We start from the raw sequence: 52,149 nt of genomic DNA, 5'->3' as shown, positions 1-52,149 counted from the left end.
TTGCGCGCTCTCGCCATCCGGTGTTCCGTTGTTCCGCAATATTAATAAGAGCGCAACCTACCACCATCAATAAAAGCGCAACCTGCCGCATGCAAGAGATCATTACGCGATCTTTACGGCGCTGCTCACAAAACCAGCACCCTCTCTTTGCCTGCCTTATCCGCATCCGCTATATGACTAGTCATATAAACTAAATGACTTTACATAATCACCAGCGGAGATCAGATGATGACTAAATCCTTACCGGCGGGTTTTTTGTGGGGTAACTCGGTATCCAGTATGCAGACGGAAGGGGCGTGGGACGAAGGGGGAAAAGGGCCGTCGGTTTACGATATTCGCGAAGCCAGCGAATTTGCCTCTGACTGGAAAGTGGCGACCGACTCCTACCATCGCTATGCCGAAGATTTCGACCTGATGCAGGATCTCGGCATGAACTGCTACCGCTTCCAGATCGCCTGGAGCCGCGTCTGCCCGCAGGGCGACGGAGAGTTCAATGACGAGGGCATCGCCTTTTACGATCGTTTTATCAACGAGCTGCTGGCGCGCGGCATCGAGCCGATGATCTGCCTGTATCACTTCGATATGCCGCTGGCGCTGGCGCAGACGTACAACGGGTTTACCGATCGTCACGTCATGGAGGCGTTCGTTCGCTACGGTAAAAAGATGATCGACTGCTTTGGCGACCGCGTGAAGTACTGGCTGACCTTTAACGAGCAGAATATCTACCACATGCCGGAAGCCTTTAAGGTTGGCGGCTATCTCGAAGGCGAGAAAACGCTGCGCGAGCTGTACCAGATTTCGCATCACGTGATGATGGCCCACGTCCGCCTCACACACTATCTGCATGACACCAAACCGGGGCAGCTGATGGGCGGCATGCTGGCGCATCAGCTGATCTATCCCGCCACCTGTAAGCCGCAGGATATTTTCTGCGCCCAGCAGTATGACGAATTCCTCAACCAGAACCTGCTGCGCGTCTTTGCCGGTCAGGGCTACAGCCCGGCGGTGATGGCGGTGGTGGAGCGCGAAGGCTTCGGGGATATTTTCCGCGACGAGGATCTGGAAGAAATCGCCCGGGTGAAAAATGATTATATGGCGTTCAGCTACTACGCCAGTAAAACGCTGGACAGCGATGCCATCCCTGACGGGACGCCGGTGAACTATTACCTGTTGCACGGCGATAAAAATAACCCGTTCCTGAAGGCCACCGAATGGAACTGGCAGATCGATCCGCTCGGCTTTCGCACCATTATCACCCGTTATTACAACGACTGGCGGCTGCCGGTGTTCCCCATTGAAAACGGCATCGGCGTGATCGAATCCTGGGACGGCGTAAACCCCATCGACGACCAGTACCGCATCGAGTATCACCGCGCCCATTTGCAGGCCATGAAAGACGCCATTTTTGAGGACGGCGCGCAGGTGATTGGCTATCTCGGCTGGGGGCTGATTGACATTCTCAGCTCGCAGGGGGACATGCGTAAGCGCTACGGCGTGGTGTATGTGAACCGGGAAAACCACGATCTGAAAGATCTGAAACGGGTGCCGAAAAAGAGCTACGCCTGGTTTAAACGTGTGATCCACAGTAACGGCGACGAGATGTGATCCCGCCTGCCGGACCGTTTTGTGACTGATTGAAGGGAAGGTATCTGCGATGTCTGATGCAAACATGAAACCGAATATGCAGTCGTTTGTTGATCGATTTGTTGAGTTCTCCGCCCGTATCGCCAACCAGGTGCATCTGCGCTCGCTGCGCGATGCCTTTGCGGCGGTGATGCCCATTTTCATTCTCGCCGGGCTGGCGGTGCTGGTGAATAACGTGGTGTTTCCCTGGGTGATGGACGGGGAGCTGCTCACGCGCTTTAAAGTGTGGGGCGATGTCATTATCAACGGCACGCTGAACATTGCGGCGCTGTTGATCGCGCCGATGATCGCCTGGTCGCTGGCGCGCAACAAAAATTTCGACAACCCGGTCTCGGCAGTGGTGATCGCCTTATCCAGCTTTATCATTATGATGCCGATCCAGCTCGACGTGGTGCCGGTGGGCGGCAAGACGACGGTAACCGTCGGCCAGCTGCTGTCGTTCGCCAACATTGGCACCACCGGGATTTTCGCCGGGGTGATCATCGGCCTGCTGTCCACCGAGCTGTTTATCCGCATTGCCGGGATCAAAAAGCTCGATATTTCTCTGGGCGAAAACGTGCCGCCGGCGGTGAGCAAATCCTTTTCCGCGCTGCTGCCGACCATTTTTACGCTCTCCACCTTCGCCATCATCGCGGCGCTGCTGTCGAACGTGCTGCATACCGATCTGATCCACCTGATCACCACGCTCATCCAGCAGCCACTGCGTCTGATCAACACCAGTCTGCCGGGTACGCTCTTTATCTACAGCTTCGGCAACTTTCTCTTTACGCTGGGGATCCATCAGTCGGTGGTTAACGCCGTGGTGCTGGAGCCGTTCCTGCTGATTAACACCAACGAAAATATGATCGCCTTTGCCAACGGGCAGCCGATCCCGCATATCATCAACAATATCTTTGTGCCGACCTTCGGCATGATTGGCGGCACCGGCAGCACGCTGTCGCTGCTTATCGCCATCTTTCTGTTCTCGCGCCAGAAGGCGGCGAAACAGGTGGCGCGCCTGTCCATTTCGCCGGGACTGTTTAACATCAACGAGCCGGTAATTTTCGGGCTGCCGATTGTGTTTAACATTCCGCTGATGATCCCCTTTGTGCTCCTGCCTGCAATCGGGATTTTCTTTGCCTGGATCTGCACCACCCTCGGGTTGATGTCGCGCTGCGTGGTGATGATCCCCTGGACCACGCCGCCGGTTTTAAGCGCCTGGCTGGCGACGGCGGGGGACTGGCGGGCGGTGGTCGTTCAGTTGATAATCATCGTCTTTGGTGTATTCTTCTACCTGCCTTTCCTCAAGATAGCCGAGCGAGTGGCCTTAAAAAACAGTGGGATAGTCGAATAATAAAAGGAACGGGCAATGTCGGCGAAATACGTTTCTATCGCGCGGGAAATTAAGCAGCGCATCATGAGCGGGCAGTATTCTGCCAGCGAGCCGCTGCCCGATCAGTTCGCTCTGGCGGCGGAGTTCAGCACCAGCCGCATGACTATCCAGCAGGCGATACGCCAGCTGATCGTCGAAGGGCTGGTGTATACCCGTCAGGGGCAGGGCACCTTTATCCGCAAGAACTTCCTTCAGCTCTCGCAGTGGGATCTGCCCGGCAGCGACTATTTCGGCGCGACCAAAACCTGGGAAAACGTCGGCACCGTCACCAGCGAGATCATCCGCTTCGATTTACGCTTTGCCGATGAAAAAGAGCAGGCCTCGCTGCTGATCGACGCCGATGCGCCGGTCTATGACTTCGTGCGCCTGCGGCTGCTTGACGGCGAACCGGTCTCGCTGGAGTTTACGCTGATGCCGGTGGCGCTGGTGCCCGGCCTTAACCGCGGCCATCTGCAAAGTTCCGTGTTTCGCTATGTGCAGGACACCCTGGCGCTGAAACTTATGGGCTCGTACCGCGTGGTGCGCGCCCTGAAGCCGAACGCCGAGGATAAACGTTACCTGAGCTGCGATGACACCGATCCGGTGCTGGAAGTGGAGCAGGTGGTTTATCTGGAAGATGGCACGCCGCTGGAGTATGCCCACTGCCATTATCGCTACGATCATGGCGGCATTATCATGGTCAATCACGGATAAAAAAAGCGATGGTTTCCCATCGCTTTTTTTGTTTACCGCCGGGGCAGGATCAGTTCAGACGAACCGGCATCCCGGAGCGGTTTTCAATTGCCTGCTCAACAACAGCCTGGTCAACGTCAGCCTGGCTGGTCACGCTCTGCACGCTCTTGGTCAGGGTGATCGGCACGATTTCCCCGCCTTCAAACTGCGCTTCGGTGGTGGACAGCGGATTGTGCACTTCCACATAACGGCTGCCATCCGGCTCGGTGGTGGCTTTCACCGGCTCATCGATAAACTGAACGCGGGTGCCGACCGGCACGTTCTGGAACAGGAACTTAATGTCTTCGTTACGCAGACGCACGCAGCCATGGCTTACGCGCAGGCCGATACCAAAGTTGGCGTTGGTGCCGTGAATGGCATACAGACGGCCAATGTAGAGCGCGTACAGACCCATCGGGTTATCCGGGCCAGCCGGAACTACTGCGGGCAGCGGGTTGCCGGCGGCAATATATTCCGCATGCATTTTGGCAGTCGGCGTCCAGGTCGGGCCGGCTTTTTTACGCTCAACTTTAGTGGTCCAGTTGATCGGCGTATCTTTGCCTAACTGACCGATACCAATCGGCAGCACGATCACCGTGTTGGTGCCTTTCGGGTAGTAGTAGAGGCGCATTTCGGCGCTGTTGATCACAATGCCTTCATGAACGGTGTCCGGCAGGATCAGCTGCTGCGGGATATTCAGTACGCTACCGCCTTTCGGCAGGTAAGTGTCCACGCCCGGGTTCGCTTCCAGCAGGTTAGACAGGCCCATCTGATATTGCGCCGCAAAGTACTCCAGCGGCTGCTGGTTCCCTTCCGGAATGGTGATGACCTGGTTCTGGCCAACCAGACGGCTGCCGTCGGTTGGCAGTGGATAAGTTACTGCAGAGGCAGATTTGCAAAACCCTACTACCGCGAAAGCCGCCGCTAAAATCGTTGTTAATTTAATTTTCATGTTGTGCGAGGTATCTTTGCCACTGGCCATCCGGCCGTTGAGTTAAAGTCTTAATGGAGATGGGAGCGCATTATATGTGCATTCCCCCGCGCATGGAATTCAGATGTGTACGAAATCACATTTTTTTCTGAAAGCTACAGTGTAGCCGCTTATCACGGTGCGCGATTTCAATTCGGAATTGTGGCATAATGCACGGTTTGTCACACATTTTTAGGATAACGCCGTGTTAGTTACCAGCAACGTCACCATGCAGTTCGGCACTAAGCCGCTGTTTGAAAACATTTCCGTCAAATTTGGCGGCGGCAACCGTTACGGCCTGATTGGCGCCAACGGTAGCGGAAAATCCACCTTTATGAAGATCCTCGGCGGCGATTTAGAGCCGACGCTGGGCAACGTCTCCCTCGATCCCAACGAGCGCATCGGTAAGCTGCGTCAGGATCAGTTCGCTTTCGAAGAATACAGCGTGCTCGATACGGTGATCATGGGGCATACCGAGCTGTGGGAAGTGAAGCAGGAGCGTGACCGCATCTATAGCCTGCCGGAAATGAGCGAAGAAGACGGCTACAAAGTGGCCGATCTGGAAGTGCAGTATGGCGAAATGGACGGCTACTCTGCTGAATCCCGCGCCGGTGAACTGCTGCTCGGCGTGGGCATTCCGCTGGAACAGCACTACGGCCTGATGAGCGAAGTCGCGCCAGGCTGGAAACTGCGTGTGCTGCTGGCCCAGGCGCTGTTCGCCAACCCTGACATACTGCTGCTCGATGAACCGACGAACAACCTCGACATCGATACCATTCGCTGGCTGGAGCAGGTGCTGAACGAACGTAACAGCACCATGATCATCATCTCGCACGACCGTCACTTCCTGAACATGGTGTGTACGCACATGGCGGATCTGGATTACGGCGAGCTGCGCGTGTATGCAGGCAACTACGACGAATACATGACCGCTGCGACTCAGGCGCGTGAGCGTCTGCTGGCGGACAACGCCAAGAAGAAGGCCCAGATCGCCGATTTGCAGGCCTTCGTGAGCCGCTTTAGCGCGAACGCTTCTAAATCCCGTCAGGCGACCTCCCGCGCCCGTCAGATCGACAAAATCAAGCTGGACGAAGTCAAAGCCTCCAGCCGCCAAAACCCGTTCATCCGCTTTGAGCAGGATAAAAAACTGTTCCGTAATGCGCTGGAAGTGGAGCAGCTCAGCAAAGGCTTCGATAACGGCCCGCTGTTCAAAAACGTTAATCTGCTGCTGGAAGTGGGCGAGAAGCTGGCGATCCTCGGCACCAACGGCGTGGGTAAATCTACCCTGCTGAAAACCCTGGTCGGCGATTTAACGCCGGACACCGGCACTGTGAAGTGGTCGGAAAACGTGAAAATTGGCTACTACGCCCAGGATCACGAATATGAGTTTGAAAATGGCATGACCGTCTTCGACTGGATGAGCCAGTGGAAACAGGAGGGCGACGACGAGCAGGTAGTGCGCGGTATTTTGGGCCGTCTGCTGTTCAGCCAGGACGACATCAAGAAACAGGTGAAAGTCCTCTCCGGTGGTGAAAAAGGCCGTATGCTGTTTGGCAAGCTGATGATGCAGCGCCCGAATATCCTGGTGATGGATGAACCCACCAACCACCTGGATATGGAATCTATCGAATCGCTGAACATGGCGCTGGAAATGTACCAGGGCACGCTGATCTTCGTTTCCCATGACCGCGAATTCGTCAGCTCGCTGGCGACCCGCGTGATTGAAATCACCCCTGAGCGTGTGATCGACTTCAGCGGCAACTATGAAGATTACCTGCGCAGCAAAGGTATCGACTGATTTTGCCCCTCACTCTGCTCCCCGAACTGATGGGGAGCAGTGCTTCATATTTATATTATAAATAACTCACTTCTTATTATTCGCCCCCTGAATATATATTTCCCTGAAGCCGTGAAATAAAAGAAAATCTCTTTTTCTTTAAATTTGCGACAGCTCACAAATATGCATTTAATTTCGTCATAACCCGCTTTATCACGGCCCCGCTACGTTGACACCCCATTTCAGGAGGAGTAATTTTCCGCGTCATGGGACCGATACCACGGAAAGTCAAATGAACGGAAACATTAACACACTGCTTCGGGAAGTTTATGCCGGGCGTTTCACCGACACACATTATGAAAAATTAACGGCCTGTATTGAGAAATACCGACCGCTTATTACCCAAAACCGTAAACAGAAATGGGATGAAAGCGATGTGGTGTTAATTACCTACGCCGATCAATTTCATCATGAAAAGGCTAAGCCCTTAGCGGTATTTAACGATTTCTATTATAAATGGTTTAAATCTGTTTTCTCGCATGTCCATTTATTACCATTTTATCCATGGTCGTCTGACGACGGTTTTTCGGTAATGGATTATCACCGCGTCGCTCCGGAATCAGGGGAGTGGAGCGATATTGCCGAATTAAACAAACAGGCGCGGCTGATGTTCGATTTTGTCTGCAATCATATGTCGGCAAATAGCGAATGGTTCAACAATTATCTGCAACAGAAGCCAGGCTTTGAGAATTTCTTTCTCGCCATGGATCCGGCCACCGATTTATCGGCGGTGACCCGCCCGCGCGCGCTGCCGTTATTAACGCCTTTCACGCTGCATGACGGTTCGCAGCGCCACCTGTGGACCACCTTCAGCGACGATCAGATTGACCTTAACTATAACGAGCCGGACGTGCTGCTGGCGATGATCGAGGTGCTGCTGCACTATCTGGCGCAGGGGGCGGATTACGTGCGCCTGGATGCGGTTGGCTTCATGTGGAAAACGCCGGGCACCAGCTGCATTCATCTACAGAAAACCCACCAGCTGATCAAACTGTTCCGCGCCATAACAGACGAGGTCGCGCCGGGTACGGCGATCATCACTGAAACCAACGTTCCCCATAAAGACAATATCTCTTATCTGGGCAACGGGCGCGATGAAGCGCACATGGTGTATCAGTTCTCGCTGCCGCCGCTGGTGCTGCATGCGGTGCACCGTCAGGACGCCACCGCGCTGTGCCAGTGGGCGCAGGGGCTGACGCTGCCGGGTCGCGACACCACCTGGTTTAACTTCCTCGCCTCCCACGATGGCATTGGTCTTAACCCGTTACGCGGCATTTTGCCGGAAGAAGAAATTCTGCATTTAGTGGAGCAGCTGCGTCAGGAAGGCGCGTTAGTTAACTGGAAAAATAACCCGGACGGCACCCGTAGCCCGTACGAGGTGAACGTCACCTATATGGACGCGTTAAGCGCGCGGGACAGCACCGATGATGAACGTCTGGCCCGTTTCCTGCTTGCCCATGCCATTCTGCTGAGTTTCCCTGGCGTGCCGGCGATCTATATTCAGAGCATTATGGGATCGCGTAACGATTATGACGGCGTTGAACGTTTGGGCTATAACCGCGCGATTAATCGCCAGAAATATCATCAGGACGATATTGAAAGTCAGCTACAGGCCAGCGGCTCCCTGCGGCATCGTGTTTATCACGCTTTATCCAGAATAATTGTGCTGCGCCGCCAGAGCAGTGTTTTCCATCCGGACAGCGCGTTCACTATCAATAGTCTCACGCCGCAGGTAATGCAAATTACCCGTACCGCTAAAAATGGCGAGACGCTGGAGGCATTATTTAATATCAGTAACGTCGAACAAAAAATAAAAGTCCACAGTACAGGCTTTGATTTAATAAGTGGATGTCCTGTCCCTCATGCGGAATTGACCCTGCGTCCGTGGCAGGTCATGTGGATCAAAAAACAATAAAGGAACATCTTATGCTTAAAGCAAAAGTCGTGCTGTTATCAGCACTGGTGTCGTGCGCCCTTATTTCCGGCTGTAAGGAAGAAAAAAAGACGGTCGCCATTGAATTTATGCACTCCTCCGTTGAACAGGAGCGCCAGGCGGTTATTTCCCGCCTGATCGATCGGTTCCAGAAAGAAAACCCGGACATCACCGTAAAACAGGTGCCGGTGGAAGAAGACGCCTTTAACACCAAAATCATTACCCTGGCGCGTACCGGCGCCCTGCCGGAAGTGATCGAAACCAGCCACGACTACGCCAAAGTGATGGACAAAGAACAGCTGGTGGATCGTAAGGCCATCGGCGAAGTGATCGCCTCTGTGGGCGAGCAGAATTTCTATGACGGCGTGCTGCGAATCGTGCGTACCGAAGACGGAACGGCCTGGAACGGCGTGCCGATCAGCGCCTGGCTACAGGGCGTCTGGTACAAAAAAGATGTGCTGGCAAATGCCGGTCTGAGCGAGCCGCAGAACTGGCAGCAACTGCTGGAGGCGGCGCAGAAGCTCAGCGATCCGGCGCAGAAAAAATACGGTATCGCGCTGCCGACGGCAGAAAGCGTGATGACCGAGCAGGCGTTCTCCCAGTTTGCGCTCTCCAACGACGCCAACGTCTTTGACGCCAGCGGCAGCATCACGTTCAACACGCCGGAAATGGAACAGGCACTGGGAATGTACCGTCAGCTGGCGGAAACCACCATGCCTGGCTCCAACAACGTCATGGAAATTAAAGACGCCTTTATGAACGGTGCCGCACCGATGGCGATCTATTCCACCTACATCCTGCCCGCAGTGTTTAAAGAGGGTGATCCGGCCAACCTCGGCTTTATGGTGCCCACTGAAAAATCTGCCGCGGTGTTCGGCACCATCACCTCGCTGACCATCAGTAACGGCCAGTCGGCTGACGAAACCGCCGCCGCAGAGAAATTCGTCACCTTTATGCACAAGGCCGAAAACGAAGCGGAGTGGGTAATGATGTCGCCCGGCGCGGCTTTCCCGGCCAATAAAGGCGTCACCGACACCGCGCTGTGGAAAGACAACGAGGTGATCAAGGCCTTTGGTCAGCTGCCGTATGACCTGATCGCCCAGTATCCGAATATGAAAGTCTTCGGCTCCGTCGGCGATAAAAACTTTACCCGCATGGGCGATGTGACCGGATCCGGGACGATTAACCGCGCGGTGCATAACGTCACGGTAGGTAAAAAAGATCTCAGCCAGACCCTTTCAGAAGGGCAGGCGAAGCTGGAAGAACTTGTAAAACAACGTTAATCAAAGGATGTGAATTGCAGTTATGAAAAGGTTGTTTTCAGGTCGTTCTGATATGCCTTTCGCCATGCTGCTACTGGCCCCCAGCTTAATTTTGCTGGGGGGCCTCGTAGCCTGGCCGATGGTATCTAATATTGAAATCAGTTTCTTACGCCTGCCGCTGAACCCGCGCATCGACGCGACTTTTGTCGGGCTGGAAAACTATATCCGTATCTTAAGCGATCCGGGTTTCTGGCATTCATTGTGGATGACGGTCTGGTACACCGTGCTGGTGGTGGCGGGCAGTACCGTGCTCGGTCTGGCGGTGGCGATTTTCTTTAACCGCGAGTTTCGTCTGCGCAAAACCGCGCGTTCGCTGGTGATTTTGTCCTACGTCACGCCGTCGATTTCGCTGGTCTTTGCCTGGAAGTACATGTTCAACAATGGCTACGGCATTGTGAACTATCTGGGCGTCGATCTGCTGCATCTCTACGATCGGGCGCCGCTGTGGTTCGATAATCCGGGCAGCAGCTTTGTGTTGGTGGTGCTGTTCGCCATATGGCGCTACTTCCCCTATGCCTTTATCTCCTTTCTGGCGATTTTGCAGACCATCGATAAATCGCTGTACGAAGCCGCCGAAATGGACGGCGCGAACGCCTGGCAGCGTTTTCGCATCGTCACGCTGCCCGCGATCATGCCGGTGCTGGCGACAGTGGTGACGCTGCGCACCATCTGGATGTTCTACATGTTCGCCGACGTTTATCTGCTGACCACCAAGGTCGATATCCTCGGCGTTTATCTCTACAAAACGGCTTTCGCATTTAATGACTTAGGAAAAGCAGCGGCCATTTCTATCGTGCTGTTCGTCATTATTTTCGCGGTAATTTTGCTGACCAGAAAACGGGTGAATCTCAATGGCAACAAGTAAACGTACCCTCAGCCGCATCGGGTTTTACGTCGGGCTGGCTGCCTTTCTCATCATCACGCTGTTTCCGTTTTTCGTGATGCTGATGACCTCGTTCAAAGGCGCGAAAGAGGCGATTTCCCTCACGCCGACGCTGCTGCCGCAGCAGTGGACGCTGGAACACTATATCGACATTTTTAATCCGCTGATTTTCCCGTTCGTCGATTACTTCCGTAACAGCATGGTGGTGTCGGTGGTGTCGTCCACGGTAGCGGTGTTTCTCGGTACCCTGGGAGCCTATGCGCTCTCCCGCCTGCGCTTTAAGGGCCGCATGACCATCAACGCCAGCTTTTACACGGTGTACATGTTCTCCGGCATTTTGCTGGTGGTGCCGCTGTTCAAGATCATCACCGCCCTTGGCATCTACGACACCGAAATGGCGCTGATCATCACCATGGTGACCCAGACGCTGCCTACCGCCGTGTTCATGCTGAAAAGCTACTTCGACACCATCCCTGATGAGATCGAAGAAGCCGCGATGATGGACGGCCTCAACCGACTGCAAATTATCTTTCGCATCACCGTGCCGCTGGCGATATCCGGGCTGGTGTCGGTCTTTGTCTACTGCTTTATGGTGGCCTGGAACGACTATCTGTTCGCCTCGATTTTCCTCTCCAGCGCCAGCAACTTCACCCTGCCGGTCGGCCTGAACACCTTGTTCAGCACGCCGGACTATATCTGGGGACGCATGATGGCGGCCTCGCTGGTGACCGCGCTGCCGGTGGTGATCATGTATGCGCTTTCTGAACGTTTTATCAAAAGTGGACTGACCGCCGGTGGCGTTAAGGGCTAAGGCGGCCTGATTTTAACAGGAGACTGGAATGAAGAAGTTAGTGGCGACCGAACCGCGTGTTGCGGCGCTGGTGGAGTATGAAGATCGCGCCGTGGCGGAGAACGAAGTCAAAATCCGCGTCATGTTCGGTGCGCCAAAACACGGGACGGAAGTGGTGGATTTTCGCGCCGCCAGCCCGTTTATCGACGAGGAATTCAACGCGGAATGGCAGATGTTTACCCCGCGTCCGGCAGACGCGCCGCGCGGTATCGAATTTGGCAAGTTCCAGCTCGGCAACATGGTGGTGGGCGAGGTAATCGAACGCGGCGCGCAGGTCACCGACTACGCCATTGGCGATCGGGTATGCGGCTACGGTCCGTTATCGGAAACCGTCATCATCAACGCGGTAAATAACTACAAACTGCGCAAAATGCCGCAGGGCAGCTCGTGGAAAAACGCCGTCTGTTACGATCCGGCGCAGTTCGCCATGAGCGGCGTGCGTGACGCCAACGTGCGCGTCGGGGATTTCGTGGTGATTGTCGGCTTAGGCGCAATCGGCCAGATCGCGGTCCAGCTGGCGAAAAAAGCCGGGGCCTCGGTGGTGATTGGCGTCGATCCTATTGCCCACCGCTGTGATATCGCCCGCCGTCACGGGGCGGATTTCTGCCTCAACCCAATCGGCACCGACGTGGGTCTTGAGATCAAAAAGCTCACCGGCAAACAGGGTGCGGACGTGATCATCGAAACCAGCGGCTACGCCGATGCGTTGCAGTCGGCGCTGCGCGGGCTGGCCTACGGCGGCACCATCTCTTACGTCGCCTTCGCCAAGCCGTTTGCGGAAGGCTTCAACCTCGGCCGCGAAGCGCATTTCAACAACGCGAAAATTGTCTTCTCCCGCGCCTGTAGCGAGCCGAACCCGGACTACCCGCGCTGGAGCCGTAAGCGCATCGAAGAGACCTGCTGGGAACTGCTGATGAACGGCTATCTCGACTGCGAAGAGTTGATCGATCCGGTAGTGACCTTCGCCAGCAGCGCGGAAAGCTACATGCAGTTCGTCGACCGTCACCCGGAACAGAGCATCAAAATGGGCGTCACCTTTTAAGGTAAAGGATTACTGAACATGAAAATCGGAACACAGAACCAGGCCTTCTTCCCGGAAAACATTCTGGAAAAATTTCGTTTTATCAAGGAAATGGGCTTCGATGGCTTTGAAATCGACGGCAGGCTGCTGATCAATAATGTTGACGCGGTAAAAGCGGCCATCAAAGAAACCGGCCTGCCGGTGACCACCGCCTGCGGCGGCTACGACGGCTGGATCGGCGACTTTATCGAAGAGCGCCGTCTTAATGGCCTGCAACAGATTGAACGCATTCTGGAAGCGCTGGCGGAAGTGGGCGGGCAGGGGATCATCGTCCCGGCGGCCTGGGGCATGTTTACCTTCCGTCTGCCGCCGATGACCTCGCCGCGCAGCCTGGCGGGCGATCGCAAAGCGGTCAGCGATTCGCTTATTTATCTGGATAAGGTTGCGGCGCGCACCGGCACCACGGTTTACCTGGAGCCGCTTAACCGCTACCAGGATCATATGATCAACACCCTGGCCGACGCCCGCCGCTATATCGTGGAAAACGATCTGAAACACGTGCAGATCATCGGCGATTTCTACCATATGAACATCGAAGAAGACGATCTGGCGAAAGCGCTGCATGACAACCGCGATCTGCTGGGACATGTGCATATTGCTGACAACCATCGCTATCAGCCGGGCAGCGGCACGCTGAACTTCCGCGCCCTGTTCGATCAGCTGCGCGCCGATAACTATCAGGGATACGTGGTGTACGAAGGGCGCGTGCGGGCAGAAGATCCGTGCGAAGCCTACCGTCAGTCACTGGCCTTTTTGCGCACCTGCTAAGAGGTTCTCTGTGATGAGTGCAACCACGACTTTACCGCTGCGCGTCGCCATTATCGGCGCCGGACAAGTGGCGGATAAAGTACATGCTTCCTACTACTGCACCCATGACGCTGTGAAACTGGTGGCTGTCTGTGACAGCCGCCTGTCTCAGGCGCAGGCGATGGCAGAAAAGTACGGCGCGCATATAGAGGTCTGGGAAGATCCCCAGGCCATGCTCGACGCGGTGAAACCCGACATTGTCAGCGTCTGCTCCCCCAACCGTTTTCATTATGATCACGTGATGATGGCGCTGGCGGCCGGTTGCCATGTGATGTGCGAAAAGCCGCCGGCCATGACGCCGGAGCAGGCGGAAGCCATGTGCAGCGCCGCCCGCCGCGCCGGAAAAGTGCTGGCCTACGACTTTCACCACCGTTTCGCGCTGGATGCGCAACTGCTGCGCCAGCAGGTGATCGACGGCGCGCTGGGCGAGGTGTACGTCACTACCGCCACCGCGCTGCGCCGCTGCGGCGTGCCGGGCTGGGGCGTCTTCACCAATAAAGCCCTGTCCGGCGGCGGCCCGCTGATCGACATCGGCATTCATATGCTGGACGCGGCGCTCTACGTGCTGGGGTTCCCGGCGGTCAAACGCGTCAGTGCCCACAGCTTTCAGAAGATCGGCAATCGTAAAAACAGCGGTCAGTTTGGCGAGTGGGATCCGGCGAGCTACAGCGTGGAAGACGCGCTGTTCGGCACCATTGAATTTCATAATGGCGGCATCCTGCGGCTGGAAACCTCGTTTGCGCTCAACATGACCGCGCAGTCGATCATGAACGTGACCTTCTGCGGCGATAAGGCCGGGGCGACGCTGTTCCCGGCGCAGGTATATACCGACGAGGGCGGCGAGCTAAAAACGCTGTTTGCCCGTGAACAGGCCGATGACAACCGCCATCTGCGCAGCATGGACGCCTTTGTACGCCACGTGCAGGGCGAAGCGGTGCCCATCGCCGACGCCGAACAGGGACGCATCGTGCAGCAGCTGGTGGCCGCGCTCTATCAGGCCGCCGAAACAGGGACAAGTGTGGAATTATGATCAAGCTTTCGACGCTCAGGCAAACGGAATGCAGTCTGCATAGCCTGAACAAATACGCCTCGCTGATGACCACCGGCAACGGTTATATGGGCATCCGCGCCAGCCATGAAGAAACCTGCCCGCTGCAAACCCGCGGCATGTATCTTGCCGGGCTGTATCACTGCGCGGGTATAGGGGAAACCAGCGAACTGGTGAACCTGCCGGATCTGGTTGGCGTGCAGATCGAACTCAACGGCGAGATTTTTACCACCGCAGGGGGCGAGATCGGCGACTGGCAGCGCGAACTGGATTTCGCCACCGGCGAGCTGACGCGTTCGCTGATCTGGCGCTCGCCCAACGGCGCGCACTACCGCATCAGCAGCCGCCGCTTTGCCTCTGCCGCGCAGCTGCCGCTGTTCGCCATGACGCTGACCATTACGCCGTTAAACCGCGACGCCCGCGTGTCGCTGGTCACCGGCATTGACGCCACCCAGACCAACTGCGGGCGTCAGCACCTGGATGAAGTGCAGCTGCGGGTCTTCGGCGAACACTGGTTGCAGGGCATCTACGCCACCCAGGACGGCACGGCGGATGTCGCCATCACCAGCTGGTGCCGGGTGAGCGGGGCGGCGAGCACCTGCTTTACCGCAAAAAACCGCCAGCTTCTGCAACACAACGTGGCGAATGTCGCGGCGGGCGAGAGCATCACGCTGGAAAAACTGAGCTGGATCGCCTGGAGTGATGACCGCGCCCGGTTGCCGGAATCGCTGAGCCAGCAGGGGCGGGCCGAGCTTGAGCGCTGCGTTGCACAGGGTTATGACGCGCTGCGCCACGCATCGGACACCGCCTGGCAAAGCTTCTGGGCGCGCAGCCGCGTGCAGGTAACGAGTCAGGATCCGCGGGATCAGCAGGCGCTGGATTATGCCCTGTATCATCTGCATATCATGACGCCGGGCCACGACGAGCGCAGCAGTATTGCGGCGAAAGGGCTGACCGGCGAAGGTTACAAAGGCCATATTTTCTGGGATACCGAAGTCTTCCTGCTGCCGTTCCACCTGTTCAGCCAGCCGGACATCGCCCGTCGTTTACTGCGCTACCGCTGGCACAATCTGCCGGGGGCGCGCAAAAAAGCGCGGCAAAACGGCTGGCAGGGCGCGCTTTTTCCGTGGGAGAGCGCCCGTAGCGGCGACGAAGAAACGCCGGAATTCGCGGCAATCAATATCCGCACCGGCGTGCGGCAAAAAGTGGCCTCTGCCCTGGCGGAGCATCACCTGGTGGCAGACATCGCCTGGGCGGTGGTGGCCTACTGGCACGCCACCCGCGACGACAGCTTTATGGCGCACGAAGGGCTGGAGCTTTTGATCGACACGGCGAAGTTCTGGATCAGCCGCGCGGTTGAGGTGAATAACCGGCTGGAGATCCACGACGTTATCGGCCCGGACGAGTACACCGAGCACGTCAACAACAACGCTTACACCAGCTACCTGGCGCACTACAACGTGGCGCAGGCGCTACATTTTGCGCGTCAGTTCGCCTGTCGCGACGAGGCCTTTGTAAGCCAGGCGGAACGTTTTCTGCAGCGTTTGTGGCTGCCGCAACCCACGGCGGACGGCGTGCTGCCGCAGGATGACAGCTTCCTGCAAAAACCGGTTATCGATCTCAGCGCCTACAAAGCGAAAGCGGGCAAACAGACCATTCTGCTCGATTACTCGCGCGCAGAAGTTAACGAGATGCAGATCCTCAAGCAGGCGGACGTGGTGATGCTGACCTATATGCTGCCGGAGCTGTTCACCCCGGCGCAATGTCTGGCGAACCTGAACTTTTACGAACCGCGCACCATTCACGACTCGTCCCTCAGCAAGGCGATCCACGGCATCGTGGCGGCGGGCTGCGGCGACACCGACACCGCCTACCGTTTCTGGCGCGAAGGGGCAGACATCGATCTGGGCTGCGATCCGCACGCCTGCGACGATGGCATTCACGCCGCCGCCACCGGGGCGATCTGGCTGGGGGCAATCCAGGGTTTTGCCGGGCTGTCGGTGCGTCAGGGCGAACTCCATCTGTCGCCGCGTTTACCCCAGGGCTGGCAGCAGCTCGACTTCCCGCTGCGCTGGCAGGGCGTGTCGCTGCACATCACCCTCGATGCCGGGCAGATCCGTATCCGCAGCACTTCCGCGGTCAGGCTGTATCTCAATCAGCAGCCGCTGACGGTGGACGGCGAGCTGATCTGTGCGCTGCACAATTTTTATTTACCCACGACCGGGACCGCTACCACGGAGGGGCGCTAAGCCATGGCACAGCAACTACAGGCCGTCATTTTCGATCTTGACGGCGTGATCACCGATACCGCTGAACTGCATTTTCACGCCTGGCGACAGGTGGCGAAAGAGGTGGGCATCGACATCGACGAAACCTTTAACGCCACCCTGAAAGGCATCAGCCGCATGGAATCGCTGCGGCGCATTCTGGCGCACGGCGGGCGGGAGCAGGATTTTAATCCGGCGGAGTGCGCGGCACTGGCGGCGCGTAAAAACGGCATTTATGTCGATTCACTGCGCCAGCTTACTCCACACGCCGTGCTGCCGGAGATTAAAACGCTGCTCACCGAACTGCGCAGCCGCGGCATTCCCGCTGGCCTCGCGTCCGTCTCCCTTAACGCCCCGGCCATTCTTCAGGCGCTGGAGATGACGGATCTGTTTGGCTTTTGCGCCGATGCGTCGCGCATCAGCCGCTCGAAACCGGATCCGGAGATCTTTCTTAACGCCTGCGCCGGGCTGGGCGTCGACCCGCAAGCCTGTATCGGCGTGGAAGATGCGCAGGCCGGTATTGACGCCATCAATGCCTGCGGCATGGCGTCCATCGGTATTGGCGACACCCTGAAGCACGCAACCTTGCGTCTTTCCTCTACGGAAGAACTGACGTGGCCGCGTTTATCAGCATTCTGGCAACACAGAAAGTAAGGACACAAAATGGCACAACTCTCGTTGCGACATATCCAGAAGATTTATGACAACCAGGTCCACGTGGTAAAAGACTTCAACCTGGAGATCGAGGATAAAGAATTTATTGTTTTTGTGGGGCCGTCAGGCTGCGGTAAATCCACGACGCTGCGCATGATCGCCGGGCTTGAGGAGATCAGCGACGGCGACCTGATGATCGACGGCAAGCGCGTCAACGACGTGCCCGCCAAGGCGCGTAATATCGCCATGGTGTTTCAGAACTACGCCCTGTATCCGCACATGAGCGTCTACGACAACATGGCGTTTGGCCTGAAAATGCAGAAGATCGATAAGGCGATTATCGACGAGCGCGTCAACTGGGCGGCGCAGATCCTTGGCCTGCGCGATTACTTAAAGCGCAAGCCGGGCGCGCTCTCCGGCGGTCAGCGTCAGCGTGTCGCCCTCGGGCGCGCCATCGTGCGTGAAGCCGGGGTGTTCCTGATGGACGAACCGCTCTCTAACCTGGATGCCAAACTGCGCGTGCAGATGCGGGCGGAAATCAGCAAGCTGCACCAGAAGCTGAACACCACCATGATTTACGTCACCCACGATCAGACCGAAGCCATGACCATGGCGACGCGTATTGTGATCATGAAGGACGGTATTATTCAGCAGGTGGGCGCGCCGAAAACCGTTTATAACCATCCGGCCAATATGTTTGTCGCCGGATTTATTGGCTCACCGGCCATGAATTTTATTCGCGGCACCATCGACGGTAACCAGTTTATTACCGAAACCCTTAAATTAACCATTCCACAAAATAAATTAAGCGCTTTACAGGCCAGCGGTTGCCAGCATAAAGCGGTGGTGATGGGAATTCGTCCGGAAGATATTCATCCAAAGCTACAGGAAGAAAATTGTGTCGCCGCGCGTATCAGCGTGGCGGAATTAACCGGTGCAGAATTTATGCTGTACAGCACCGTCGGGGGGCATGAGTTAGTGGTACGTGCCGGAGCAGTTAATGATTATCATGCGGGAGATAATATCAACATTCACTTCGATATGAATAAGTGTCATTTCTTTGACGCGGAAACCGAACAGGCTATTTAACTGGCCGCTTAACTATATAAATATATCGCCGGATAGATTCATCCGGCATGACATTTTTATTTTTCTAAGGAATGAAAATGAAAATCTTACTGAGCCGTGCCGCCTTGATCCTGTGCGCCGGAACATTCTGCGCGCAGGCAACTGAAAACAACGACTGGCAGTTTAATATTGGCGCCATGTACGAAAGTGAAAACGTCGAAGGTCAGGGGGAGGACATGGACGGGCTGTATGAACCGTCGGTCTGGTTCAATGCCTCGAAAGGCCCCTGGCGCGTGGCGGTGGCTTATTATCAGGAAGGCCCGGTGGATTACAGCGGCGGTACGCGTGGCACCTGGTTTGATCGTCCGGAACTGGAAATTCACTATCAGTTTATTGACCGGGAAGATTTCTCCCTCGGTCTGACCGGCGGCTTCCGTAATTATGGTTATCACTTCAAGGATGAACATAACGAAGATGCCGGTACGGCGAATATGCAGCGCTGGAAAATCGCCCCGGACTGGAACCTGAAGCTTAACGACGCCTGGAGTTTTGGCGGCTGGCTGGCGCTGTACCAGTTTGCCAACGATCTCAACGCCACCGGCTATGCAGACAGCCGCGTGGAAACGGAAACCGGCTTTACATATAAAATCAACGATACCTTCTCGGTAGTAACCAACTACTATCTGGAGCGTGGTTTTAACATGGACAGCGGGCGCAATAACGGCGAGTTCTCCACCCAGCAAATCCGTGCCTATTTACCGATTTCGTTAGGTAATACCACCTTAACGCCTTACACCCGCCTTGACCTCGACCGCTGGTCAAACTGGGACTGGCAGGATGATATTACCCGCGAAGATCATGACATGAACCGTCTGGGTATGCTGTACGCGTACGATTTCCAGAACGGCCTGTCCATGACGCTGGACTATGCGTTTGAATGGCAGGGGCATGACGAAGGCAGCGACGACAAGTTCCACTACGTCGGAGTCGGCTTCAACTACGCGTTCTAAAATTGATCGCCAGAGTGGCACGCCTGTGCCACTCTTTTCATCAGGTGCCCTCAAATAATGGTCGTTGCCACAATCACATTTCGCGGGCAGGGCTTGCCGGAAATCAGCTTAAAGATCAGATCAAAACTCTGCGCGCCCAGTTCCTGGGACGGCACGTCAATGCCCCCGGGCGGCGGGTTGAGAATAAAAGAGAGGGTTTCGTTAAGGTAGCCCACCACCGTCAACTGCTGCGGGATACGGATGTTTTGCTCTGCCGCCGCGCGATAGACGCTCATCAGCTTCAGGCTGTCGGTGGCGAAGATCGCGTCGGGGCGTGTGGGCAGGCTCAGTAAGGCGCGGGCGGCATCCAGCGCGCTCTCCTGCCTGTAGCCGCCGTCGATGATCCACTCGTCACGCAGCGGCAACTGGCTGGCCTGCAAACTGGCTTTAAAGCCGTTAACCCGATCGATGGAAACGTGATAGCTCAGCGGGGCGTGAATACAGGCGATATTTTTATGACCGCCTTTAATTAACGCATCGGTAATGGCGATACTGTCGTGATAGTTATCGGTATCCACTGAATAGACGTTTTCAAACTGGCCTTCCACTTTGCCGATCACCACCACCGGAATACCGTGCTTATCAAGCTGCGCCAGAAATAACTCATTCGCCGGAGAGCTGAGCATAATAATGCCCTTGATCATCTTCTGCATGATTTTGCTTTCGCATTTTTGCAGTTCATCGGCGGGGCTTAACGACGTCTGTAATATAACGTCAAAACCTGCATCTTCCGCTTTTTCGGTAATGGCATGTAAGGCTTCAGAGAAATAAGGATTACCGGCAGTGGTTTTTGTCGGCCGGGTATAAATAACCATAATGGCGTCAAAGCCGGATGAGGTCAGCGCACGGGCGGCTTTATTGGGATGATAATTTAGCTCGCTCATCGCCTTCAGAACTTTATCCCTCGCCTGCGGCGAAATATTGGTTTTTTTATTGAGTACCCGCGAGACGGTAGATTTTGAAACACCCGCCACGCGCGCAATATCATAAATGGTAGGGGACATAACCTTACAAGTTCCATTAATAGAGTTACATCGTCCATCTTACGGGAGATAAGGCGGGCAAGACAAACATTAAGTGGTTAATTAATGAAATGCATCACTGTACGGTCAGCCTTACTCTCAGTGAATGATTACCCGGCGGAATATCCTCTCCGCCGGATAAGCGGCAGATTAATGAACCGGAGAAATATGCATCGCGGCGGTGGAGATGGCACCGGCAAACACCAACAGCCCGCAGCCGCCGTCGGTGAAAGCGTTGTCGTCGTCATCAATCACGCTAAGCCGGAGATGATCCACCGTGGCTTCAATCAGCCTGCCCTGCAGGCGAATATCAAAAGCGATCTCGCGCTCGAAAACGAAGGTACGCGGCGCTTCGGCCAGAACCTTAATGTTATCGTCGCGCACCCGTATCAGCTGGAGCTTTTCATCAGCGGTAAGGCGCACGGCATAATAACGGCGCATCCCCTGGAAGCGGAACGCCAGCCCGCCGTAGTCGCCCAGGTGCAGGGTGAGATCGCACTGGATGCGGTAGTCGCGCCACTCGCGGGTGCCGTGGATCAACAGCCCTTCGTCCCGTTCGCTGGAGATGCGGATACGATCCGGATAGTGGCGTGAGAGTAAATCCGCGCCGTTCACCCAGGATCGCCACCAGAAATCGCTTTTGCCTGCCGGTTTACGCAGGGTGAGCTGCGGCGTTCCGTCCCAGCGCAGGGTATCCATCAGCACCCGTCCGGCAGAGGGGGCCGTCAGCGCAATGCCCACCCCGGCAATGGGCTGACCCTGGCAGTCCGGCAGCGTCATGGCGAGCGTGATCCCGCCACCGGGCGGCAACGGCTGCGGTTCACCGTAGTAAAGTTGCCGTTCACTGTTTTCGTCATACACCCGGTAGCAGAGCCGCACCGTGACGATCTGCCGGTTATCCGGCGGGGCAAACAGCGTGGCCTGTAATTGTTGACCGGGATAAATCAGCGGCGTCGCCAGCAGATCGTAACTGGCGTAGCTCAGCATATCGGCCACTTCCGGCGGCGAAAAGGTGAGGGTGGTGACGCAGGCGGGCGCGTCCGGCGGCAGGGCGGGGTAATCAAGGCACAGCATATTCCGGCCCTGATACGCCGCATTGCCCACCTGTACCGACGGCGTCAGGGAACGGAAGCCCTGCACGCTGCCGGGCAGCGAGAAGTGAAACTGTGCGCCATCTTTGCGGGGCGCCGGGCGCGGCAGCCCGGCGAGCCGGTGGCCGAGATCGTACAGATAATCGGTAATGCGCACGGCGTTATTAATGGAAAAACCGCCGTCCGCCGAGGAGATGAGCAGGCGATCCGCCAGCGGCCCGCGCCAGTCCGGCCCGGCGTCAATGCCCGCCAGTCCGGTCATGATCCCCGACAGACAGCCGACATTACCGGCGTTGCAGTCGGTGTCCCGACCGGAAGTATTGATAATGCACTGCGCCTGCTGAAAATTATTGGGTGCGTAGAGCATCGCCATGATCATCAGGGCATGATTGGGCACCATCGGGCAGTTGCCGGGGTAGTTGTCGTAACCGTACTGCGCGTCGATCTTCTCGCGGGTGAGGTGCCAGTCGCCGTCCTCCCGGTGCCAGCGGCGAACGTCGGCGATCATACGGGCGATTTCACAGTCGGCAGGAATAAACGACAGGCCCACCTCCAGCAGCTGCTGAATATCACTACAGATAAAAGCCTGGGCTTCCATGGCTGCCCACAGCATCGCCGCCCATACCGCTTCGCCATCGTGACTGACGCTGGCGGCTTTTTGCGCTAAGGAGGCGGCAAGGGCGGGCTGACCGGGCGCGACCAGCGCCCAGCCATCAATAAATATCTGTGAGCCAATCTGTTCGGCAATGGTTTTGCCATTGGTGGATGCCGCACCGCTTAACGGCGCGGGAATGCCTTTTTTGAGGTTAAGCCAGGCCGTCTGCTCGGTTGAATTCCCGTTGCCGCCCCACCATAAAATGGTGCGCTTATCGATAATGTAATTCAGCCAGCACTGGCCGATCTGTTCTGCGGTGAGCGTATCCGCAAGCCCATAATCCTCCAGCGCGCGAATAAAGGTAAAGGTTCCGGCCACGTCGTCATCCGCCACCACCAGCGGGCGGTCGAATTTATCATGCACGTAGTAATCGACGTGGCCAAGCCGATCGACGATCTCCTGATAGCGCCAGCCTTCAAACGGGCGTCCCAGATAGACGCCGATTAATTTCCCCAGTACGCCCGCGTACAGGCGCTGATAATAATCTGCCGGTAAGGCCATCATTTCCTCCCTGATTGATAAGTTGCCACATCCGTTGTGCGTTGTCAGGAGCGGGGCCGATCAGCCAAAGCGCCATTCACTGGTCGCCACGCCGTTCACCCACAGCTGCCGTTTTTCACCAGCCGGTAACGACACCTGCAACGCTTTCCACGCCGGATTATAATCGCCGCGCGGGGTGATATTCAGTGATATAGATCCGGCATCGCAGGTCATTTCCCATGTCAGCCACAGCGCGTTACCCTCTTTATATCCCCAGGATTCCCCGTCATCCTCAAACAACAGCCCGGCACTTTTGCCGACGCCTTTCAGCGGGTAGAGTTTCAGCTCGCGGCTGGTATCCGCGCAGGCGTCAACATGAGTGATGCGCTCGCTCAGCGGCAGTCCCGCCCCGGCGCGCACCAGCAGCGGCAGTTTTTCCAGCGGCGCGTCGAGCGTCACCCACTGTCCGCCGCTGTACCAGTCGCCGCTGTAAAAATCGTACCAGCCGCTGTGGTTATCCGGCAGCCACAGGCGACGCTGGCGCTGACCCGGTTCCACGACGCTAGCCACCAGCAGATCGCGGCCGAGCATAAAATCGTCGCACTCGGCGAAGGTCTGCGCGTCATGCTCATGATCGAGAAAGGTCGGTCGCAGCATGGGCTCGTCATCGGCATGGGCCTGCCACAACAACGTGTAGAGATAGGGCAGCAGGCGGTAGCGCAGTTCGATGGCGCTGCGAATGGCTGGTGTTACCGCCGGGTACATCCACGGCTCATTCACCGTATGATCGTCATTCCATGAGTGAATGGTGAAACGCGGATGCATCACGCCGTTCTGCACCCAGCGGACAAACAGCTCGGCATCCGGCTTATCGCCGGAAAACCCGCCGACATCATGGCCGACGTTAAACAACCCCGACAGGCTCATCCCGACACCCATGCGCGTGTTATAGCGCAGCGTATCCCAGTTGGTGCGGTTGTCGCCGCTCCAGGTCTGCACGTAGCGCTGCATCCCGGCGCAGCCGGAGCGGGAGATCAGATACGGGCGCTTGTGCGGCGCGAACCGCTGCTGGGCTTCCATCGACGCGCGCATCATTAACAGCGGCATCACCGGGCGGATATGCTTAATGGCGATTTCACGCCCGAAACCGTGACAGCGCGCTTCGCCGTCCCAGACTTCATACTCGTTGTTATCGTTCCAGGTGGAATCAATGCCCATTTCCAGCAGCTGCGTGGTGACGCCGTTCTGCCACCAGGCGATGGTCTGCGGATGGGTAAAATCCAGGTGCGATCCTTCGTCATCCCAGAAGCTGGAGCGCTCCGGCGCGTCGCTTTCGGAATCGCGGATAAACAGCCCCTGCTGCGCCACTTCCTCATAGCGCGGGTGATCCTGCAACAGACAGGGTTTGATGTTGGCCGCCAGCTTAATGCCCGCCTCATGAAATGCGCCGGACATCACCTTCGGCTGCGGCACTTTGTCGTAGTTCCAGTTAAAGACGTAGCGCTTGTTATTGATGGAGGTATAGCCGGACGACAGCTGGAAAGAATCGCAGGGAATGGCGTGCTCTGCGCACAGGCGGATAAAATTCATCAGCTGATGCTGGGCATCCGGCGCGTCGGTGTAGTGCATGGTCGAACCGCTGTAGCCGAGGCTCCATTTGGGGCCGAACAGCGTTTTGCCGGTCAGACGCACAAAGGCTTTGGTGACGTCCAGCACCCGTTTACCGGTAAAGACGTAGTAATCGATGTCGCCCGCTTCCGCCTGCCAGCGGCGATAGGCGGTGTGATAGTTGTCGATCTCGTTACCCAGATCCAGCCAGCAGCTGCTCAGGTTGTCATAAAACAGGCCGTAGCTGACGTCATCCCGGCGGGTTATGGTGAAGGGAATATGCTTATACAGCGGATCGGTGCTGACGGCGTTATAGCCCATCGCATCCAGATTGCGCATCTCATAACGCCTGCCGTTGCGCTGTAAATCCCCGGCTTTTTCGCCGAGGCCATAAAAACGTTCTGTTTTCTCACGACGAAGATAGTGCGCCACGCCGTCGCCGTGAGCATTGAGCTGATAGGCGCTGGTAGGGCGATCCCCCGCCAGCCACTGCCACGCGCCTGCGTCATCGCGATAATGCCACTCCAGCCACAGCGGCTGGTGGACGGTAACGCGCAGGGCGGCGCTCTCCACCGTCAGGGTGTCATCCGTGCGGGAAAGCGTCCAGGCCGGGCAGCTAAAAGCGCTCAGATCGTCCCGGGCGCGGCCTTCCCAGGGCACGTCCTGCGCCGGGGCAATGCTCCAGGTTCTGTCCAGCGCCAGCTCGCCTTTGCGTTTAATCAGCACGCGAAACAGCGCCTCTTCCAGCACATAAATGCAGAGCCTGTGCTGCCCGTCCACCAGCAGCTCAAGGTGGTGATCAGACTGCGCGTGCAACGTCCAGTTTTTCAGGGTTTTCATATCGATTTACATCCACTCTCAGGCGCGTTTAGCGCGACGTTCAGCAATAAATGCCACCAGGAAAAAAGCGCCGATCAGGTCAAAGAATCCCATGGCGACAAACAGCGGGTTGAAGCCGATCTTGTCGGCGGTGACGCCAATCAGCAGCGAGAACAGGAAGCTGGCGATCCACGCGCAGGAACCGCGCATGCCGTTGACCGTCGCCATCTGCCCCTTGTCGAAGGACTCCACCACCAGCGCGCTCAGCATGCAGGAGATGATCTGATGGCCAAAACCGCCAATGGAGATCAGCGCGATGATAATGATCGGATCGCGGGTGAGGGTGACGACAGCCAGCGAGATCATCAGAAACGCGCCTGTCACCGAACTGGCAACAATAGAATTGATGCGCGCGCAGCCAAACCAGCGGGTATAAAGTTTGGTGAGATAGCCGCTGGCGATACTGCCCAGATCGGCGGCGAGGAACGGCAGCCAGGCGAACATGGCGATCTGTTTCAGATCCATGCCGTGCTCTTTCGCCAGATACAGCGGCACCCAGAAGCTCATCACCGCCCAGGCCGGTTCCGCCATAAAGGCCGGAATGGCGATGCCGTAAAAGCGTTTATTTTTCGAGACGGTTTTCAGCGCGGTAAAGAAGGGCAGTTTTTCGGTAAGCGGCTCATTATCCTGCTGAATATGCGCCAGCTCCTCTTTGCTCAGATTCGGGTGTTTATCCGGGTTGTGGTAGAACGCCCACCACAGCACCACCCACAGCAATGCCAGCCCACCGGTGAACATAAAAGCGCCCTGCCAGCCGAAAGAAGCATGGGCGAAATAGATAATCGGCGGAGCCAGCATCGCGCCAATGGAAAAGCCAACGCCCGCCCAGCCTGCGGCCACCGGGCGTTCTGATTTCGGGAACCACTCCCCGAGGGTTTTGGCGTTGGCCGGGGTCGCCGCCGCTTCCGCGCCGCCCATAAAGAAACGCAGGATCGCCAGTTGCAGCCAGCTTCCGGCCCCGGCATGTAAAATACAGGCCAGCGCCCAGAGGGCAGCGCAGATCATAAAGCCCAGCTTCAGGCCGATGACATCAATCAGCCAGCCACAGAGCGGCTGAAAAAGGGTATAGGCGAGCTGGAACGCCCCAACAATGTACGAATACTGTTCCGTGGTAATGCCGAGGCTGTCTTTTAACTCCGGAGCCAGAATACCCAGCGAGTTACGGGTGATGTAGTTGACGGTGACGCCGAGCAAAAACAGCACCAGCACCCACCAGCGAAGATTCTTGATGATGCGTCGCGGCTTGCCGACCGCAATGTCGTTATTAATGTCCTGACTCATAACGCTCTCCGAAGGACGGTTTGTAGGGGTATCTGTTTGATACTTATGGTTTTAATTACAGAGTCATTACACAACTAGTATGGAAGTTGTGCGTCCTGTTGAGGTTATGAAAATTAATTGCCGGGCAATAGCGGATTTTGTGCAACTTTTCTCATTAATTTGCCTTACATCCGGCGAAAATGACATGCATAACAGATATAGCGTGATAACTACGCTGTGAAAATTCTTTCATTTAACGAACGGGCGCAGATCACAAAATGGACAAAAAGCTCAGAATCGCCGAAATCGCTGCCCGTACCCGGCTGTCCGCGAGCACGGTCTCGCGGGTGCTGGCGGGAAAAGCCAATACCAGCGAAAAGGCGCGGGCGGCGGTGCTGGCCTGCGCCCGTGAACTGGGCGTGATGGACGGTATGGCCGCCGGACGGCTGCTGCTCAACAGTCTGCTGGTGTTTGCCCCGCAGCGCGCCTTTGATGAACGTTCGGACATCTTCTATTACCGGGTGATCCAGAGCATCAGCAAAGCGCTGGCACCGCATGAGGTGCACCTGCGTTACTGCGCGCTGGAGGAGAACGACAGCGATGCCAACCTGTTTCTGGCGAAAATGAACGACAGCGACACCCAGGCAGCGATCCTGCTCGGCATCGACGACGAACATATTCACGATCTGGCCGCCGATCTGGCAAAGCCCTGCGTATTAATTAACAGCCGGGATCGCAAAATGCGCCTGCCCGCCATCGCCCCGGATCACCGGCTGATCGGCGAATTTGCCGCCCGTTACCTGTTCGAAATGGGCCATCGCCACGTGATGAACGTGCTCTGCCTGCGGCGCTACACCATGGAGCTGCGGCTGGCGGGCATTCGCGACGCCTGGCGCGCGCAGAACCTCCGCTTCAGCGATAACCGCGACGTGCTGCTGGTGCAGAGTTTCAGCGCCCGCGAGGCGGAAGTCAGGGTGGGGGAATGGCTCGACGCCCAGCCCGCGAAAGCGCTGCCGACGGCTTTTCTGATGGGCGGTGATTTTCTGGCAGCGGGCGCAGTGAAAGCGCTGCAAAAGCGCGGGCTGCGGGTGCCGCAGGACGTGTCGGTAATGAGTATCGACGGCTTTAACCTGGCGGCGATCCAGGATGTGCCGCTCACCGCGGTACATGTGCCGCGCGACGAGCTGGGGGAAGAAGCGGTGCATCTGTTACAGCAGCGGCTGATCCGCCCCGACGCGCCAACCGGTACGCTGTTACTCAATGGCAGGCTGGCGGTGCGGGAGTCAGTGCGGCGGATACGCCCGGACAAAAGGCGCACCGCCGTGGAAAGGGAGGGGCTGTACGATGAGTAGTTTGCTGTCAGTTTTTACATACTGCCAGTGAGCGGCTTTCTGGGCATACGGGAGCGCTGTGGGTCGAGATAGCGGCCGGGCCAGATAGTTGCAGGGTGCATTTCCAGCGCATTTGCGATCAGCCATTCCCCTTTGGGCCAGGGTTTGTTCAACGCATTTGACAGCGTGGAAGACGCCAGGCCTGCTTCCCTTGAAACTTTTGCCAGGCTTGTGCCGCGCTTATGCAGAGCGGCGATGATATCGGCAGGATGCCAGTCTTCAGAAATTGCATTTCCCATTAAGATTCCCTCCTGAACAGTGATAAATCATGCAACTCTTGAATAGTGCTCTATATTTAACCTAAATTCAAGTAATACATGAAAATGTAAGGTTATCCATGAAGATGAGACAGGCGAGGAAGAGGATAATTTATGCACGACTACAGGGCCAGGATGATCCACTTGATTGGCAAAAGACTTAAGATCTCACGCGTAAAAGCAAATTTCACTCAGGCCGAACTGGGAGTGCGGGCCGGTCTGGACGAAGAGTCGGCCAGCGCACGTATTAGTTCGTATGAAAAAGAAGTTCACGCACCCGATTTCAAACTGGTCTGTAAGCTGGCTGCGGTACTGGATGTGCCGGAAGCGTATTTTTACGCCACTGATGATGATCTGGCTGAGCTAATCCTGCAATATCACCGCATTAAGCAAAAGAACCCATCTGCTTCATTCATTATTACACCCGTGTAAGGCAGTTTTGCGGCACATTTCTTAAAAAACGGCGGATACGCCCGGACAAAAGGCGCACCGCCGTGGAAAGGGAAGGGCTGTATGATGATTAAACCGCCATGCCCAGCGCGCGCTTACCGTGCTCGTTCAGATCGTCCAGCGTAAAGCGGTCTTCCCAGCTGGCTTCATAATCTTCGCGCGGGAAGTCGCCCGGCGATGCGCCTTTCTCCAGCGCCGCTTTCACGCGCCTTGCATAGGCGAGGTTCTTCTCGCACAGCGGCGCGGCAGGGATATACATCACATTGCCCCAGCCCTGCTGATCGGTGACCGGCGCGACCGAGTGGATCACATCGCAGTGCCACCACACCGAATCTCCGGCCTCCAGCGCCGGAATGCTGGTCAGCGCTTCGATGAGCAGCGGATGCCACTGGGCTGAGATCGGCAGCACGCGACCTGGCGCCACGCCGCACAGTTCGTCGTCCGGAACGTCGTCCAGCAGTGGACGCAGCAGCACATACGCCATCGCTTCCGGGATCGGCACCACATGCAGTAAGCCCTGACCCGGCAGCATATCCGACAGTGCCGTCCAGCCCTGGAAAGTACGGAACACCGAGCATTTGGTGGTGTTATCGACGGTGTACTCTTCCACTTCGGTACGATGCGCGGCATTCCACGGATCGTACTCTTCCGGCTTGCCGTTAAACACGGCGGCAAAAACTTGTTGATAGGCAGGCAACAGCCAGCGCTCCAGCGCGCCGGAATCCGTATGCGCCCCCAGCCCCTTCGAGGTGGTGCCGGGCGGACGGCGGCGGATGCGATCCGGGTAAATCACGCTGACATCCGGATCAAACCACTGTTTACCCTCGCTCTCAAAGGTCCACAGGCGGTTTAAAAACGACTGCACCTGCGCCATTTCACTGCTCTGCCGCGCCTGCATCTGCGCCTGCGACCAGTAAATCGGGTAGATTTCCGGGCGGGAGGCCTCCAGCGTGCCGAAGAAGCTGTCGCCCGGCCCTTTGTACACCTCGTCAAAATGGTTGCGATCGAGATATTCCAGCATCGAACGGTCCCAGCCCAGCGCCTGTTCACGCGGGAAGTGGCCTTTGATCACCGCGCAGCCGCGGCGTTTTACCGCCTCGCGCTGCGCCTCGCTGAGGGTGCCGTTTTTAATATCGGCAAAGGGGATCACCGGCCACACTGGCTCGCCGCGGGCTTTCAGGGCGTTGATTTCCGCGACGCGGGCGGCAATGCGCTCGCTTAACTGGTTAAAGACCGTCTGCACGTCACCGATTTGCGCGCGCAGCGCCTGCTTGAGTTGACGGATCGCCGCTTTGTGATCGGCAGGCAGCGTTTCGCTGGCAAAGGTTACAGCCATAATGACCTCACTTTTCTTTCATTCGAAAGTAAAATAACTTACACATGCTAATTTAAGTTAAAAAAAAGTTAATGCAAGTTTAAAAACTTGATGAGGTGCACAAAGCGGGAAAAGTGCGATGCCAGCGCAGGACGCACCGGCATCAGAAGGGTCAGGCCGTGAAGGGGCCAGTACCGTCGAGCACCGCCTGAATAACGTTCAGCGCGCCCTGGTGATTGTTATCATCCGTGCGATGGCGGGCAATGGCTTTAATGGCGTCGCCGGCATTGCCCATGGCAAAGGAGTAATCCGTCATACGCAGCATTTCGGCATCGTTGCCGCTGTCGCCGATGGTCACGCATTCCCCCGGCGATATGCCCCAGCGTTTCAGCAGGCGGGTAATGCCGTTAGCTTTGTGCAGACCGGGAATGATCAGATCGACAAAGCCAAAGCCGCTGGTGACGGGCTTCATGATGCCGTCGAGAGAGACATGCAGCGCGTCAATAAGTTGCGGAATGTCGCTGTCCGGCAGGTTGAGGGAGAACTTAAACATTTTGTCGTCGATATCATGATAATCGCGCACCGGTTTCAGACGGTGATAATGGTGCGACATCAGTTCGACGAAGGCGTCCGGGGCGCGATCGCTCACATAAGCGCTCTCCAGCCCGCAGGCGACAAAGTTCAGCCCTTTGTCCTTCAGCAGCTCGCCGAGCACGATCTGATATTCATGGCGGGTCAGCTCGCCGTGGAAAAGTTGCTGGCCGTGTTCATAGACCAGCGCGCCATTTTCGGAGACGAATGAAATACGATCCTGAATTTCCGGGAAGAAGGAGATGAGCTGATAATACTGGTTACCGCTGGCGACCACGAATTCAATACCGCGGCGCTGTAGCTGCTCAAACTGTGCCAGAAAACGAACGCGATCGTAGGTTTTGGCATCATCAAGGAAAGTTCCGTCCATATCGGTGACGATAACTTTAACGGTCATGCATTGCGCTCCTGAATGTAACTGCGACCAGAAACATTCTAATAACAATGTGAGCGAAAGCACAATTTTATTTCATTCGAAAGTGCCCGTCGTTATCAAACGGGTAGGCCCGGTAAGCGAAGCGCCACCGGGCAAGGGGGATTACAACGTATGTTCGGTACGGGCGATAATATCGTCCTGCGCATCCGGCGACAGGGCGGTGAAGAACGCCGAATACCCCGCCACGCGCACCACCAGGTCACGATACTGATCCGGATGCTGCTTCGCGGCGATTAACGTCTCGCGCGACACAATGTTGTACTGAATATGCCAGCCTTTATGCACTTCAAAGAAGGTGCGCAGCAGCATCATCAGCTTCTGACGGTCACTGTCGTTTTCCAGCGTCGCCGGATTCAGCTTCTGGTTCAGCAACACGCCGCCCAGGATCGCCTCCGTCGGCAGTTTACCCACCGAGCCAATCACCGCCGTTGGCCCTAAATGATCGGTACCGGAAGCCGGGCTTGCGCCTTCCGCCAGCGGGGTATGGGCTTTACGGCCATCCGGGGTCGCCATGGTTGCGGCTCCAAAAGGCACGTTGGCGGAAATGGACGAGGTACCGGCGTAGTAATTACCGCCGATCGGACCACGGCCATAGCGCGGATTGTGATACTGCTTCAGCTCCTCAATGTAGGTCTGATAGGCGCGCGCCAGCAGCAGATCCACGCTGTCGTCATCATTACCGTATTTCGGCGCGCTGTTGATCAGACGCTGACGCAGCTGCTCGTGGGTCAGCCCTTCGTAATCTTCCGCCAGCGCTCTGGCGAGTTCCTGCTGACCAATCGCCCCCTGATCGAACACCAGCTTTTTCACCGCCGCGAGGCTGTTGCCGAGGTTGGCGATCCCCACCTGCAAACCGGAAACCCAGTCATATTTCGCGCCGCCCTGTTTGATGCTTTTCGCGCGTTCGATGCAGTCGTCCACCAGCGCCGAGCAGAGAATATCGTGCACGTTCTCCTCCAGCATGGTGTCCACCACATACTCGATCTCAATGGATTTGCGCGTGTAGTAGCGGATCTGCGTGTCCCAGGCGTCCATTACCTGCGAAAAGTCGCTGAAATTGCCTTTCGACAGCGCCAGTTCCTGCGGCAGGAATACTTTGCCGCTGGTGGCGTCCCGTCCGCCTTCCAGCGCCGCCAGCATCACGCGGGCGAAGTTAATAAAGCTCATGCCGGTGCAGCGATAGCCCCATTTGCCGCCAACGGCGGTTTCGATGCAGCCAATCGCCGCATAATCGTAAGCGTCTGCCGGTTCGATCCCGAGCTTGATAAATTCCGGGATAACGATCTCGTCGTTATTGAAGGCTGGCATACCGAAGCCGCAGCGGATCACCTGCACACAGGCGTCGAGGAAATCGTTGCTCATCCCCGCGTGGTAACGCACGCTCAGGTTCGGCTGGGTGGAGCGCAGGCGGCCGCAGGATTCGAGGATCGCATAAGAGAGCGGGTTCACTGCATCCAGCGGCTTACCGTTGACCAGTTTCTGACCGCCAATGGTGACGTTCTGATACAGCGGGCTACCGGCCGAGGCTTTGGAGTGCGAGCCGGAACGGATTTTGTTCACTTCCAGCAGCTTCAGCCAGCAGGCATGCAGCAGTTCGATGGCGTCTTCCCGCGCCAGGCTCTGGTCCAGCTCCACGTCACGGCGGTAATACGGATACAGATACTGATCCATGCGGCCAAAGGACACCGAGTGACCGTTCGATTCGATCTGCAAAATCAACTGGATGAAATAGCACAGCTGCAGGGCCTGCCAGTACGTTTTCGGCGGCTGATGGGCAATGACATCGCAGTTTTCCGCGATCGCCAGCAGTTCGTCGCGGCGGCTTTCGCGGGTTTCTGCCTGCGCCATGGTGCGCGCCAGATCCGCAAAGCGTGCGATATGCTGGCTGACGGCTTCCAGCACAATATCAATGGCTTTGAGGAACTGCTCGCCGTGCAGATCGTCCAGCACCGTCAGGTTGATACGCGAGCGGCGCTCAGCGACTTTATTACGCAGGCCGTCCATGCCCAGCTCCAGCACCAGCGGGAAGTTCACCGCCAGGTGCGCATCGCCGGAGGTCATATTGCCTTCGGCTTTAATGATGCCGGTTTCCAGCAGCGATTTTTGCTCGTCGGTAAACATACCGTAGCAGCGATCCTGTACCGTCTGGCCGCGCCACCACGGGCAGATTTCATGCAGCACGCGCTTGTTCTCTTCGCTCACCGCAAAGCCTGCGCCCGGACGATCGGCAAGATCGTCGATCTCGTTTTCAATCCAGGTCACCGTATATTCCGGGAAGATCGGCGCGGCGCGGACCATACTCGCCTGGTTGCCGACGATCAGCTCGTCATGCTTGATCCAGATGGTGCGTCCCGCCAGGTGATGGGCGAGGGCCAGGGCGCGGCGCACCGGGATCGGCTTATCCATATGCTGCTGATAAGCCTGGGTATAGTGCAGCGCGCGCTCGGTGCAGACCGGCGGTTTAGTGATGGTGATCAGCGCGTTTTTATGCGCCTTGATGCGGTCAGTCAGGGTGTCGAGACGTAAGGTAGTCATAAGGTTATCCTCGTAACGTGGCGGTCAGGCCGCATTCGCGCGCGTAGTTTTCTGCAAAAGCCAGCAGATCCGGGGCGTCGAGCGGTTTGTCTGGCGCGGTGTAGGTCTGGCCGAGCAGGTGATACTTGTTCATGCCCAGCGTGTGATACGGCAAAAAATGAATATCGCGGACGTTGAGTTCGTCGGCGGCAAAACGGGTAATGGCGCGGATCGACGTCTCATCGGCGTTAAAACCGGGGATCAGCGGTACGCGAATGGTGAGTTGTTTGCCAAGGCGCGCGAGGCGTTTAAGGTTTTCCAGCACGCGCTTAGCCGAGCCATCGGTCCAGGCTTTGAAGGTTTCGCGGTCGACATGTTTCAGGTCCGCAAGGAACAGATCGACATTATCTAAAGAGGGCTCAACGTAGTGCCAGGGCACATGCAGACAGGTTTCCACCGCGGTGTGGATGCCCGCCTCATGGCTGGCCTGAAACAGCGCGGCGGCCAGCGCAGGCTGCATAAAGGGTTCGCCGCCGGAGAGGGTGATGCCGCCGCCGCTGCGATCGTAAAAGGGTTTATCGCGCAGGACGGTGGTCATGATCTCTTCCACCGTTTTGGTTTCGCCGCAGACGGTCAGCGCCTGGGTCGGGCAGCATTCCCTCAGCGCGTCCAGCTGCGCCTCATTGAAAGGCTGGCGATGGATCAGCAGGCCGTTCAGCGCACGCTCAATGACCGCGGGCGCGGCTTTCTGGCACAGATCGCAGCCGTCGAGACACAGCCGGGCGTCGTGGAGCAGATCGCGTTTCAGCGAACGGCTTTCCGGGTTCTGGCACCAGCGGCAGCCGAGCGAGCAGCCTTTAAGAAACACCACGGTACGGATACCGGGGCCATCGTGGGTGGAGTAGCGCTGAATATTGAATATCATGATTGTGCCTCATCTTGCGTATGAAGATTAAATAGCTTTCGAATGAAATTTATTTTGACGCCGATCAAGTATCATTCAGGTTGGCTGAGGTAAGTTTCAGCGCATGCTACATCTCACACTTTGAAGGTCAGATCATGGAACTTTATCTCGATACATCCGACGTTGCGGCAGTCAGAAAACTGGCGCGTATTTTCCCGCTGGCAGGCGTGACCACTAACCCGAGCATTGTCGCGGCAGGTAAAACTCCGCTGGAGGAGCTACTGCCCGCCCTGCATGACGCGCTGGATGGCAGGGGCCGGTTATTCGCCCAGGTGATGGCGACCACGGCTGAAGGCATGGTGAAGGATGCCCGTAAGCTGCGCAGCATCATGGCGGATATCGTGGTGAAAGTACCGGTCAGCGCTGAAGGTCTGGCAGCCATTAAATTGCTGAAGGCGGAAGGCATTCCAACGCTCGGTACGGCAGTGTACGGCGCAGGGCAGGGGCTGTTAAGCGCGCTGGCGGGCGCGGAATATGTCGCGCCCTATGTGAACCGCGTGGATGCCCAGGGCGGAAACGGTATTCAGACGGTGTGCGATTTGCAGCGGTTGTTAAGTCTGCACGCGCCAGGGGCAAAAGTGCTGGCTGCCAGCTTTAAAACTCCGCGTCAGGCGCTGGACTGCCTGCTGGCGGGCTGTGAATCTATTACGCTGCCGCTGGACGTGGCGCAGCAGTTTATCGCTGCTCCGGCGGTGGATACGGCTATCGCGAAGTTTGAACAGGACTGGCAGGGAGCGTTTGGGCGGCTGGCGTTGTAAGTTGCCGGGTGGCGCTGGCGCTTACCCGGCCTACGTTTTGCGGTGCTTTGCCGGGTGGCGGCTGCGCCTTACCCGGCCTACGGTGACGAATGCGACGAATTTATGTAGGCCCGGCAAGCGCAGCGCCGCCGGGCATAGCGGCTAAGATTGCCCGCACACCTCGCATCCGGCATGGCGCATTAATTTCATCTCGCGGAACTGGCAGGTCATGGCGTCGTACATCACGATTTTCCCGGCGGCGGGCGTGCCATAATGCGCCAGCAGCTTAATGGCTTCCATCGCCTGTAACGAACCAATCACCCCCACCAGCGGGGCCATCACGCCCGCTTCCACGCAGGTGAGCGCATTCTCGCCAAACAGACGGCTCAGGCAGCGGTAGCACGGCTCGCCCGGCTGCCAGGTGAAGACGCTGATCTGGCCTTCCATGCGGATCGCCGCGCCGGAGACCAGCGGCACTTTCGCCTGAAAACATCCGGCATTAAGCTGATTACGGACCGCAACGTTGTCGGTGCAGTCCAGCACCAGATCGTGAGCGGCGATCTGCGCGTTCAGGGCGTCGTCGTCCAGCTGCGCGTTAAGCAGGGTAAAGGAGACGTGCGGATTGATACGCGCCAGCGCCGCCCGGGCCGACTCCACTTTCGGCTCGCCAAGCGTGGCGTCGCTGTGCAGCGTCTGCCGTTGCAGATTCGAGAGGGAGACAGTATCAAAATCCAGCAGCGTCAGATGGCCGACGCCCGCCGCCGCCAGGTACTGCGCCGCTGCGCAGCCCAGCCCGCCAAGCCCCACCACCAGCACCCGTGCGCCTTTCAGCCGCTCCTGACCGTCAAAGTCAAAGCCGCGCAGCACGATCTGCCGGTTGTAGCGCATCATTTCGCCATCGCTCAGTTCAATGGCCATTACAGCCCTCCGAACAGATGATTAAACGGTTCCACCTCGACCCATTCGCCCGCTTCGACGTTCTGTCGCTCCGCTTCCAGCACGATAAAACAGTTGCCCTGGCTGAAGGAGCTGAAGATATGCGAGCCCTGATGCCCGGTGGTGCTGACGGTTAATTCGCCCTGTTCATTGCGGGTTAACAGGCCGCGCTGGAAATCGAGGCGTCCTGGTGATTTTTTCAGGCGGGTGGCGGTGCGCACGCGCAGACGCGTCGGCAGCGCGCTGCCATTTTTACCGCCCAGTTTCGCCAGCAGGGGGATCACCAGCTGATAGAAAGTCACCGCCGCTGATACCGGGTTGCCCGGCAGCCCGCAGAACCAGCTCTGGCTCAGCTTGCCGAAGGCGAAAGGTTTACCGGGCTTGATCGCCAGCTTCCAGAAGCCGATTTCTCCCAGCTCTTCAAGCAGCGTTTTGGTGTAATCCGCTTCGCCCACAGATACGCCGCCGGAGGTGATCACCAGGTCTGCCTGGCTGTCCGCGGCAATAAAGGCTTCCCGTAACCGGGCGGGATCGTCAGGAATAATGCCGAGATTGATCACCGTGCAGCCAAGCTGCTCCAGCATTAAATGCACCGCCAGCCGGTTGGTGTCGTAGATTTGTCCGTCGCCCAGCGGCTGGCCCGGAAGCTGTAACTCATCGCCGGTAGAAAACAGCGCCACGCGCACTTTACGCACCACGTCAACGCTGGCGATACCCAGCGACGCCAGCACCGGCAGCTCTGCCACCGTCAGCGTCTGCCCGGCCTTAAACACCACCTCACCGGCGCGGATGTCTTCCCCGAGGCGACGGATATTCTGCCCGGCGCGCACCTCGCGGGTAAAACGCACGCCCGCATCGCTCTGTTCGGTTTCTTCCTGCATCACCACCGCATCGCAGCCCGCAGGAACGGGCGCGCCGGTCATAATGCGCACGCAGGTGCCGACAGGCCACACATCGTTAAACGGCTGCCCGGCAAAGGCTTTTCCCGCCACCGGCAGGGGCGCGCCCGCCGCCAGATCCGCCAGCCGCACGGCGTAGCCGTCCATCGCGGAGTTATCAAAGCCGGGGACATTCAGCGGCGAAACCACGTCGTGCGCCGTGACGCGCCCGAAACAGGCCAGCAGCGGCAGCGTATCGTACGCGGTGATCGGGGTAATAACGGACAGCATCTGAGACAGCGCTGTCTCCAGCGGCATAAGGCCTGCGGAAAACTCCATGTGTGCTCCTGACTGGCAACCTGAACGTGCATTCAAAACGCCTATTATGGCAGAAAACCCGGTTCGGCTGAATGTAATCAATATGTGCCTTACCGGTCAGGTTGCTTTACTTCGTTGATTTGACTTTCTATAGTCAAAATTCATGCCTGTTTTCAGGCACTCAATCAGTAAGAGGTCAGAGGGTGGTCGCACGTGCTTGAGTCAGACGCCAGTGAAGTGCTGCGGGTCAGTAAACTGAATATTCGTTTTCCGGACGAAGGCGGCACGTCGCACGTCGTGCGGGATCTATCCTTTACCCTGAAACGGGGGGAAACCCTGGCGATTGTCGGCGAATCCGGCTCCGGTAAATCCGTTACGGCACTGGCGCTGATGCGTCTGCTGGCGCAGTCCGGCGGCATGGTCAGCAGCGATGAGCTTCGTCTGCAACGCCGTAGCCGTCAGGTGGTGGATCTGAATGGGTTAAGTCATGCTCAGATGCGCAGCGTGCGCGGAGCGGATATGGCGATGATCTTTCAGGAGCCGATGACCTCGCTCAATCCGGTGTTTACCGTCGGCGAGCAGATCGCCGAGTCGATCCGCCTGCATCAGGGCCTGGGGCGCGATGCCGCACTCAAAGAAGCCCGACGCATGCTGGAGCAGGTGCGTATTCCTGAGGCGGACGCCATTTTGTCCCGCTTCCCGCACCAGCTCTCAGGCGGGATGCGTCAGCGGGTGATGATCGCCATGGCGCTCTCCTGTCGCCCGGCGGTGCTGATCGCCGATGAGCCCACCACCGCGCTGGACGTGACTATCCAGGCGCAGATCCTGCAACTGATCAGCGTGCTGCAAAAAGAGATGGCGATGGGGGTGATTTTTATCACCCATGATATGGGCGTGGTGGCGGATATTGCTGACCGGGTGCTGGTGATGTACCAGGGCGAAGCCGTGGAAACCGGCAGCGTGGAGCAGATCTTCAACGCGCCGCAGCATCCCTATACGAAATCCCTGCTGGCGGCAGTGCCGCGCCTCGGTGCCATGCGCGGCAGCGATCTGCCGCGCCGTTTCCCGCTGCCGTCCCGCAGCGCCGCAGTATTGCCCGACGCCGGAAACGGTCAGGACACGGTGGCGGCGGGAGAGCCCATTTTGCAGGTGCGGGATCTGGTGTCGCGTTACCCGATACGCAGCGGCATTCTCAATCGCGTGACCCGCGAAGTACACGCGGTGGAAGGCGTCAGCTTTGATCTCTGGCCGGGGGAGACGCTGTCGCTGGTGGGGGAGTCCGGCTGCGGAAAATCCACCACCGGGCGCGCGCTGCTGCGGCTGGTGGCCTCCCAGGGCGGCACCATCACCTTTAACGGTCAGCGCATCGACACGCTGCCCGACAGCCAGCTTCAGCCGCTGCGCCGGGATATTCAGTGTATTTTCCAGGATCCCTTTGCCTCCCTCGATCCGCGTAAAACCATCGGCTACTCGATTATGGAGCCGCTGCGGGTACACGGTCTGCTGGATACGCAGGCCTCGGAGCGCCGTCTGGCCTGGCTGCTGGAGCGCGTCGGCTTAAAGCCGGAGCACGCCTGGCGCTATCCCCATGAGTTTTCCGGCGGCCAGCGGCAGCGCATCTGCATTGCCCGCGCGCTGGCGCTCAATCCAAAAGTGGTTATCGCCGATGAGTCCGTCTCGGCGCTGGATGTGTCTATCCGCGCGCAAATCATCAATTTGCTGCTCGATTTGCAGCGGGAAATGGGCATCGCTTATCTGTTTATCTCCCACGACATGGCGGTGGTGGAGCGCATCAGTCATCGCGTGGCGGTGATGTATATGGGGCAGATCGTGGAAATCGGCCCCAGGCGCGCGGTGTTCGAAAACCCGCAGCATCCCTATACGCGTAAGTTAATGGCGGCGGTGCCGGTGGCTGATCCGGGCCACCAGCGGCCGCAGCGGGTGCTGCTCTCGGACGAGATGCCGAGCAACATCCGCAAACTGGGCGATCCGCCGCGCCGCGTGCAGCTGCAACAGGTTGCGCCGGATCACCTGGTCGCACGCACAACACCAGGCAGCACTTCATCTGCATTTTAATGACAATAATATTCCCGGACAGACAGGGAAACTCAGGAGATTAACATGACACAATTTGTTGCGCGGAAATGGCAGGTTGCGCTCGGCGTCGCCTCTGTTCTTGCTGCCGCACCGGTGCTGGCCGCGAAAGACGTGGTGGTGGCGGTGGCCTCTAATTTCACCACCCTCGATCCTTATGACGCCAACGACACCCTCTCACAGGCGGTGGCGAAATCCTTCTATCAGGGGCTGTTCGGGCTGGATAAAGAGATGAAGCTGAAAAACGTTCTTGCGGAAAGTTATACCGTGTCGGACGACGGCCTGGTCTATACCATCAAACTACGTCAGGGCGTGAAGTTCCAGGATGGCACCGATTTTAACGCGGCAGCGGTAAAGGTGAACCTCGACCGTGCCAGCGATCCGGCCAGCAGCCTGAAGCGCTATAACCTGTATAAAAATATCGCGCAGACCGAAGCCGTGGATCCGTCAACGGTAAAAATTACCCTGAAACAGCCGTTCTCCGCCTTTATCAATATTCTGGCGCACCCGGCGACGGCGATGATTTCCCCGGCAGCGCTCTCTAAATACGGTAAAGAGATTGGCTTCCACCCGGTGGGCACCGGTCCTTATACCCTTGATACCTGGAACCAGACCGATTTTGTGAAGGTGAAAAAATTTGCTGATTACTGGCAAAAAGGGCTGCCGAAGCTCGATACCATCACCTGGCGTCCGGTAGTGGATAACAATACCCGCGCGGCCATGCTGCAAACCGGCGAGGCGCAGTTCGCCTTCCCGATCCCCTACGAGCAGGCCGCCGTGCTGCAAAAAAACAGCAAGCTGGAGCTGGTGGCAAGCCCGTCCATTATGCAGCGCTACATCAGCATGAACGTGACGCAAAAGCCGTTCGACAACCCCAAAGTGCGACAGGCGATCAACTACGCCATTAACCGTCAGGCGCTGGTGAAAGTGGCCTTTGCGGGCTACGCCACCCCGGCGACCGGCGTGATCCCGCCGACCCTGGCCAACGCGCAAAGCTATCAGCCGTGGCCTTACGATCCGGCGAAAGCCCGCGAACTGCTGAAAGAGGCAGGCTACCCGAACGGCTTCAGCACCACGCTCTGGTCGTCCCATAATCACAGCACCGCGCAGAAAGTGTTGCAGTTCACCCAGCAGCAGCTGGCGCAGGTGGGCATTAAGGCGCAGGTGACGGCGATGGATGCCGGGCAACGCGCGTCAGAAGTGGAAGGCAAGGGGCAGAAAGAGAGTGGAGTGAGGATGTTCTACACCGGCTGGACGGCGTCTACGGGCGAGGCTGACTGGGCGCTGTCGCCGCTGTTCACCACGCAAAACTGGCCGCCTACGCAGTTTAATACCGCCTTCTACAGTAATCCGCAGGTGGATCAGGATCTGGTCGCGGCGCTGAAGACCACCAATCCGGAAGAGAAAGCCCGCCTGTATAAAGCGGCGCAGGATACCATCTGGAAAGACGCCCCCTGGGTGCCGCTGGTGGTGGAGAAGCTGGTGTCAGCGCATAACAAAGATCTGACCGGGTTCTACATCATGCCGGATACAGGCTTCAGTTTTGACGATGCAGATTTGAAATAGTGAGAATGCCCCTCTTGTTTGCGAAGAAGGCAGGGAAAAGGGGCATCGGATTCAGGGTAGAACATGCTTAACTATTTTCTCAAACGCCTGCTGGGTCTTATCCCGACACTGCTGATTGTGGCGGTGCTGGTATTTTTATTTGTCCATCTGCTGCCAGGCGATCCGGCGCGGCTGGTGGCCGGGCCGGAGGCTGACGCGCAGGTGGTGGCGATGGTGCGCCAGCAGCTCGGCCTTGACCAGCCGCTGTATGTGCAGTTCTGGCATTACATTACGGACGTATTACAGGGGGATTTCGGCAACTCAATGGTGTCACGCCGTCCGGTGGCCGATGAGATCGCCAGCCGCTTTATGCCGACGCTGTGGCTGACGCTGGCCAGCATGAGCTGGGCGATGCTGTTTGGCCTGGCGGCGGGGATCTCTGCCGCCGTCTGGCGTAACCGCTGGCCGGATCGTCTCGGCATGGCGCTCGCCGTCACCGGGATCTCCTTTCCGGCGTTTGCCCTCGGTATGCTGCTGATGCAGGTCTTTTCCGTCGAACTCGGCTGGCTGCCGACGGTGGGCGCTGACAGCTGGCGGCACTATATTTTACCCTCCATCACGCTGGGCGCGGCGGTGGCGGCGGTGATGGCGCGCTTTACCCGCGCTTCTTTTGTCGATGTGCTGAACGAAGATTACATGCGTACTGCCCGCGCTAAAGGGGTGAGCGAGAAGTGGATCATCCTCAAGCATGGTCTGCGTAATGCCATGATCCCGGTGGTCACCATGATGGGCTTACAATTCGGCTTTCTGCTCGGCGGCTCGATTGTGGTGGAGAAAGTCTTCAACTGGCCGGGGCTGGGGCGTTTGCTGGTGGACTCGGTGGAAATGCGCGATTACCCGGTGATCCAGGCAGAAGTGCTGCTCTTCTCACTGGAATTTATTCTTATCAACTTAGTGGTGGATATGCTTTACGCCGCCATTAACCCGGCTATCAGGTACAAGTAAGGATGCGACTTTTAAACTGGCGTCGTCAGGCGATATTAAAGGCCATGCCCGGTCTGAAACCGGATCATGTGCGTACGCCGTGGCATGAGTTCTGGCGGCGATTTCGTCGGCAGCCGGTCGCCATGGCGGCGGGGCTGTTTGTGGTATTACTGATTGTGGTGGCGGCGATTGCCCCCTGGATCGCGCCTTTCGATGCGGAAAACTATTTCGACTATGACCGCTTAAACGACGGGCCTTCCATGCTGCACTGGTTCGGCGTCGATTCGCTGGGGCGCGATATTTTCAGCCGCGTGCTGACCGGAGCGCAGATCTCGCTGGCGGCGGGCGTCTTCGCGGTGCTGATCGGCGCGGCGATCGGCACCGTGCTGGGGCTGCTGGCGGGCTATTACGAGGGCTGGTGGGATCGGCTGATCATGCGCCTGTGCGATGTGCTGTTCGCCTTTCCGGGGATTTTGCTGGCTATCGCGGTGGTGGCGGTGATGGGCAGCGGGATGGCGAATGTGATCATCGCCGTGGCGGTGTTTTCCATTCCGGCCTTTGCCCGTCTGGTGCGCGGCAATACGCTGGTGTTGAAGCAGCAGACCTTTATCGAATCGGCGCGCAGTATCGGGGCCAGCGATGCCACCATTCTGTTCAGCCACATTCTGCCCGGCACTATTTCGTCGATTGTGGTCTATTTCACTATGCGCATCGGCACCTCGATTATCTCGGCGGCGAGCCTGTCGTTTCTGGGCCTCGGCGCGCAGCCGCCAACGCCGGAGTGGGGCGCGATGCTCAACGAAGCGCGGGCGGATATGGTGATCGCGCCGCATGTGGCGCTCTTCCCGAGCCTGGCGATTTTCCTGACGGTGCTGGCGTTTAATCTGTTAGGCGATGGCCTGCGGGATGCGCTGGATCCGAAGATAAAAGGGTAGGGGATTTCCCAGGCCTGATAAGCGCAGCGCCATCAGACGTTGCGCCGGATGGCGGCACAATGCCTTATCCGGCCTGGAGATGTTGTAGGCCTGATAAGCGAAGCGCCATCAGGCGTTATGCCGGATGGCGGCGTGAACGCCTTATCCGGCCTACATGAATTGAGTCCGCAGGTATTAAACCCGCGTACCCCACAGATCGTACTCGTCGGCGTTTTCCACTTTCACGCGGATCACATCGCCCGGCTTCACGTTGGTTTCGCCGTTCAGGTACACCGCGCCGTCGATTTCCGGGGCGTCAGCCATGCTGCGGCCAATCGCGCCTTCTTCATCCACTTCGTCGATGATCACCATGATTTCGCGGCCCACTTTCTCCTGCAGACGTTCAGCAGAGATCTGCTGTTGCAGTTGCATAAAGCGGTTCCAGCGCTCTTCTTTAATTTCTTCCGGCACCTGGTCCGGCAGCTCGTTGGCGGTTGCGCCTTCAACCGGGCTGTATTTGAAGCAGCCCACGCGATCCAGACGCGCTTCGGTCAGGAAATCCAGCAGCATCTGGAAATCTTCTTCCGTTTCGCCCGGGAAGCCGACGATAAAGGTCGAGCGCAGGGTCAGTTCCGGGCAGATTTCACGCCACTGTTTGATACGCGCCAGCTGGCGGTCAACGGAGCCAGGACGCTTCATCAGCTTCAGAATACGCGGGCTGGCGTGCTGCAACGGAATATCCAGGTACGGCAGGATCTTGCCTTCCGCCATCAGCGGGATCACATCGTCCACGTGCGGGTAAGGATACACATAGTGCAGACGTGTCCAGACGCCCAGCTTCGACAGCTGTTCGCACAGGCTGACCATGCTGGTCTTCACCGGCTCGCCGTTATAGAAACCGGTGCGGTGCTTCACGTCAACGCCGTAGGCGGAGGTGTCCTGGGAGATCACCAGCAGCTCTTTCACGCCCGCGTCCACCAGACGTTTCGCTTCCGCCAGCACGTCGCCAATCGGACGGCTGTCCAGATCGCCGCGCATCGACGGAATAATGCAGAAGGTGCAACGGTGGTTACAGCCTTCGGAAATTTTCAGGTAAGCGTAATGGCGCGGCGTCAGCTTCACGCCCTGTTCTGGCACCAGGCTTAAGAACGGGTTGTGCTTCGGCTTCGGCACATAGTGGTGCACGTGTTCCAGCACCTGCTCATAGCTGTGCGGGCCGGTGATTTCCAGCACCTTCGGGTGCACTTCGCGGATCTGATCCACTTTCGCGCCGAGGCAGCCGGTGACGATCACCTTGCCGTTTTCAGTCAGGGCTTCGCCGATGGCTTCCAGCGACTCCTGGACCGCGCTGTCGATAAAACCGCAGGTGTTCACGATCACCATATCGGCGTCGTCGTAATTAGGCACCACATCGTAACCTTCAGTGCGCAACTCTGTCAGGATGCGTTCAGAATCCACCAGGTTTTTCGGGCAGCCGAGGGAGACGAAGCCAATACGGGGTTGTTGCATGCTCATACGCTCACAAAGTAAACAGGAAAATAAAAACCGGGCGATTTTACACGGGTTTTGGGCGGCGCTCTACTTCTGATTCGGGAGGGCGAAGGTTTTCACGGGTTAATGCACGGTAAAAAAATGTTAACAAGACTACAATTATTGATCTGGTGCATGTATCTGGCTAAAAAGTGAACTTAAGATAAATTTACACCCTGTTTGATGAGTGAGAGGAGGAAGGCGATGAACGTTGACAGGCTTCAGCTCCATCTGATGGAGAAACTGACCCACGCCAGACTCGAACTGGCCGCTTACGTCCAGCTTCTTAAGGCGAAAGGCTATATGTCGGTCAGCGAAAGTAATCAATTACGTGACAACTTCTTTAAGCTTGCCACTGAAATACGCGATCTGGCGGAGCAGCCATCTGCCCCCTGGACCCGTCATGAGTGGGAAGCGTTGCGACTTGCGGAGGGCGCATTGTCCTCTGCGGCGGTTTGCCTGATGAGCGGCCATCACGACAGCCCGACCTTTATCGCGGTTAATGCCGATAAACTTGACCGCTGCCTGAATGCCCTGAACACCTGCATTGATGGGCTGGACGAGCATACTTCCCTCGAAGAGGCCTGATCCCCGGGGGGAGGCGACTCCCCCTTCAGTTTGCTGAAGTTAAAGCTTTTGTAAAAGTCAAAGCGCAGCCGTCCTGACTGGCTAACCTTTATCCAGTGCGATTAAAGGAGAGCAATATGCGCCGTTCCCCCCTGCTGGTCATTCCTGCCCTGTTATTGAGCACATCAATATTTGCCGCCCCTGCGCCGGTCAAGGTTGATGTCCTGCAAACCAAACTTGATCACCCCTGGTCACTGGCGTTTTTGCCGGATAACAAGGGCATGCTCATTACCCTGCGCGGCGGCCAGTTACGCCACTGGCAGGAAAACGGCGGCCTGTCAGATCCGATAAGCGGCGTACCCCGCGTCTGGGCGAACGGCCAGGGCGGATTACTGGATGTGGCGCTGGCGCCGGATTTTGCCAGTTCCCGCCGCGTCTGGCTGAGCTACGCCGAAGCCGACAGCGACGGCAATGCCGGTACAGCGGTAGGCTACGGCAAACTGAGCGACGATCTTAAGCGGCTGGAGAATTTCCAGACGGTGTTCCGCCAGACGCCAAAACTCTCCACCGGCAACCATTTCGGTGGACGGCTGGTGTTTGATGGTAAAGGGCATCTGTTTATCGCGCTGGGGGAAAATAACCAGCGACCCACGGCGCAGGATCTGGACAAACACCAGGGCAAACTGGTGCGCTTAACCGAGGACGGCCAGGTGCCGGAAGATAATCCGTGGGCCGGTAAAGCCGGTGCGCGGCCGGAAATCTGGTCGTATGGCATTCGTAATCCGCAGGGCATGGCGATGAATCCCTGGAGCGATGCCCTGTGGCTTAACGAGCACGGCCCGCGCGGCGGCGATGAGATCAATATTCCCGAACGCGGCAAAAACTACGGCTGGCCGCTGGCGACCCACGGCATTAACTACAGCGGGCTGAAGATCCCGGAAGCGAAGGGCGAGATCGTGGAAGGCACCGAGCCGCCAGTGTTTTACTGGAAGCAGTCCCCGGCGGTAAGCGGCATGGCTTTTTATAACAGTCCGACCTTCCCGCAGTGGCAGAACAAACTCTTTATCGGCGCGCTGAAGGACAAGGACGTGATCGTCATGAGCGTGAACGGTAATAAAGTCAGCGAAGACGGGCGCATTCTCGGCGATCGCAATCAGCGTATCCGCGATGTGCGCGTCGGGCCGGACGGGTATCTCTATGTGCTGACCGATGAGTCTGATGGCGAGCTGCTGAAAGTCAGCCCGCAGACCTGATTTGCGCGCCAGCAGTACTGGCGCGCAGGGAAGGTTAACGCATCACGCGTTTCAGGATGCGGTTGGCCTGCTGTTCAAAATCGCTGGCCGCTTCCTCGACGCTCATTTTGCCGTAGTCGATCTTTTCACGTACGGCGGTAAAGAGCGCGCCAAACTGCATATCTTCCATATAGGGGGTGGCGACAAAGTTATTCGGCAGGGCGTAGGACTGCAACAGCCCGGCGATCACCGGATCGCTGTCCTGCAAAATGCCTTTTTCCCGCAGCAGTTTATCCGCCGCCTGACTCAAAGGCGCGCCGCGCTCCAGCCCCACCGGGATCACGCCTTCCGGCTCGTTCACCAGAAAGTTCAGAAGCGCAGCCGCCTCTTTCGGGTGCTTCGTGGTACGGCCTATCGAGTACATGATCGCCGTTTTCCGGAACTGTCCGGCGTCTTTCGCCCCTGGCAACAGCGGATAGGGGCCGGGCACCAGATCGGCGGGATTTTTCAGCGTCACGCTCTGGGACGGGTAGAGCACGTTCCAGTTATAGCTGCCCGCCCATTCGCCCTCCATCCAGGGTTTCAGCTCATAAATCGGCGTGCTTTTCGCGCCGTAGGAGGCCAGCACTTTGGTATCGGGCAGTACATGGTTATCCACCAGCTTTTTATAGAAACCGAATGCCCTGGTAAGATCGGCCCGATCCCAGGCCAGACGTTTTCTGTTTACGTCGATCATCGGCTTTTGATCCTGCTGATACATCCACGAAAACACCAGCAACATACAGTCCTGCTCGCCGACGTAGATCGGATAGGCGTTATCGCCGAGCTTTTCCTTAAATACCGCCCCTGCCGCCAGCAGTTCATCCCAGCTTTTCGGCAGCGGCAGCCCGGCTTTCTGCCAGCTGGCCTGATTGTAATAAAAGCCCATTACGTTGGTGGACAACGGCAGGGCGTTGAGCTTGCCGTTGACGGTGGTGGTGGCCAGCGCGGCAGGAGAAAACTGTTTTAGATCGAGCGTACCCGCAAGTTTATTCAGATCGTAAAAGCCATCGCCTTTTCTGGACATCAGCGTCAGCCAGTTCCAGTTGGTCTGGATCAGATCGGCTTCCGTTCCGCTGTTGATCTGCGTGGTCAGCCGTGAAAAATAGCCTTCCCAGCCGGTATATTCCGCTTTTATTTTAATGTCCGGATACTTCGCTTCGAAAGCCTGCAGGGCGGCGAGCGTCGCCTGATGGCGATCTTTGCCGCCCCACCAGGAGAAGCGCAGCGTCACCGCATCGGCGCTGAACGCGGGGGCCACCGCGCTGGCGCAGCAACAGGCAATAAGGAGAGGTAAGAGTCTTTTCATGATTCACTCCTCATTACCGAAGGCGTACTGCTGGATCTGCTGCTGGCGGGCGGTCAGGCGTTTGACAAGGTGCATCTCCTGCTCGCGCCAGGGTTCGCCTTCCGGCGTCAGCACATCGTGAAACCACAGCGACTGCGGATCCGGATGGGTTTTATTCACCCCCGGCCACGGCAGCCAGGTCTGGGTTTTGCCCTGCACCAGCCCCCAGTGATAACAGCCGGTCTGATAGAGGCTGAACAGCGGCAACTGCTCGCTGAACACGCAGCCGGTATGACGTGAAAGCCACTCGGTGCACAGCACGGGCCGGTCGTACTGCGCCAGCGAATGCAGGATCTCCAGCTGCATCATGGTCGGCGCGTAGGCGTGATAAGTGATGATGTCCGACTGCTCCAGCGCCGCGATATCAATGGGATGCAGAAAGGCTTTGTTTGCCGCCACGTCCGCATGCCATGCGCCAATGGTGAGCGGCTGAACGGGATCCACATCCCGCGCCCAGTCAAACGCGCGATAGACCAGCTCCAGGGCAAAGCCCTCCAGCGCCTCGTCATATTCGGCATATTCGACCGGCGAGACGAACAGCCCGCGGTTGCCGGGTTCGTTATAGAGATCCCAGATAGTGATGCGATCATCGTCGCCAAAGCTGCCGATCAGATCGCGCACGTAGGCTTCGACGCGCGGCCACTGGCCTGGATCCATGACGATTTTGCGTCCGGGGCTGGCCGCCGCCTGGCTGTTATGCACCGCCGGTCTGGGGGGCTTTTGCGGCCCGGTGAACGGCTCATCGCCTGAAAAAGCGCAGTCATCCATCAGCGTCAGCATGACTTTCAGACCGTGGCGGGCGGCCAGGCTGAGAAAGGTATCAATACGCGACAACAGGCCATCGCGGTCACTTTCCCAGACGATAAACGGCAAATTGGTGCGCAGACTGTTATAGCCGTAGCGCTCCGCCCAGCCCAGTTCCTCATCAATGGTGATCGGATCGAAGGTGTCCGCCTGCCACATCTCCGTCCAGTTTACCGCCGTGCGCGGCAGATAGTTAAAGCCGCAGGCCCAGCCGTGTTGTTGATACCAGCCTTTTGCCTGCTCACTACTCCAGCGTGTTCTCATGACGTCCTCCCTGGTTGAATATTATTAGCTAATATTTATTAGTGCGCGCAGATAGTGAGCGTTTTTACGCCCCGATACTGTTATTCCATTCACAAAACAGCGATCCGGAAGAAGGAGCCTGATGTGGTATAGTCAGGCGGGGCTTGAGGACGAAAAATGCAGAAGAAAAATAAAATTACCATGGGCGATATTGCCCGCCTGGCGGGCGTGTCCCAGGCGACGGTATCGCTGGTGCTGAATAACAGCCGCACCATCCGGTTAAGCGACGCCACAAGAGAGCGCGTGTTTGATGCCGCGAAAACGCTGGGTTATCAGAAGCTGGCGGTGCAGCACCGCCCGGAAGGGCAGGAGGAAGTGGCGCTGCTGGTGAGCGGCATGCCCGGCTACGATCCCTTTGGCGATGCGCTCAGTGAAGCCAGCGCCTGTGCCTGGCAGCACGATACGCTGTTGTCAGTGTACGATTACGGCGAGGACAGCGAGCTGGCGCGGCATATCCTGCGTCAGCTGGCCAGCCGCCGTTGCGCCGGGGTGATTTTTGCAAGCCCCGTGACGCGCCCCTTTGATTTCTCCCCTTTCGAGGGCGTGTGCGATTTTCCGGTCGTGCTGCTTAATCAGTACGACAAACAGCGCCCGCTGCTGCCCACCTTTTTACCCGACGATCGCGCCAACGCCTGCCAGATAACACAGCATCTGCTGGATCAGGGGGTCACCCGTATCGCCCATATTTCCGGCGATGAATGGATGGATGCCAGCAAGGAACGTCTCGAAGGCTATGAGCAGACGCTGCGCCACGCCGGGATCGAACCGGATGCGGCGCTGGTGCATAAAACCGACTGGTCGCTGAACGCGACTTTTGCCGCCACGCTGGAACTGATGCAGCTGCCGCAGCCGCCGCAGGCGATCTTCTGCGCCAGCGACTGGATGACGCTCGGCTGCTATCAGGCGCTCGCCACGCTGGGGAAACGTATTCCGGAAGATGTGCTGGTATGCGGCTACGACGATCAGCGCATTTCGCATCAGCTGACGCCGATGCTCACCAGTATACAGCTGGCCTATAACGAACTGGGCAGAATGGCGGTGGAGTATCTGTGCGCCGGGGAAGATGCCGCGGCGCACATTAAGCTGGTGGGAAAATTGCAGGTTCGCGCCAGCAGCCAGCGCATCAGGTGATCGGGATCATCACCACGCTCTGCACCGTCGGGCGCTCGCACAGCTGCTGATACCAGCGCGTCAGGTTCGGGCGCGGCGTCCAGGCGGTGTGCACATTCAGCAGGCTATAAACAAAGGGCGCGAGGGCAATATCCCCCAGACCAAACTCCCTGCCGGAGAACCACGGCGTGCTGGCCAGCGCCTCGTCGAGGATGCCGAGCAGGCCGTCACAATCGGCAATCGCCTCGTCAATGGCTGCCCGATCGCGCTGCTCCGGCGGCGTTCTCACCAGTCCTTTGAGGATCACGCTGTGGCGGGGCGCCAGCGTAGTGGCTGACCAGTCCATCCACTTTTCCGCCTGCGCACGGGCAGCCGGGGCGTCGATCCATAAGCGGCCCTGACCATACTGCGCGGCCAGAAAACGCACGATGGTATTGGATTCCCACAGCACGCTGTCGGTTTCGTCATCGCGCAGCAACGGCACCAGACCGTTCGGGTTCATCGCCAGGTATTCCGCATCATGATTCAGGCCGTACTGTAAACCGGCCAGAATTTGCGTGTAAGGAAGTTCAAGCTCTTCCAGCGTCAGGCGGACTTTTTTGACGTTGGTGGAATTATTTCGGCCCCACAGGGTAATCATATAAATTCCTTCTCGGTGGACAGCGGGAACGCGCGCCAGGCACGTCTGATCCTCTATGTTGAAATAAATTTAACATTCAGGCAACGACTTACAAAAAAAATCCTCCACTTGCGGCGTCGATCCCGTAATTTGCATAAACTTTAAAAAACTTTACCGGTTAATGATTGGTTTCCATGCCTGAGTACGTTATTACTCACCGTTTATTGCGAAGCGGTGACGTGACGCGATTTGTTTTGAATGGATACACGGGTGGCATTTATGACGCATTTCGCTTTATCCCTGCGCGGCCTGGCGGCGGGCTCTGCGCTATTATTTCTTTTCTCCCCTTCGCTGTATGCGGTTGAACAGGTTCCGGCGGCACCGGCAGTGGATGCCCGCGCCTGGATACTGATGGACTATGCCAGCGGTAAAGTGCTGGCGGAAGGCAACGCCGACGAGAAGCTCGATCCGGCCAGCCTCACCAAGCTGATGACCAGCTACGTGGTCGGACAGGCGCTGAAGGCGGGAAAAATTCATCTTAACGATATGGTGACGGTAGGCAAAGACGCCTGGGCGACGGGCAACCCGGCGCTGCGCGGCTCGTCGCTGATGTTCCTCAAGCCTGGCGATCAGGTGCCGGTTTCCGAACTGAATAAAGGCGTGATCATCCAGTCCGGCAACGATGCCAGCATCGCCATCGCCGACTACGTGGCGGGCAGCCAGGATTCCTTCGTCAGCCTGATGAACAACTATGCGAAACGGCTGGGGCTGACTAATACCACCTTTAAAACCGTGCACGGTCTGGATGCGCCAGGGCAGTTCAGTACCGCCCGGGATATGGCGCTGCTCGGCAAAGCGCTGATCCACGATGTGCCGGAAGAGTACGCCATCCATAAAGAGAAAGAGTTTACCTTCAATAATATTCGCCAGCCGAACCGTAACCGTCTGCTGTGGAGCACCAACCTGAATGTCGACGGCATGAAAACCGGTACTACGGAAGGGGCGGGCTATAACCTGGTGGCCTCCGCGACCCAGGGCGACATGCGCCTGATTTCAGTGGTGCTGGGCAGTAAAACGGATCGCATCCGCTTTAATGAATCTGAAAAGCTGCTGACCTGGGGCTTCCGCTTCTTTGAGACCGTCACGCCAATTAAGCCGGATGCGACTTTTGTCAGCACCCGCGTGTGGTTTGGCGACAGCAAAGAGGTGAAGCTGGGGGCAGGCGAAGCCGGGTCTATTACCATTCCGAAAGGTCAGTTAAAGAACCTGAAAGCGACCTGGACGCTGACCGAGCCGCAGCTGACCGCGCCGCTGAAAAAGGGTCAGGTGGTGGGCACGATCGATTTCCAGCTTAACGGCAAAGTGATTGAACAACGGCCACTGCTGGTAATGGAAGCGGTGGAAGAGGGCGGTTTCGTCAGCCGGATGTGGGACTTTGTGCTGATGAAATTCCACGAGTGGTTTGGCAGCTGGTTCTCGTAACCGGACCGGTTTTTTTGTTGCCGGGTGGCGCTCACGCTTACCCGGCCTACGGAACATGTGTAGGCCCGGCAAGCCTGCGCCGCCGGGCAACTCAACCCGCACTATGCGTCTGTATACATCAACGTGATCTGTTTCGCTTTCGCCAGCGCGCATAACGCCTCGTCCGGGCGGCGGTCGCTGGCGATGGCGTCAAAAGCGTCCAGATCGCCCATACGTGCCGGGCGCACCTTATCAAACTTACTGTGATCCACCACCAGCACATGATACTGCGCATGGGCCATCGCCCAGTGCTTCACCGGT

43 protein-coding genes (1 of these 43 cut by a window edge) are annotated in these 52,149 nt (G+C 57.5%); 26 read left to right on the top strand and 17 right to left on the bottom strand.

Annotated elements, in window-relative coordinates:
* Window positions 1-228 precede the first annotated feature (228 nt).
* Genes ACQUTD_RS20760 through ACQUTD_RS20750 form a run of 3 tightly spaced genes read left to right on the top strand, consistent with a single transcriptional unit; the run spans window position 229 to window position 3,709 of the window.
* On the top strand, window positions 229-1,605 hold the full coding sequence (locus ACQUTD_RS20760; protein WP_473277357.1) for a family 1 glycosylhydrolase: 1,377 nt from the start codon (window positions 229-231) through the stop codon (window positions 1,603-1,605).
* A 49-nt stretch (window positions 1,606-1,654) separates the two neighbouring features.
* Entirely contained in the window at window positions 1,655-2,977 is a 1,323-nt protein-coding gene (locus ACQUTD_RS20755) for a PTS transporter subunit EIIC (RefSeq protein WP_473277355.1), read from the top strand.
* A 15-nt stretch (window positions 2,978-2,992) separates the two neighbouring features.
* Window positions 2,993-3,709 carry a GntR family transcriptional regulator gene (locus tag ACQUTD_RS20750; RefSeq protein ID WP_072567937.1) on the top strand — a complete coding sequence of 239 codons (717 nt, stop codon included), beginning with the start codon at window positions 2,993-2,995 and terminating at the stop codon, window positions 3,707-3,709.
* A gap of 49 nt (window positions 3,710-3,758) precedes the next feature.
* Here the strand turns inward: ACQUTD_RS20750 and ldtB are convergent, their stop codons facing one another.
* A complete protein-coding gene (gene ldtB, locus ACQUTD_RS20745) occupies window positions 3,759-4,679 on the bottom strand; it encodes a L,D-transpeptidase (protein ID WP_072569424.1) in 921 nt (306 codons plus the stop codon).
* A gap of 223 nt (window positions 4,680-4,902) precedes the next feature.
* Here ldtB and ACQUTD_RS20740 point away from each other — a divergent pair, with 223 nt between their 5' ends.
* The 12 genes from ACQUTD_RS20740 to ACQUTD_RS20685 all read left to right on the top strand — a co-directional run bounded on the left by ACQUTD_RS20740 (window position 4,903) and on the right by ACQUTD_RS20685 (window position 19,457).
* Window positions 4,903-6,495, top strand: coding sequence for an ABC-F family ATPase (locus ACQUTD_RS20740; protein WP_072567938.1), 1,593 nt, complete (start codon window positions 4,903-4,905; stop codon window positions 6,493-6,495).
* A 271-nt stretch (window positions 6,496-6,766) separates the two neighbouring features.
* Window positions 6,767-8,449 carry an alpha-amylase family glycosyl hydrolase gene (locus ACQUTD_RS20735; RefSeq protein ID WP_473277354.1) on the top strand — a complete coding sequence of 561 codons (1,683 nt, stop codon included), beginning with the start codon at window positions 6,767-6,769 and terminating at the stop codon, window positions 8,447-8,449.
* 11 nt (window positions 8,450-8,460) lie between these two features.
* Window positions 8,461-9,750, top strand: a complete 1,290-nt coding sequence (locus ACQUTD_RS20730) for an extracellular solute-binding protein (RefSeq protein ID WP_473277353.1) — start codon at window positions 8,461-8,463, stop codon at window positions 9,748-9,750.
* Window positions 9,751-9,772: 22 nt separating this feature from the next.
* On the top strand, window positions 9,773-10,654 hold the full coding sequence (locus ACQUTD_RS20725) for a carbohydrate ABC transporter permease (protein ID WP_072567941.1): 882 nt from the start codon (window positions 9,773-9,775) through the stop codon (window positions 10,652-10,654).
* A complete protein-coding gene (locus tag ACQUTD_RS20720; protein WP_072567942.1) occupies window positions 10,641-11,483 on the top strand; it encodes a carbohydrate ABC transporter permease in 843 nt (280 codons plus the stop codon). The genes ACQUTD_RS20725 and ACQUTD_RS20720 overlap by 14 nt, the downstream gene beginning before the upstream one ends.
* 28 nt (window positions 11,484-11,511) lie before the next feature.
* Window positions 11,512-12,564 (top strand): D-guloside 3-dehydrogenase, encoded by a 1,053-nt coding sequence (locus ACQUTD_RS20715; protein ID WP_072567943.1) that lies wholly within the window; start codon window positions 11,512-11,514, stop codon window positions 12,562-12,564.
* An 18-nt stretch (window positions 12,565-12,582) separates the two neighbouring features.
* The gene (locus ACQUTD_RS20710) at window positions 12,583-13,371 is read left to right on the top strand and encodes a 3-dehydro-D-guloside 4-epimerase (protein ID WP_473277352.1); all 789 of its coding nucleotides are present in this window, start codon (window positions 12,583-12,585) and stop codon (window positions 13,369-13,371) included.
* Window positions 13,372-13,381: 10 nt separating this feature from the next.
* Window positions 13,382-14,440 carry a D-glucoside 3-dehydrogenase gene (locus ACQUTD_RS20705; protein WP_318363560.1) on the top strand — a complete coding sequence of 353 codons (1,059 nt, stop codon included), beginning with the start codon at window positions 13,382-13,384 and terminating at the stop codon, window positions 14,438-14,440.
* Complete coding sequence (locus tag ACQUTD_RS20700; protein ID WP_473277351.1) at window positions 14,437-16,707, top strand: glycosyl hydrolase family 65 domain-containing protein; 2,271 nt, start codon at window positions 14,437-14,439, stop codon at window positions 16,705-16,707. The genes ACQUTD_RS20705 and ACQUTD_RS20700 overlap by 4 nt, the downstream gene beginning before the upstream one ends.
* A gap of 3 nt (window positions 16,708-16,710) precedes the next feature.
* On the top strand, window positions 16,711-17,379 hold the full coding sequence (pgmB, locus tag ACQUTD_RS20695; RefSeq protein WP_473277350.1) for a beta-phosphoglucomutase: 669 nt from the start codon (window positions 16,711-16,713) through the stop codon (window positions 17,377-17,379).
* A 9-nt stretch (window positions 17,380-17,388) separates the two neighbouring features.
* Entirely contained in the window at window positions 17,389-18,468 is a 1,080-nt protein-coding gene (locus tag ACQUTD_RS20690; protein ID WP_473277349.1) for a sn-glycerol-3-phosphate ABC transporter ATP-binding protein UgpC, read from the top strand.
* A 77-nt stretch (window positions 18,469-18,545) separates the two neighbouring features.
* Window positions 18,546-19,457, top strand: coding sequence for an OmpG family monomeric porin (locus ACQUTD_RS20685; protein WP_072567949.1), 912 nt, complete (start codon window positions 18,546-18,548; stop codon window positions 19,455-19,457).
* 50 nt (window positions 19,458-19,507) lie between these two features.
* Here the strand turns inward: ACQUTD_RS20685 and ACQUTD_RS20680 are convergent, their stop codons facing one another.
* From ACQUTD_RS20680 to ACQUTD_RS20665, 4 genes are all read right to left on the bottom strand, one after another.
* Window positions 19,508-20,500 (bottom strand): LacI family DNA-binding transcriptional regulator, encoded by a 993-nt coding sequence (locus ACQUTD_RS20680; RefSeq protein ID WP_473277348.1) that lies wholly within the window; start codon window positions 20,498-20,500, stop codon window positions 19,508-19,510.
* A 168-nt stretch (window positions 20,501-20,668) separates the two neighbouring features.
* Window positions 20,669-22,768, bottom strand: a complete 2,100-nt coding sequence (locus ACQUTD_RS20675; protein WP_473277347.1) for an ADP-ribosylglycohydrolase family protein — start codon at window positions 22,766-22,768, stop codon at window positions 20,669-20,671.
* 57 nt (window positions 22,769-22,825) lie between these two features.
* Window positions 22,826-25,192 (bottom strand): TIM-barrel domain-containing protein, encoded by a 2,367-nt coding sequence (locus tag ACQUTD_RS20670; protein WP_473277346.1) that lies wholly within the window; start codon window positions 25,190-25,192, stop codon window positions 22,826-22,828.
* An 18-nt stretch (window positions 25,193-25,210) separates the two neighbouring features.
* On the bottom strand, window positions 25,211-26,512 hold the full coding sequence (locus tag ACQUTD_RS20665) for an MFS transporter (protein WP_072567953.1): 1,302 nt from the start codon (window positions 26,510-26,512) through the stop codon (window positions 25,211-25,213).
* A gap of 257 nt (window positions 26,513-26,769) precedes the next feature.
* On the opposite strand from ACQUTD_RS20665, the gene ACQUTD_RS20660 reads away from it, so the two are divergent.
* On the top strand, window positions 26,770-27,843 hold the full coding sequence (locus ACQUTD_RS20660) for a substrate-binding domain-containing protein (protein ID WP_473277345.1): 1,074 nt from the start codon (window positions 26,770-26,772) through the stop codon (window positions 27,841-27,843).
* A 14-nt stretch (window positions 27,844-27,857) separates the two neighbouring features.
* Here ACQUTD_RS20660 and ACQUTD_RS20655 read toward each other — a convergent pair whose 3' ends face one another.
* Entirely contained in the window at window positions 27,858-28,121 is a 264-nt protein-coding gene (locus ACQUTD_RS20655) for a helix-turn-helix domain-containing protein (protein WP_318363552.1), read from the bottom strand.
* A gap of 132 nt (window positions 28,122-28,253) precedes the next feature.
* Between ACQUTD_RS20655 and ACQUTD_RS20650 the strand changes: the two genes are divergently transcribed.
* The gene (locus tag ACQUTD_RS20650; protein WP_412176317.1) at window positions 28,254-28,571 is read left to right on the top strand and encodes a helix-turn-helix domain-containing protein; all 318 of its coding nucleotides are present in this window, start codon (window positions 28,254-28,256) and stop codon (window positions 28,569-28,571) included.
* Between the two features lie 88 nt (window positions 28,572-28,659).
* On the opposite strand, the gene ACQUTD_RS20645 is transcribed toward ACQUTD_RS20650, so the two are convergent.
* The 4 genes from ACQUTD_RS20645 to ACQUTD_RS20630 form a co-directional block, all read right to left on the bottom strand.
* Window positions 28,660-29,925, bottom strand: a complete 1,266-nt coding sequence (locus ACQUTD_RS20645) for a YbiU family protein (RefSeq protein WP_473277344.1) — start codon at window positions 29,923-29,925, stop codon at window positions 28,660-28,662.
* A gap of 151 nt (window positions 29,926-30,076) precedes the next feature.
* Window positions 30,077-30,892: a Cof-type HAD-IIB family hydrolase gene (locus tag ACQUTD_RS20640; RefSeq protein WP_473277343.1), complete on the bottom strand. Its 816-nt coding sequence runs from the start codon at window positions 30,890-30,892 to the stop codon at window positions 30,077-30,079.
* A gap of 141 nt (window positions 30,893-31,033) precedes the next feature.
* The gene (locus ACQUTD_RS20635; RefSeq protein WP_473277342.1) at window positions 31,034-33,466 is read right to left on the bottom strand and encodes a formate C-acetyltransferase/glycerol dehydratase family glycyl radical enzyme; all 2,433 of its coding nucleotides are present in this window, start codon (window positions 33,464-33,466) and stop codon (window positions 31,034-31,036) included.
* Window positions 33,467-33,470: 4 nt separating this feature from the next.
* Window positions 33,471-34,370 (bottom strand): glycyl-radical enzyme activating protein, encoded by a 900-nt coding sequence (locus ACQUTD_RS20630; RefSeq protein ID WP_473277341.1) that lies wholly within the window; start codon window positions 34,368-34,370, stop codon window positions 33,471-33,473.
* 134 nt (window positions 34,371-34,504) lie between these two features.
* Here ACQUTD_RS20630 and fsa point away from each other — a divergent pair, with 134 nt between their 5' ends.
* A complete protein-coding gene (gene fsa, locus ACQUTD_RS20625; RefSeq protein WP_473277340.1) occupies window positions 34,505-35,167 on the top strand; it encodes a fructose-6-phosphate aldolase in 663 nt (220 codons plus the stop codon).
* A gap of 141 nt (window positions 35,168-35,308) precedes the next feature.
* Here fsa and moeB read toward each other — a convergent pair whose 3' ends face one another.
* Both moeB and moeA read right to left on the bottom strand, forming a co-directional pair.
* The gene (moeB, locus tag ACQUTD_RS20620) at window positions 35,309-36,064 is read right to left on the bottom strand and encodes a molybdopterin-synthase adenylyltransferase MoeB (protein WP_318363546.1); all 756 of its coding nucleotides are present in this window, start codon (window positions 36,062-36,064) and stop codon (window positions 35,309-35,311) included.
* Entirely contained in the window at window positions 36,064-37,299 is a 1,236-nt protein-coding gene (gene moeA, locus ACQUTD_RS20615; protein WP_473277339.1) for a molybdopterin molybdotransferase MoeA, read from the bottom strand. Before moeA ends, moeB begins: the two co-directional genes overlap by 1 nt.
* Before the next feature lie 192 nt (window positions 37,300-37,491).
* On the opposite strand from moeA, the gene gsiA reads away from it, so the two are divergent.
* The 4 genes from gsiA (at window position 37,492) to gsiD (ending at window position 42,836) form a co-directional block, all read left to right on the top strand.
* Window positions 37,492-39,354: a glutathione ABC transporter ATP-binding protein GsiA gene (gene gsiA, locus ACQUTD_RS20610; protein ID WP_473277338.1), complete on the top strand. Its 1,863-nt coding sequence runs from the start codon at window positions 37,492-37,494 to the stop codon at window positions 39,352-39,354.
* 45 nt (window positions 39,355-39,399) lie between these two features.
* The gene (gene gsiB / locus ACQUTD_RS20605) at window positions 39,400-40,938 is read left to right on the top strand and encodes a glutathione ABC transporter substrate-binding protein GsiB (protein WP_473277337.1); all 1,539 of its coding nucleotides are present in this window, start codon (window positions 39,400-39,402) and stop codon (window positions 40,936-40,938) included.
* Between the two features lie 63 nt (window positions 40,939-41,001).
* Entirely contained in the window at window positions 41,002-41,922 is a 921-nt protein-coding gene (gene gsiC / locus ACQUTD_RS20600) for a glutathione ABC transporter permease GsiC (RefSeq protein ID WP_318374137.1), read from the top strand.
* Window positions 41,923-41,924: 2 nt separating this feature from the next.
* Window positions 41,925-42,836 (top strand): glutathione ABC transporter permease GsiD, encoded by a 912-nt coding sequence (gsiD, locus tag ACQUTD_RS20595; protein ID WP_318363542.1) that lies wholly within the window; start codon window positions 41,925-41,927, stop codon window positions 42,834-42,836.
* Window positions 42,837-43,010: 174 nt separating this feature from the next.
* Here the strand turns inward: gsiD and rimO are convergent, their stop codons facing one another.
* On the bottom strand, window positions 43,011-44,330 hold the full coding sequence (rimO, locus tag ACQUTD_RS20590) for a 30S ribosomal protein S12 methylthiotransferase RimO (protein WP_072567966.1): 1,320 nt from the start codon (window positions 44,328-44,330) through the stop codon (window positions 43,011-43,013).
* A 219-nt stretch (window positions 44,331-44,549) separates the two neighbouring features.
* Here rimO and ACQUTD_RS20585 point away from each other — a divergent pair, with 219 nt between their 5' ends.
* Together ACQUTD_RS20585 and ACQUTD_RS20580 are read left to right on the top strand one after the other, a co-directional pair.
* On the top strand, window positions 44,550-44,933 hold the full coding sequence (locus ACQUTD_RS20585; RefSeq protein WP_072567967.1) for a biofilm formation regulator BssR: 384 nt from the start codon (window positions 44,550-44,552) through the stop codon (window positions 44,931-44,933).
* A gap of 116 nt (window positions 44,934-45,049) precedes the next feature.
* Window positions 45,050-46,165 carry a PQQ-dependent sugar dehydrogenase gene (locus tag ACQUTD_RS20580; RefSeq protein WP_473277336.1) on the top strand — a complete coding sequence of 372 codons (1,116 nt, stop codon included), beginning with the start codon at window positions 45,050-45,052 and terminating at the stop codon, window positions 46,163-46,165.
* A gap of 34 nt (window positions 46,166-46,199) precedes the next feature.
* Here the strand turns inward: ACQUTD_RS20580 and ACQUTD_RS20575 are convergent, their stop codons facing one another.
* Both ACQUTD_RS20575 and ACQUTD_RS20570 read right to left on the bottom strand, forming a co-directional pair.
* The gene (locus ACQUTD_RS20575; RefSeq protein ID WP_473277356.1) at window positions 46,200-47,495 is read right to left on the bottom strand and encodes an extracellular solute-binding protein; all 1,296 of its coding nucleotides are present in this window, start codon (window positions 47,493-47,495) and stop codon (window positions 46,200-46,202) included.
* A complete protein-coding gene (locus ACQUTD_RS20570) occupies window positions 47,496-48,599 on the bottom strand; it encodes a cellulase family glycosylhydrolase (RefSeq protein WP_318363539.1) in 1,104 nt (367 codons plus the stop codon). It abuts the gene before it with no gap.
* Between the two features lie 156 nt (window positions 48,600-48,755).
* Here ACQUTD_RS20570 and ACQUTD_RS20565 point away from each other — a divergent pair, with 156 nt between their 5' ends.
* A complete protein-coding gene (locus ACQUTD_RS20565) occupies window positions 48,756-49,769 on the top strand; it encodes a substrate-binding domain-containing protein (protein ID WP_473277335.1) in 1,014 nt (337 codons plus the stop codon).
* On the opposite strand, the gene ACQUTD_RS20560 is transcribed toward ACQUTD_RS20565, so the two are convergent.
* Entirely contained in the window at window positions 49,762-50,388 is a 627-nt protein-coding gene (locus ACQUTD_RS20560; protein ID WP_318363537.1) for a glutathione S-transferase family protein, read from the bottom strand. The two genes, ACQUTD_RS20565 and ACQUTD_RS20560, sit on opposite strands and share 8 nt — an antisense overlap.
* A gap of 258 nt (window positions 50,389-50,646) precedes the next feature.
* On the opposite strand from ACQUTD_RS20560, the gene dacC reads away from it, so the two are divergent.
* The gene (gene dacC / locus ACQUTD_RS20555; RefSeq protein ID WP_318374144.1) at window positions 50,647-51,849 is read left to right on the top strand and encodes a serine-type D-Ala-D-Ala carboxypeptidase; all 1,203 of its coding nucleotides are present in this window, start codon (window positions 50,647-50,649) and stop codon (window positions 51,847-51,849) included.
* Window positions 51,850-51,950: 101 nt separating this feature from the next.
* On the opposite strand, the gene deoR is transcribed toward dacC, so the two are convergent.
* Window positions 51,951-52,149: the 3' end of a DNA-binding transcriptional repressor DeoR gene (gene deoR / locus ACQUTD_RS20550; RefSeq protein ID WP_473277334.1), read on the bottom strand. It continues 569 nt past the right edge of the window; the window shows 199 of its 768 coding nt (coding positions 570-768); its start codon lies off the right edge, out of view — the gene reads right to left on this strand; the stop codon is at window positions 51,951-51,953.

This window comes from Enterobacter sp. K510 (genome assembly GCF_055804875.1).
This window is presented reverse-complemented; position numbering and strand designations above follow the sequence as displayed.

Excerpts from the sequence above, each read along its gene's own strand:
- ACQUTD_RS20760 (WP_473277357.1), top strand. The coding sequence starts at position 229 with ATGACTAAATCCTTACCGGCGGGTTTTTTGTGGGGTAACTCGGTATCC.
- ACQUTD_RS20755 (WP_473277355.1), top strand. The coding sequence starts at position 1,655 with ATGTCTGATGCAAACATGAAACCGAATATGCAGTCGTTTGTTGATCGA.
- ACQUTD_RS20750 (WP_072567937.1), top strand. The coding sequence starts at position 2,993 with ATGTCGGCGAAATACGTTTCTATCGCGCGGGAAATTAAGCAGCGCATC.
- ldtB (WP_072569424.1), bottom strand. The coding sequence starts at position 4,679 with ATGAAAATTAAATTAACAACGATTTTAGCGGCGGCTTTCGCGGTAGTA.
- ACQUTD_RS20735 (WP_473277354.1), top strand. The coding sequence starts at position 6,767 with ATGAACGGAAACATTAACACACTGCTTCGGGAAGTTTATGCCGGGCGT.
- ACQUTD_RS20730 (WP_473277353.1), top strand. The coding sequence starts at position 8,461 with ATGCTTAAAGCAAAAGTCGTGCTGTTATCAGCACTGGTGTCGTGCGCC.
- ACQUTD_RS20725 (WP_072567941.1), top strand. The coding sequence starts at position 9,773 with ATGAAAAGGTTGTTTTCAGGTCGTTCTGATATGCCTTTCGCCATGCTG.
- ACQUTD_RS20720 (WP_072567942.1), top strand. The coding sequence starts at position 10,641 with ATGGCAACAAGTAAACGTACCCTCAGCCGCATCGGGTTTTACGTCGGG.
- ACQUTD_RS20715 (WP_072567943.1), top strand. The coding sequence starts at position 11,512 with ATGAAGAAGTTAGTGGCGACCGAACCGCGTGTTGCGGCGCTGGTGGAG.
- ACQUTD_RS20710 (WP_473277352.1), top strand. The coding sequence starts at position 12,583 with ATGAAAATCGGAACACAGAACCAGGCCTTCTTCCCGGAAAACATTCTG.
- ACQUTD_RS20700 (WP_473277351.1), top strand. The coding sequence starts at position 14,437 with ATGATCAAGCTTTCGACGCTCAGGCAAACGGAATGCAGTCTGCATAGC.
- pgmB (WP_473277350.1), top strand. The coding sequence starts at position 16,711 with ATGGCACAGCAACTACAGGCCGTCATTTTCGATCTTGACGGCGTGATC.
- ACQUTD_RS20690 (WP_473277349.1), top strand. The coding sequence starts at position 17,389 with ATGGCACAACTCTCGTTGCGACATATCCAGAAGATTTATGACAACCAG.
- ACQUTD_RS20685 (WP_072567949.1), top strand. The coding sequence starts at position 18,546 with ATGAAAATCTTACTGAGCCGTGCCGCCTTGATCCTGTGCGCCGGAACA.
- ACQUTD_RS20680 (WP_473277348.1), bottom strand. The coding sequence starts at position 20,500 with ATGTCCCCTACCATTTATGATATTGCGCGCGTGGCGGGTGTTTCAAAA.
- ACQUTD_RS20675 (WP_473277347.1), bottom strand. The coding sequence starts at position 22,768 with ATGATGGCCTTACCGGCAGATTATTATCAGCGCCTGTACGCGGGCGTA.
- ACQUTD_RS20670 (WP_473277346.1), bottom strand. The coding sequence starts at position 25,192 with ATGAAAACCCTGAAAAACTGGACGTTGCACGCGCAGTCTGATCACCAC.
- ACQUTD_RS20665 (WP_072567953.1), bottom strand. The coding sequence starts at position 26,512 with ATGAGTCAGGACATTAATAACGACATTGCGGTCGGCAAGCCGCGACGC.
- ACQUTD_RS20660 (WP_473277345.1), top strand. The coding sequence starts at position 26,770 with ATGGACAAAAAGCTCAGAATCGCCGAAATCGCTGCCCGTACCCGGCTG.
- ACQUTD_RS20655 (WP_318363552.1), bottom strand. The coding sequence starts at position 28,121 with ATGGGAAATGCAATTTCTGAAGACTGGCATCCTGCCGATATCATCGCC.
- ACQUTD_RS20650 (WP_412176317.1), top strand. The coding sequence starts at position 28,254 with ATGCACGACTACAGGGCCAGGATGATCCACTTGATTGGCAAAAGACTT.
- ACQUTD_RS20645 (WP_473277344.1), bottom strand. The coding sequence starts at position 29,925 with ATGGCTGTAACCTTTGCCAGCGAAACGCTGCCTGCCGATCACAAAGCG.
- ACQUTD_RS20640 (WP_473277343.1), bottom strand. The coding sequence starts at position 30,892 with ATGACCGTTAAAGTTATCGTCACCGATATGGACGGAACTTTCCTTGAT.
- ACQUTD_RS20635 (WP_473277342.1), bottom strand. The coding sequence starts at position 33,466 with ATGACTACCTTACGTCTCGACACCCTGACTGACCGCATCAAGGCGCAT.
- ACQUTD_RS20630 (WP_473277341.1), bottom strand. The coding sequence starts at position 34,370 with ATGATATTCAATATTCAGCGCTACTCCACCCACGATGGCCCCGGTATC.
- fsa (WP_473277340.1), top strand. The coding sequence starts at position 34,505 with ATGGAACTTTATCTCGATACATCCGACGTTGCGGCAGTCAGAAAACTG.
- moeB (WP_318363546.1), bottom strand. The coding sequence starts at position 36,064 with ATGGCCATTGAACTGAGCGATGGCGAAATGATGCGCTACAACCGGCAG.
- moeA (WP_473277339.1), bottom strand. The coding sequence starts at position 37,299 with ATGGAGTTTTCCGCAGGCCTTATGCCGCTGGAGACAGCGCTGTCTCAG.
- gsiB (WP_473277337.1), top strand. The coding sequence starts at position 39,400 with ATGACACAATTTGTTGCGCGGAAATGGCAGGTTGCGCTCGGCGTCGCC.
- gsiC (WP_318374137.1), top strand. The coding sequence starts at position 41,002 with ATGCTTAACTATTTTCTCAAACGCCTGCTGGGTCTTATCCCGACACTG.
- gsiD (WP_318363542.1), top strand. The coding sequence starts at position 41,925 with ATGCGACTTTTAAACTGGCGTCGTCAGGCGATATTAAAGGCCATGCCC.
- rimO (WP_072567966.1), bottom strand. The coding sequence starts at position 44,330 with ATGAGCATGCAACAACCCCGTATTGGCTTCGTCTCCCTCGGCTGCCCG.
- ACQUTD_RS20585 (WP_072567967.1), top strand. The coding sequence starts at position 44,550 with ATGAACGTTGACAGGCTTCAGCTCCATCTGATGGAGAAACTGACCCAC.
- ACQUTD_RS20580 (WP_473277336.1), top strand. The coding sequence starts at position 45,050 with ATGCGCCGTTCCCCCCTGCTGGTCATTCCTGCCCTGTTATTGAGCACA.
- ACQUTD_RS20570 (WP_318363539.1), bottom strand. The coding sequence starts at position 48,599 with ATGAGAACACGCTGGAGTAGTGAGCAGGCAAAAGGCTGGTATCAACAA.
- ACQUTD_RS20565 (WP_473277335.1), top strand. The coding sequence starts at position 48,756 with ATGCAGAAGAAAAATAAAATTACCATGGGCGATATTGCCCGCCTGGCG.
- ACQUTD_RS20560 (WP_318363537.1), bottom strand. The coding sequence starts at position 50,388 with ATGATTACCCTGTGGGGCCGAAATAATTCCACCAACGTCAAAAAAGTC.
- dacC (WP_318374144.1), top strand. The coding sequence starts at position 50,647 with ATGACGCATTTCGCTTTATCCCTGCGCGGCCTGGCGGCGGGCTCTGCG.